Origin of the sequence: Salmonella sp. SAL4457 (assembly GCF_046548235.1) — a bacterium.
GTDB lineage: Bacteria > Pseudomonadota > Gammaproteobacteria > Enterobacterales > Enterobacteriaceae > Salmonella > Salmonella enterica.
The window spans coordinates 460,014-511,524 of the sequence record NZ_JBGDZO010000004.1 but is presented as its reverse complement, the minus strand read 5'-3'; the positions used below and the strand labels follow the sequence as shown (position 1 = coordinate 511,524).

43 protein-coding genes and 1 pseudogene (1 of these 44 running past the window's edge) are annotated in these 51,511 nt (G+C 49.5%); 12 read left to right on the top strand and 32 right to left on the bottom strand.

Annotation, left to right across the window (positions count from 1 at the left end):
• The 3 genes from ACLJNW_RS16175 to ACLJNW_RS16165 form a co-directional block, all read left to right on the top strand.
• Window positions 1-195, top strand: a 195-nt coding sequence (locus ACLJNW_RS16175) for a sodium ion-translocating decarboxylase subunit beta (RefSeq protein ID WP_021293874.1), incomplete at its 5' end; no start/stop codon positions are given.
• A gap of 134 nt (window positions 196-329) precedes the next feature.
• The gene (locus tag ACLJNW_RS16170; protein ID WP_031622268.1) at window positions 330-1,949 is read left to right on the top strand and encodes a sensor histidine kinase; all 1,620 of its coding nucleotides are present in this window, start codon (window positions 330-332) and stop codon (window positions 1,947-1,949) included.
• Between the two features lies 1 nt (window position 1,950).
• Window positions 1,951-2,637 carry a response regulator gene (locus ACLJNW_RS16165; protein WP_000377415.1) on the top strand — a complete coding sequence of 229 codons (687 nt, stop codon included), beginning with the start codon at window positions 1,951-1,953 and terminating at the stop codon, window positions 2,635-2,637.
• 21 nt (window positions 2,638-2,658) lie between these two features.
• On the opposite strand, the gene rihC is transcribed toward ACLJNW_RS16165, so the two are convergent.
• From rihC to ACLJNW_RS16125, 8 genes are all read right to left on the bottom strand, one after another.
• Window positions 2,659-3,579 carry a ribonucleoside hydrolase RihC gene (gene rihC, locus ACLJNW_RS16160; protein WP_001647575.1) on the bottom strand — a complete coding sequence of 307 codons (921 nt, stop codon included), beginning with the start codon at window positions 3,577-3,579 and terminating at the stop codon, window positions 2,659-2,661.
• A 15-nt stretch (window positions 3,580-3,594) separates the two neighbouring features.
• Window positions 3,595-4,797, bottom strand: a complete 1,203-nt coding sequence (locus ACLJNW_RS16155; RefSeq protein WP_000516322.1) for an XAC2610-related protein — start codon at window positions 4,795-4,797, stop codon at window positions 3,595-3,597.
• Window positions 4,798-4,996: 199 nt separating this feature from the next.
• Complete coding sequence (gene ispH, locus ACLJNW_RS16150) at window positions 4,997-5,947, bottom strand: 4-hydroxy-3-methylbut-2-enyl diphosphate reductase (protein WP_001166426.1); 951 nt, start codon at window positions 5,945-5,947, stop codon at window positions 4,997-4,999.
• A 2-nt stretch (window positions 5,948-5,949) separates the two neighbouring features.
• On the bottom strand, window positions 5,950-6,399 hold the full coding sequence (gene fkpB / locus ACLJNW_RS16145; RefSeq protein WP_000047272.1) for an FKBP-type peptidyl-prolyl cis-trans isomerase: 450 nt from the start codon (window positions 6,397-6,399) through the stop codon (window positions 5,950-5,952).
• Between the two features lie 154 nt (window positions 6,400-6,553).
• On the bottom strand, window positions 6,554-7,054 hold the full coding sequence (gene lspA / locus ACLJNW_RS16140; protein WP_000042736.1) for a signal peptidase II: 501 nt from the start codon (window positions 7,052-7,054) through the stop codon (window positions 6,554-6,556).
• Window positions 7,054-9,888, bottom strand: coding sequence for an isoleucine--tRNA ligase (gene ileS / locus ACLJNW_RS16135; RefSeq protein ID WP_024154850.1), 2,835 nt, complete (start codon window positions 9,886-9,888; stop codon window positions 7,054-7,056). Before ileS ends, lspA begins: the two co-directional genes overlap by 1 nt.
• A gap of 44 nt (window positions 9,889-9,932) precedes the next feature.
• Complete coding sequence (ribF, locus tag ACLJNW_RS16130; RefSeq protein ID WP_000767311.1) at window positions 9,933-10,871, bottom strand: bifunctional riboflavin kinase/FAD synthetase; 939 nt, start codon at window positions 10,869-10,871, stop codon at window positions 9,933-9,935.
• Between the two features lie 7 nt (window positions 10,872-10,878).
• Window positions 10,879-11,094, bottom strand: coding sequence for a YaaY family protein (locus tag ACLJNW_RS16125; RefSeq protein ID WP_001575565.1), 216 nt, complete (start codon window positions 11,092-11,094; stop codon window positions 10,879-10,881).
• Between the two features lie 105 nt (window positions 11,095-11,199).
• Here ACLJNW_RS16125 and rpsT point away from each other — a divergent pair, with 105 nt between their 5' ends.
• The 3 genes from rpsT to ACLJNW_RS16110 all read left to right on the top strand — a co-directional run bounded on the left by rpsT (window position 11,200) and on the right by ACLJNW_RS16110 (window position 15,371).
• Window positions 11,200-11,463 (top strand): 30S ribosomal protein S20, encoded by a 264-nt coding sequence (gene rpsT, locus ACLJNW_RS16120; RefSeq protein ID WP_001518655.1) that lies wholly within the window; start codon window positions 11,200-11,202, stop codon window positions 11,461-11,463.
• Window positions 11,464-11,918: 455 nt separating this feature from the next.
• Window positions 11,919-13,292, top strand: coding sequence for an MFS transporter (locus tag ACLJNW_RS16115; protein WP_024154849.1), 1,374 nt, complete (start codon window positions 11,919-11,921; stop codon window positions 13,290-13,292).
• Between the two features lie 39 nt (window positions 13,293-13,331).
• A complete protein-coding gene (locus ACLJNW_RS16110) occupies window positions 13,332-15,371 on the top strand; it encodes a TIM-barrel domain-containing protein (protein ID WP_001116450.1) in 2,040 nt (679 codons plus the stop codon).
• A gap of 54 nt (window positions 15,372-15,425) precedes the next feature.
• Here the strand turns inward: ACLJNW_RS16110 and nhaR are convergent, their stop codons facing one another.
• The 6 genes from nhaR to ACLJNW_RS16080 form a co-directional block, all read right to left on the bottom strand.
• On the bottom strand, window positions 15,426-16,325 hold the full coding sequence (gene nhaR / locus ACLJNW_RS16105; RefSeq protein ID WP_000062872.1) for a transcriptional activator NhaR: 900 nt from the start codon (window positions 16,323-16,325) through the stop codon (window positions 15,426-15,428).
• 61 nt (window positions 16,326-16,386) lie between these two features.
• Complete coding sequence (nhaA, locus tag ACLJNW_RS16100; protein ID WP_024154848.1) at window positions 16,387-17,553, bottom strand: Na+/H+ antiporter NhaA; 1,167 nt, start codon at window positions 17,551-17,553, stop codon at window positions 16,387-16,389.
• A gap of 162 nt (window positions 17,554-17,715) precedes the next feature.
• Window positions 17,716-19,431 carry an aryl-sulfate sulfotransferase gene (locus tag ACLJNW_RS16095; RefSeq protein WP_023203782.1) on the bottom strand — a complete coding sequence of 572 codons (1,716 nt, stop codon included), beginning with the start codon at window positions 19,429-19,431 and terminating at the stop codon, window positions 17,716-17,718.
• 126 nt (window positions 19,432-19,557) lie between these two features.
• The gene (locus tag ACLJNW_RS16090) at window positions 19,558-20,811 is read right to left on the bottom strand and encodes a hypothetical protein (protein WP_001055831.1); all 1,254 of its coding nucleotides are present in this window, start codon (window positions 20,809-20,811) and stop codon (window positions 19,558-19,560) included.
• 18 nt (window positions 20,812-20,829) lie between these two features.
• Complete coding sequence (locus tag ACLJNW_RS16085) at window positions 20,830-22,020, bottom strand: anaerobic sulfatase maturase (RefSeq protein ID WP_000971148.1); 1,191 nt, start codon at window positions 22,018-22,020, stop codon at window positions 20,830-20,832.
• Between the two features lie 98 nt (window positions 22,021-22,118).
• Window positions 22,119-23,612 (bottom strand): sulfatase, encoded by a 1,494-nt coding sequence (locus ACLJNW_RS16080; RefSeq protein ID WP_000831880.1) that lies wholly within the window; start codon window positions 23,610-23,612, stop codon window positions 22,119-22,121.
• A gap of 594 nt (window positions 23,613-24,206) precedes the next feature.
• On the opposite strand from ACLJNW_RS16080, the gene ACLJNW_RS16075 reads away from it, so the two are divergent.
• A complete protein-coding gene (locus tag ACLJNW_RS16075; RefSeq protein WP_000791534.1) occupies window positions 24,207-24,968 on the top strand; it encodes an outer membrane protein OmpK in 762 nt (253 codons plus the stop codon).
• A gap of 98 nt (window positions 24,969-25,066) precedes the next feature.
• Window positions 25,067-26,638, top strand: coding sequence for a bifunctional metallophosphatase/5'-nucleotidase (locus ACLJNW_RS16070; protein ID WP_000262866.1), 1,572 nt, complete (start codon window positions 25,067-25,069; stop codon window positions 26,636-26,638).
• Between the two features lie 45 nt (window positions 26,639-26,683).
• Here ACLJNW_RS16070 and ACLJNW_RS16065 read toward each other — a convergent pair whose 3' ends face one another.
• The gene (locus tag ACLJNW_RS16065) at window positions 26,684-28,402 is read right to left on the bottom strand and encodes an aryl-sulfate sulfotransferase (RefSeq protein WP_023203783.1); all 1,719 of its coding nucleotides are present in this window, start codon (window positions 28,400-28,402) and stop codon (window positions 26,684-26,686) included.
• Between the two features lie 522 nt (window positions 28,403-28,924).
• On the opposite strand from ACLJNW_RS16065, the gene ACLJNW_RS16060 reads away from it, so the two are divergent.
• Window positions 28,925-29,362, top strand: coding sequence for a transcriptional regulator (locus ACLJNW_RS16060; protein ID WP_000158344.1), 438 nt, complete (start codon window positions 28,925-28,927; stop codon window positions 29,360-29,362).
• 16 nt (window positions 29,363-29,378) lie between these two features.
• Here ACLJNW_RS16060 and ACLJNW_RS16055 read toward each other — a convergent pair whose 3' ends face one another.
• Window positions 29,379-30,374: a LysR family transcriptional regulator gene (locus ACLJNW_RS16055; protein WP_023203785.1), complete on the bottom strand. Its 996-nt coding sequence runs from the start codon at window positions 30,372-30,374 to the stop codon at window positions 29,379-29,381.
• A 369-nt stretch (window positions 30,375-30,743) separates the two neighbouring features.
• Here ACLJNW_RS16055 and ACLJNW_RS16050 point away from each other — a divergent pair, with 369 nt between their 5' ends.
• Complete coding sequence (locus ACLJNW_RS16050; RefSeq protein WP_001250361.1) at window positions 30,744-31,193, top strand: transcriptional regulator; 450 nt, start codon at window positions 30,744-30,746, stop codon at window positions 31,191-31,193.
• A 99-nt stretch (window positions 31,194-31,292) separates the two neighbouring features.
• On the opposite strand, the gene ACLJNW_RS16045 is transcribed toward ACLJNW_RS16050, so the two are convergent.
• From ACLJNW_RS16045 to ACLJNW_RS15990, 12 genes and pseudogenes are all read right to left on the bottom strand, one after another.
• Window positions 31,293-31,580, bottom strand: a complete 288-nt coding sequence (locus tag ACLJNW_RS16045) for a hypothetical protein (protein ID WP_000839833.1) — start codon at window positions 31,578-31,580, stop codon at window positions 31,293-31,295.
• Between the two features lie 38 nt (window positions 31,581-31,618).
• A complete protein-coding gene (locus ACLJNW_RS16040) occupies window positions 31,619-32,464 on the bottom strand; it encodes a DsbA family protein (protein ID WP_000291399.1) in 846 nt (281 codons plus the stop codon).
• Between the two features lie 64 nt (window positions 32,465-32,528).
• Window positions 32,529-33,260, bottom strand: a complete 732-nt coding sequence (bcfG, locus tag ACLJNW_RS16035; RefSeq protein WP_077910390.1) for a fimbrial chaperone BcfG — start codon at window positions 33,258-33,260, stop codon at window positions 32,529-32,531.
• A complete protein-coding gene (locus tag ACLJNW_RS16030; protein WP_001243234.1) occupies window positions 33,226-33,744 on the bottom strand; it encodes a fimbrial protein BcfF in 519 nt (172 codons plus the stop codon). The genes bcfG and ACLJNW_RS16030 overlap by 35 nt, the downstream gene beginning before the upstream one ends.
• A gap of 15 nt (window positions 33,745-33,759) precedes the next feature.
• Window positions 33,760-34,305 carry a fimbrial protein BcfE gene (locus ACLJNW_RS16025; protein WP_023203788.1) on the bottom strand — a complete coding sequence of 182 codons (546 nt, stop codon included), beginning with the start codon at window positions 34,303-34,305 and terminating at the stop codon, window positions 33,760-33,762.
• Window positions 34,306-35,312: pseudogene (locus tag ACLJNW_RS16020) on the bottom strand (fimbrial protein BcfD).
• A complete protein-coding gene (gene bcfC / locus ACLJNW_RS16015; RefSeq protein WP_023203790.1) occupies window positions 35,313-37,934 on the bottom strand; it encodes a fimbrial usher BcfC in 2,622 nt (873 codons plus the stop codon). It lies immediately after the preceding pseudogene.
• A 4-nt stretch (window positions 37,935-37,938) separates the two neighbouring features.
• Entirely contained in the window at window positions 37,939-38,625 is a 687-nt protein-coding gene (gene bcfB / locus ACLJNW_RS16010) for a fimbrial biogenesis chaperone BcfB (RefSeq protein WP_000742551.1), read from the bottom strand.
• 100 nt (window positions 38,626-38,725) lie between these two features.
• Window positions 38,726-39,268 (bottom strand): fimbrial protein BcfA, encoded by a 543-nt coding sequence (locus ACLJNW_RS16005; RefSeq protein ID WP_000743357.1) that lies wholly within the window; start codon window positions 39,266-39,268, stop codon window positions 38,726-38,728.
• 428 nt (window positions 39,269-39,696) lie between these two features.
• Window positions 39,697-40,401: a winged helix-turn-helix transcriptional regulator gene (locus ACLJNW_RS16000; RefSeq protein ID WP_000738617.1), complete on the bottom strand. Its 705-nt coding sequence runs from the start codon at window positions 40,399-40,401 to the stop codon at window positions 39,697-39,699.
• A 280-nt stretch (window positions 40,402-40,681) separates the two neighbouring features.
• Window positions 40,682-43,678, bottom strand: a complete 2,997-nt coding sequence (locus ACLJNW_RS15995; protein WP_024154847.1) for a hypothetical protein — start codon at window positions 43,676-43,678, stop codon at window positions 40,682-40,684.
• Between the two features lie 91 nt (window positions 43,679-43,769).
• Window positions 43,770-45,869 (bottom strand): glycosyl hydrolase family 18 protein, encoded by a 2,100-nt coding sequence (locus ACLJNW_RS15990; protein ID WP_001622319.1) that lies wholly within the window; start codon window positions 45,867-45,869, stop codon window positions 43,770-43,772.
• Window positions 45,870-46,249: 380 nt separating this feature from the next.
• Between ACLJNW_RS15990 and ACLJNW_RS15985 the strand changes: the two genes are divergently transcribed.
• Window positions 46,250-46,693, top strand: coding sequence for a transcriptional regulator (locus tag ACLJNW_RS15985; protein ID WP_000860681.1), 444 nt, complete (start codon window positions 46,250-46,252; stop codon window positions 46,691-46,693).
• 16 nt (window positions 46,694-46,709) lie between these two features.
• Window positions 46,710-47,243 carry a glycoside hydrolase family 108 protein gene (locus ACLJNW_RS15980; RefSeq protein ID WP_001068132.1) on the top strand — a complete coding sequence of 178 codons (534 nt, stop codon included), beginning with the start codon at window positions 46,710-46,712 and terminating at the stop codon, window positions 47,241-47,243.
• Window positions 47,244-47,303: 60 nt separating this feature from the next.
• Here the strand turns inward: ACLJNW_RS15980 and ACLJNW_RS15975 are convergent, their stop codons facing one another.
• From ACLJNW_RS15975 to dnaK, 4 genes are all read right to left on the bottom strand, one after another.
• Window positions 47,304-47,648, bottom strand: coding sequence for a phage holin family protein (locus tag ACLJNW_RS15975; RefSeq protein WP_000026889.1), 345 nt, complete (start codon window positions 47,646-47,648; stop codon window positions 47,304-47,306).
• Between the two features lie 126 nt (window positions 47,649-47,774).
• Window positions 47,775-48,722 (bottom strand): LysR family transcriptional regulator, encoded by a 948-nt coding sequence (locus tag ACLJNW_RS15970; RefSeq protein WP_000534907.1) that lies wholly within the window; start codon window positions 48,720-48,722, stop codon window positions 47,775-47,777.
• A gap of 283 nt (window positions 48,723-49,005) precedes the next feature.
• Window positions 49,006-50,145 carry a molecular chaperone DnaJ gene (gene dnaJ, locus ACLJNW_RS15965; RefSeq protein ID WP_001119009.1) on the bottom strand — a complete coding sequence of 380 codons (1,140 nt, stop codon included), beginning with the start codon at window positions 50,143-50,145 and terminating at the stop codon, window positions 49,006-49,008.
• 85 nt (window positions 50,146-50,230) lie between these two features.
• Window positions 50,231-51,511: the 3' portion of a molecular chaperone DnaK gene (gene dnaK, locus ACLJNW_RS15960; RefSeq protein ID WP_000516126.1), read on the bottom strand. 636 nt of this gene lie beyond the right edge of the window; the window shows 1,281 of its 1,917 coding nt (coding positions 637-1,917); its start codon lies beyond the right edge, outside the window — the gene reads right to left on this strand; the stop codon is at window positions 50,231-50,233.

Here is a 51,511-nt window from a genome sequence, read left to right as displayed (position 1 = left end):
AACAAAATCAACCCGCTTATCGGTTCGGCGGGGGTGTCGGCGGTGCCGATGGCGGCCCGCGTATCGAACAAAGTGGGGCTGGAATCAGACGCGCAGAACTTCCTGCTGATGCACGCGATGGGCCCGAACGTGGCGGGGGTTATCGGTTCGGCCATTGCGGCGGGCGTGATGCTGAAGTACGTGCTGGCGATGTAATAGTGGATGGGATACGCATGTCGTATCCCATTTTCATCCAAATTTTTTCTGAAAGAAAAGTAAGTATGAACTGGTTCAGGTTCCGGTGATGCCGAATGCAAGAAAATACCGTAATTAAATATCTAAATACCAATATGTTTATACGGGAAATTACACGCTGGTTTGCCAGACGCTCGTTTCAAAACCGGATATTTCTACTGATCCTGTTTACATCCACCATCGTGATGCTGGCAATCACCTGGTATCTGACCGATATCACGAAAGAGCGCCTGCATTATCAGGTGGGCCAACGTGCGCTTATTCAGGCAATGCAAATATCCGCTATGCCAGAATTAGTTGAAGCCGTAGAGGCGCATGATTTGTCACGCATCAAAGCGCTGATTGACCCAATGCGCTCGTTTTCGGATGCGACTTACATTACCGTTGGCAACGAAAAAGGTCAGCGACTGTATCACGTCAACCCGGATGAGATCGGCAAATATATGGAGGGCGGCGATAGCGACGACGCGCTGTATAATGCTAAAAGCTACGTATCGGTGCGCAAAGGTTCATTAGGCTCTTCCTTGCGTGGTAAATCCCCGATTCAGGACAGTACCGGTAAAGTCATCGGTATTGTTTCCGTCGGCTATACTCTGGAACAGCTGGAGAGCTGGCTTAACTTACAAATCAGCTCGTTGCTGTTCCCGATGGCGATACTGTTGCTGGTGCTGTTGTACTGCGCCCGCCGCTTCTCGCTGCATATTAAAAAGCAGATGCTTAACATGGAGCCGCAGCAGCTTTCACAACTATTAATTCAGCAAAGCGTGTTATTTGAGTCGGTATTTGAAGGGTTGATCGCCATTGACTCCCATCACCGTATTACCGCCATTAACCAAACGGCTCGCCGCTTATTGAATCTGAGCCAACCGGAATCTGAACTCATTGGCTATGCAATCCACCATGTCGTGTTGCCGGAGGCCTTCTTTTATGATGCGCCGCAAAAAAACAAAAAAGATGAGATCGTCACCTTTAACCAAATGAAAGTCATCGCCAGTCGCATGGCGGTCATTATTGACAACCAGCCTCAGGGCTGGGTTATTAGCTTTCGCAACAAAGACGATATCAATACACTCAGCCTGCAGTTAAGTCAGGTGCGGCAATACGCCGATAACCTGCGCGCCGTGCAGCATGAGCATCGCAACCTTATTTCCACCATTGCCGGTCTGCTGTTCCTGAAGCGCTACGATAATGCGCTGGCGCTGATTCAGCAGCAGTCGGAAAGCCACCAGAAAGTACTCGATTTTATTTCCCATAATTTCCGCGACCACCACCTTGCGGGGCTATTAATCGGTAAATATTATCGGGCAAAAGAGCTGGGGCTGGAGCTGATTTTCGATCCTTCAAGCTTTGTTGAACACCTGCCGTCATCGCTCTCGCATAATGAATGGATTTCGATTGTTGGCAATTTATTGGACAACGCCTATAACGCCACCCTGCTCAATCGCGAAGGCTCGCGACAGATTGAGTGCCTGATCAATAGCGAAGGTAATGAAGTCATTATTGAAGTTGCCGATCAGGGATGTGGTATTGACGAAAATATCCGCCAGCATATTTTCGAGCGTGGAGTGACCACCCACAATAACGGCGATCACGGAATTGGATTATGGTTGGTGCACAGCTACGTCAAGCAGGCCAATGGCGACATTATCGTCGATAACAATAATCCTTTTGGCACCATTTTTACCCTCTATATCCCTTTTACCAGAGAAGAATAACATGGATAGCATTACGACACTCATCGTTGAAGACGAACCGATGCTAGCGGAAATCCTGGTGGACACCATCAAGCTTTTTCCCCAGTTTTCAATCGTCGGCATCGCAGACAAGCTGGAAAGTGCGAAGAAGCAAATACGCCTCTATCAACCACAGTTAATTCTATTGGATAATTTTTTACCCGATGGCAAAGGGATCGATTTAATTCGTCATACCATCAGCACCAACTACACGGGGCGAATTATTTTCATTACCGCCGACAATCATATGGATACCATCAGCGATGCCTTACGCATGGGCGTATTCGATTACCTGATTAAGCCGGTACATTATCAGCGCCTGCAGCATACCCTGGAGCGGTTCACCCGTTACCGCAGTTCGTTACGTTCCAGTGAGCAGGCAAACCAGACGCACGTTGATGCCTTATTTAATATCCAGGCCAAAGAACAAACCGCAGAACCGAATAGCGGACTGCGGGGAATTGATGAAAACACCTTCAACCGGGTACGACAAATATTCGCCGACCCGCAGGCAGTACATACAGCAGACACTCTGGCGCAAATTCTGGGCAGCAGTAAAACCACTGCCCGACGCTATCTGGAACAAGGCGTGAAAAATAACTTTCTCGAAGCGGAGATCAGCTACGGGAAAGTGGGCAGGCCGGAGAGACTCTATCGCGGCAAAGTATGAGATTATGGCGCCAACATGTAATTACGGCGCATAGGCAAACACCTCAGCCACCCACTGACGAAAACCGTCCACATCCAGCGCCAGCGCCACCTGCGCGTTGGCGGGCTGCCCCAGACGCCCTTCAATATCCACCACCGTGGTACCGGCGGTATATTGCCCCTGCGTTTCTACGGCCACAAAACAGGATTGCAGGGTAAAAAGCTCCGGACGCACCAGCCAGGCGATAGCGCAGAGATCGTGCATCCGGACGCCAGTGCGCATACTACCGCTGCGATAATGGTTGAACAGGCTGTGCAACATCTTACCGGTGCGATTCAGCGCGGGCAGTTTATTCAGAAAATCTGGCGAGAGCATTGCCTGATTCGTGACATCAAGCCCACACATCACAATCTCCAGACCGCTGCGGAACACCAGCGCCGCGGCCTCCGGATCGACAGCAATGTTAAATTCAGCATTAGGCGTAAAATTGCCGCGCCCTGCGGAACCGCCCATCAACACCAGACGGCGAATGTTACACGCACACTCCGGATAGTGCATCAGTAGCAACGCAATATTGGTCAATGGCCCAATCGCCACTAATGTCATGGGCTCCGGGGCGTTCATCAGCACATCCCGGATAGCGATAAACGCAGGCTTCGCCAACGGTTGGCGCTGATGGTCGACAAAATCATAGCCTTCCATACCGGATTCGCCGTGGACGTATGCCGCATCACGTAGCGGACGCAGCAGCGGCGTCGCGGCCCCTTGCGCAAGTGGCACATCGGCGTCCCAGAAATGCAGAAGCTGCAACGCATTACGGGTCGTTTTTTCAACGGAAACATTACCTGCGACGGTGGTTATTAGTTGCAGATCAAGCTGGGGGGCGAACAGCGCAGCGGCAATCGCAGCCGCGTCATCAATGCCCGGATCGGTATCAAGAATAATGTGTAGGGATGCTGTCATTAATGCTCTCCTGACCTATTGTTTTATATCTTCATACTCAGCGCGACTGATACAGGCATCAGGCACATCGTCATCCGTCACCAGACGCGGACTTAGCTTATCACCTTCGACAAACGGAACTAATGGGCAAAAACGCCCTGGCGATGCTTTGTTTTCCTGCCACTGAATCTCAAGCGATTCGGGCTCAGCGCCGGGTTTTTCTGCCTGAATCACGGTACGAACATTACCGGTTAGCCAAAAAGATTGACACGTCCCATCAAGGCTAAGAGGCGGCGTCAAATGACCATTTTTACGTACTAGCGGATAAATAATACGCCCATCAGCGTAGGAAGGTGTCATGTAGCAGTTATACATTTTGCCTTTACTTATCACAGGCTGAAAGTAGCTTTCACCGCGATCGATCAGTTCAATCGTTTTTCCTTTCCAGCGATACACATTGACGCCATGGCTGCAGCAACCGCCGCGCCAATAGCTGACAATCTGTTTATGTTCAGCATCGATCTCTGGTGAAGTGATTTCCTGATAAGACGCTGGCGCATCAACATAACGCTGTTTGGCGGGGTCATAGAGCCATGTTTGTACTGGAGCATCCGGCCCAGCAAGTAACTCTGTTACAATCGATAGATCCGGGTAGCCATCAAAATTGACATCCCCCCATTGAGGCATAAACGGGCTACAAGTGCCCACCGAGGCGGTATCTAAGGTCTGTATGAGTTTACCATCACGGTATAATTTTATCGCCGAAATGGCCGGCGTATTGCCGCAATCAATCTCTTTGGAAGGGTCGTAACCCCCTGCATCATTCGTGTTCGTGACCAGCACAATATCAGGGGAGTTTTTAGGTTTGTAATAGATAAGGGCAACAGGAAAATGTCGTTTTTTATCTGCGGACGTCCATTCGCCTTTAATCTCACTGCTGGAGATTTCCGCATTCCAGTAACCCGAAAGCGCCTTTACGCGTTCTTCAAGATGCACCTCTTTATCCTGGAGTGAGCCGCGTAGAACAATCACTGCCTTGTGCTGATTGCAAGGTTCATAGCAGTAATACCCATTAAGAGAGTTACCAAATCGCGTGATATTAACGTTTACCGGTTTCCCCGCGATAGTCCCGGTATAGTTTCGCTCCCAGGCAGGTAGCTCCAGCACCGTGGCGCTTGTTGCGTCCATCCAAAAGCCGATGGCGAGTAACGTTGGCAATCCATATTTTATTTTGCCCATTTCCCTTATCCCTGTAGGTATTACAACCCAAAAACCAGCAACGATTGTGCTGGTTTTTCAGATGAATAGCAAAAAGGTGGGGCATTAGCACCGGATGACGACTACGCCTTATTTTTCCTGTCGCACATTGAATATCAAAAGAAATCCTTAAGATCTGGTCAGCGTAGCGTCATCGGGCAGATTTCTGAATTGTGAAATCTTATTCGACTTCACGAACATCCACACGCAGCTCTTTCGGCACTTCGAAAACAATATTTTCTTCGCGACCCTCAAGCGTGACAGCTTCGCCGCCGCCAAACTCCCGCAGACGCGCAATAACATTCTGCACCAGAATATCCGGCGCGGAAGCGCCAGCGGTGACGCCGACGCAGGCGGCGTCTTTCACCCACGCCTCCTGGATATCCGCCGCATCGTCGATAAGAAACGCGGTTCTTCCCATCCGTTGGGCCAGTTCCGCCAATCGGTTAGAGTTAGAAGAGTTTTTCGAGCCGACCACCAGCACTACGTCAGCCTGCTCCGCCAGCGCCCGCACCGCTTCCTGACGATTAGTAGTGGCATAGCAAATATCGTCTTTGCGCGGGCCGACGATTTTCGGAAAGCGTTTACGCAGCGCATCAATCACATCGGACGTATCGTCCACGGAAAGCGTGGTTTGCGTCATGAAGGAGAGCTTGCCTTCATTTTTGACATTCAGCGTCCAGACGTCCTCTGGCGACTCAACCAGGTACATCCCCCCTTCCGGGTTGCTGTACTGACCCATGGTGCCTTCCACTTCCGGGTGCCCGGCGTGGCCGATGAGAATAGATTCCTCACCGCGACGGCTGGCGCGCGCCACTTCCATATGGACTTTCGTCACCAGCGGGCAGGTGGCGTCAAAAACGGTAAGATCGCGGCTTTTCGCCTCGTTACGCACCGCCTGGGAAACCCCATGAGCGGAGAAGATCAGAATGGCGCCATCCGGCACTTCGCTAATTTGCTCTATAAAGATCGCCCCGCGCTGGCGCAGGCTGTCCACTACATAGCGGTTATGCACGACTTCGTGCCGAACGTAAATTGGCGCGCCGTAAATAGCGAGCGCATTTTCAACAATGCTGATAGCGCGGTCTACCCCGGCGCAAAAACCGCGTGGGTTGGCCAACAGGATCTGCATGTTTATGCCTCCAGCGCCGGATCGATTTCCAGCACTTCAATATCAAAGTGAACGGTATGCCCGGCCAGCGGATGGTTAAAATCAACGGTAATCGAGTCGCCGTTGATTTCGCGAATCACGCCAGGCATTTCGCTGCCATCCATTGCGGTAAAAAGCATAATCGCCCCGACTTCCGGTTCGCCCGCCGCCATAAACTCACGGCGCGAGAAATACTGGATTAAGTCCGGACTGGGGACGCCAAACGCGGCGTCAGGCTCCAGCGAAAACACTTTCTTTTCCCCTTCTTTCAACCCCAGAAGCTGCTGCTCCAGACCTTCGGAAAGCGAGGTATCGCCAAGACGGAACAGGGCTGGCTTGCCGTTATTGCGGGTAGATTCCGCCGTTGAGCCATCATCCAGTTTCAGGGTGAAGTGAACGAGGATCGCGCTGTTGCTCTGTACGGATTTAGACATGCAAATTGCTCACGTGTTTTGCCCGGAGGCATAAAGAACGATAAAACCGTAGGCCGGATAAGGCGTTTTCACCGCCATCCGGCACCACGTTTGCCTGATGGCGCTGCGCTTATCAGGCCTACAAAACCGGATAAGCGCTACCCGGTATTTACGCTTATGCCTGTTCTTTCGCTGTCGGCTTCGGCAAAAAGCCTTCCAGTACTATCAGCGCCGCGCCGATACAGATCGCGCTATCGGCAAGGTTGAACGTCGCGAAATGCCAGTCGCCGACGTAAAAATCGATCATATCGACAACAAAGCCGTGCCACAGGCGGTCGAACAGGTTACCCAGCGCGCCGCCGATGATTAACGCATAAGCGATGTTATTCAGCTTCTGCGTCGCTTTCGAGCGATACATCATCACCAAAAGAATTACGCAGATCCCTATCGCAATCCCGGCAAAGAACCAGCGCTGCCAGCCGCCGCTATCCGCCAGGAAGCTAAAAGCCGCGCCGTAGTTACGCGCATAATGCAGATTAAGCGACGGGAACAGCCCTACCGTATCCCCCAGAGCGAAATTCTGGAGGATCAGGTATTTGCTGCCCAAATCGATAATCAGCACGACTACTACCAGCCATAGCCAGCGTAGTCCTGTTGAACAGAGTGGTTTACTCATCAGGCAAATTTACGTTGTTCGCCATTACCGGCGATGTTGCTGACACAGCGTCCGCAGATATCTGCATGTTCCGCCACCTTGCCGACATCAGTAGTGTAGTGCCAGCAGCGCGGACACTTATCACCCTCGGCACGCGTTACCACTGCCTGAACTGTCGTATTACCAGCATTGTACTGAATATTTTCATCATCAATACCCCCCGCTTGCTCAGAAATCACGAACTGGGAAGTAATGAAGATAAATCTGACCTCTTCGCCCAACAGTTTCAGCTTCTTGATCGTACCGTTAGCATCGTCAGCATATTTCAGCGTCACTTTTGCTTCCAGGTTCGATTTGATGCCATTGGCTTTCTGATTTTCCAGCTCTTTGTTGACCTGGTCCTTGATATAGCGGACATCGTCCCAGAATGCGTCATTAAATTCTTCATTCTCTTCCAGGCCAAACAACCCGTCGTACCATTCGCCGGTGAAGACATATTTTTCACGCTCGCCCGGCAGGTAGCCCCAGATTTCATCAGCCGTGAAGGACATGATCGGCGCCATCCAGCGAACCAGCGCCTCTGCGATATGATACAGCGCAGTCTGGCAGCTACGACGCGCGACGCTATCGGCCTTCGCGGTGTACTGGCGGTCTTTAATGATGTCGAGGTAGAACGAACCCATTTCAACGGAGCAGAAGCGCATCAGGCGCTGTACCACTTCATGGAAGTCGTAAGCTTCGTATGCCTTCAGAATCTCTTGCTGCGCCGTTTTCGCGCAGCCCACCGCCCACCTGTCCAGCACCACCATCTCTTCCGGTTTGACCATATCGGTGGCCGGATTGAAGCCATTGAGGTTCGCCAGCAGGAAGCGCGCGGTATTACGGATACGACGATAGCTGTCGGCAGCGCGTTTCAGGATTTCGTCAGAGACCGCCATTTCGCCGGTATAGTCAGTAGACGCCACCCACAGACGCAGGATATCCGCGCCCAGTTTATTCATCACATCCTGCGGCGACACGGTGTTACCGATGGATTTGGACATCTTGCGCCCCTGACCATCGACGGTGAAGCCGTGAGTCAGTACCTGGCGGTATGGCGCTTTGCCTTTCATCGCCACGCTAATCATCAGGGAGGACATAAACCAGCCGCGATGCTGGTCAGAGCCTTCCAGATACATATCGGCCGCATGACCGGCGAATTCCGGACGTGCATCAACCACGGAGTAACTGGTGGAACCGGAATCAAACCAAACGTCCAACGTATCCGGAACTTTCTCGTATTGATCGGCATCTTCGCCGAGGATCTCTTTCGGGTCGAGATCCCACCACGCCTGGATACCGTCAACTTCGACGCGTTTCGCCACCTCTTCCATCGCCGCCAGAGTACGCTCAATCGGCAGCAGCTCCTGCGTTTCTTTATGCACGAACAGCGACATCGGTACGCCCCAGGTACGCTGACGTGAGATACACCAGTCAGGACGGTTAGCGACCATTGATTCAATACGCGCCTGACCCCAGTCCGGGATCCACTGAACGCCCTTGATCTCTTTCAGCGACTGTTGACGAAGCCCTTCTTTATCCATGCTGACGAACCACTGCGGGGTCGCGCGGAAAATGATCGGCGTTTTGTGACGCCAACAGCACGGATAGCTGTGCTGCATTTTTTCGACATGCAGTAGCGCGCCTTTTTCTTTCAGCAGTTCAATAACGATATCGTTCGCTTTGAAGACGTTAACACCGTCAAGCGTTGGATATGTGCCTGGCAGGTAAGCGCCGTCCGGCCCAACCGGGTTAGCCGTTTCCAGGCCATACTTTTGGCCGATCACGTAGTCATCCGGGCCGTGGCCAGGGGCGGTATGTACCGCGCCGGTACCGGCGTCCAGGGTGACGTGATCGCCGAGGATCGCCGGCACGTCAAAGCCCATAAACGGATGGGTAAAGCGCAGCAGTTCCAGCTCCGCGCCTTTAACGGTGCCGAGAATGATGTATTCAGCCGCGCCAATACGCTGCATGACGCTTTCAACCAGATCTTTCGCCAGAATCACCGCCTGGCCGTCAATCTGCACCAGCGCATAATCAAAGTCCGGCGCCAGGGAGATGGCGCGGTTAGCCGGTAGTGTCCACGGCGTGGTGGTCCAGATAACCAGCGACACAGGGCCGCTCACGCCCGGCAAACCAAACTTCGCTTTCACCGCATCCTGATCGACGGCGCGGAACGCCACGTCGATAGACGGCGACGTTTTGTCGTAATATTCAACTTCCGCTTCCGCCAGCGCGGAACGACAGTCAACGCACCAGTGCACCGGCTTAGCGCCTTTGTGCAAATGACCGTTTTTGATAATTCTGCCCAGCGCGCGGATGATGTTGGCTTCGGTTTTGAAGTCCATGGTCAGGTACGGATGCGACCAGTCGCCCAACACGCCCAGACGAATGAAGTCTTTACGCTGGCCGTCAACCTGAGTGGCGGCATATTCGCGGCACTTGGCGCGGAATTCAGCGGCGGTGAATTTCTCGCCCGGCTTACCGAACTCCTGCTCGACTTTCAGCTCGATAGGCAGACCGTGACAGTCCCAGCCCGGCACGTAAGGCGAGTCAAATCCCGACAGCCCTTTGGACTTCACGATAATGTCTTTCAGAATCTTGTTAACAGAGTGACCAATATGAATGCTGCCATTCGCATATGGAGGGCCATCATGCAGAATGAAGGTTTTTTTGCCTTTTTTGGTCGCACGAATGATGCCGTACAGATCATCATCGGTCCAACGCGCCAGCATTCCCGGTTCACGCTTGGCGAGGTCGCCGCGCATCGGGAACCCTGTTTCCGGCAAATTCAGGGTCGATTTATAGTCACTCATCAGATTCTCGGTTCCGTATTTCGGTTTGATAAACACCGTCAGGGTTACACCTGCCCGGCTAGCCCAAAAAACTTGCGGGCCGTTAACTCATCGCGTGCGATTTGCGCTTTTAGCTCATCAAGCGACGCAAATCGCTGCTCATTACGTATCTTTTTACGCAGTATTACATCTATATGGCGACCGTAGAGGTCCATTACAACGTCCAACAGATGCACTTCCAGTTGTTGACGCACGCCAGCAACCGTTGGACGAGTGCCAATGTTCGCTACGCCGGGTAACGGCTTATCGCCAAGCCCGGTGACTTCCACCGCATAGACCCCTTTTACCGGGGAGACCTGACGGCGCAGCGGTAAGTTCGCCGTCGGGAAGCCAATGGTACGTCCCAGCTCGTCGCCATGAACGACACGCCCGGAAATAGTAAAGGGATGTCCCAGCAGGCTTTCGGCAAGCGCCAGGTTATCTTCCGCCAGCGCCTGTCTCACTGCGGTACTACTGATACGCACGCCGCCTTCACAAAAGGTTTGGGTGCTGGAAACCGCAAAACCATACTCCGCCCCCGCCTTCTGTAATAACAAGAAATCGCCCGCGCGGCTAGCACCAAAGCGGAAATCATCGCCGACGGCAAGAAATTGCACGCCAAGTCGCTCCACCAGCAGTTCGCTGATAAACGTTTGCGCCGTCAAAGCGGCAAAGCGGCGATCGAATTTCACGCATAGCACATAGTCCACGCCGCACTGCGCCAGGTAATGCAGTTTTTCACGCAGGCGCGTCAGGCGGGCGGGCGCTTTATCCGTCGCGAACAGTTCCAGCGGCTGCGGTTCGAAAATCATGACCACCACCGGCAGACCGCGTCTGCGTCCTTCTTCCTGCAAACCCTGCAGTAGAGCGCGATGCCCCCGATGTACGCCGTCGAAATTACCAATGGTCAGCACACACCCATGCGGGGCCTGACTGAGATTATGTATGCCGCGTATCAGCTTCATGTCTGACTCAAAACAGTGAAAATCGCAAGAGTATACCTTGTACAGCGGTTAAGGTTAACCGGCGATTGCCCTGATGAAACATAAAGAAGATGCTTTTCATCGCCATGCGGCAAACTCCGCCCCAAAACCCGCCGCTTAATGCAATTTTTCTCATGGAAAGGCTGTATTCACAGCACGCAAGCTGGTAGAATCCTGCGCCATCACTACGCAACGAGTGCTGCAATTTAAACGGCGCTTATTTGCACAAATCCATTGACAAAAGAAGGCTAAAAGGGCATATTCCTCGGCCTTTGAATTGTCCATATAGAACACATTTGGGAGTTGGACCTTGGCTAATATCAAATCAGCTAAGAAGCGCGCCGTTCAGTCTGAAAAGGCTCGTAAGCACAACGCAAGCCGTCGCTCTATGATGCGTACTTTCATCAAGAAAGTATACGCAGCTATCGAAGCTGGCGACAAAGCTGCTGCACTGAAAGCATTTAACGAAATGCAACCGATCGTGGACCGTCAGGCTGCTAAAGGTCTGATCCACAAAAACAAAGCTGCACGTCATAAAGCTAACCTGACTGCACAGATCAACAAACTGGCTTAATCGCCTGCTTGTTATCAGCTTTGTAGAAAAACCCGCGTAAAGCGGGTTTTTTTATGCCTGCTATCTGCCGTTTTGCTCGACAACCGCTGGCTCTGACCTCACTCGTTCACGCTCTTCCTGACCAGCCTATTTTTTCAGCTACCCCTCCCTTAGTCACGTAATACTTGAAAGTTATTTTCTTTCACTATTTTCCTTTTTTTATTTCATTACTGAAAAAATTGTGACCACCTTAGCAAATAAAAACATCGCTCATTCAAAAACTAATAAACGCAATCCTGATGTAAGATTTAATAATTGATTGATGCCGTCGGGTTAACTACTTTTCATGTACACCTTACTTACTCATTTTAATCTGAGGTTAAATTCAGAAACGACATAAAAATAATATTCAAAACTTGCTTAGAAAGTAGAGGTTGTTTTTCTGGGCGTATCGTACCAATATCGGAGTTATCATTATGAGTTCTGTCATTGAGGATACCCAGCCTTCCGGGTCAGCATCATTGTCTTTACTACAGCGTATTAGCTACGGCTCTTTGGATGTGGCGGGTAATCTGCTGTACTGCTTCGGTTCAACGTACATTTTATATTTCTACACAGACGTTGCGGGCATTAACCTTGCCGTAGCAGGCGTTATCCTGCTGCTGGCGCGTATTATCGATGGCATAGACGCCCCCATATGGGGGATCATCATCGATAAAACACGTTCACGCTACGGTAAATGTCGTCCCTGGTTTTTATGGTTACCGCTGCCTTTTGCGGTATTCAGCGCGCTGTCATTTTGGTCTCCTGATATCAGTATGACAGGAAAAGCCATCTATGCAGCAATATCTTATATGATTGCCAGCATTCTATTTACCGGACTTAATACACCACTCAGTGCAATATTACCCCTGATGACCTTATCTCCCAAAGAAAGACTGGTTTTAAATTCCTGGCGAATGACCGGTGGGCAAATTGGGGTTTTATTAATGAACGCGACCGCCTTGCCGTTAGTCGCTTTTTTAGGTAACGGTGATGATCACGCTGGTTTTATTTATACGGCAATTACGTTTGCCATTATATCCTGCGCGCTAACGCTCTTTGCGTTTAAAAACATTCGTGAAATGGATACGGATAAAATACAGCATGAACCTAAGTTGCCGATGAAAAAAAGTTTCGCGGCGATGAAAGGTAACTGGCCGTGGATCCTGATGGTGCTGGCTAATCTGATCTTCTGGATTGCCCTACAGCAGCGCAACACGACCATTGTCTATTATCTGACCTACAACCTCGACCGTAAAGATCTGGTACCGCTGATTAACAGCCTGGCGACGATTCAGATCCTGTTTATCATCGCTATCCCCTTCTTTAGCAAATACCTGGCTAAAACCTGGATATGGGTAGGCGGTCTGCTGGTCGCCACGTTTGGCGGCGTCATGATGTGGCTGGCAGCGGACAACATTACTTTCCTCATCGCCGCCTGGATACTCGGCAATATCGGCAGCGGTATCGCCTGCTCAATGCCGTTTGCCATGCTGGGCTTCGCCGTCGATTTCGGCGCCTGGAAGACCGGTATTAAGGCTACCGGCATTCTTATCGCCTTCGGCAGCACCTTCTGCATCAAGATGGGTAGTGGCCTCGGCACCGCTTTCGCCGCCTGGATCATGAACAGTTTTGGCTATGTCCCCAACCATGCCCAGAGTGCTGCGGGTCTGGAGGGCATTATCTGGGCCTTTATCTGGGCACCCGCCCTACTCTTCGCGCTCGCAGCGATCCCACTACTTTTCTTTCGCAAATACGAAGCGATGGAAGAGAAGATTCGCCACGATCTGGAAACCGTCAACTCATAACGTTCTTTACCTTCACCCTCGAATATGGGAGGCACCACCATGCCATTTATGCAACAAGACCCGCGTCGTCTGGTCTGGCAGCAAAACGATCGCTATTTATGGATTGAACCCTGGGGCGAGAACAGCCTGCGCGTACGCAGCGGCCGTCATCTGCCGGTAATGAGAAATGAAGACTGGGCATTGACTGAGCCAGTCGCAGAAAGTCAGTGCCACATTGATTATGAGCACCACCAGGCAACGCTGACCAACGGCAAAATTATCGCTATCGTCAATCAAAAAGGACAAGTTACCTTTTACCGCCATCCACACAAACCCCTGTTGCAGGAGTTCTGGCGCCTGCGGGGCGAAATTGGCGAGGATGAATCATCTCACGGCCAGTACGTTAGCGCACTCAACCTTGAGGGACGCGAGTTCCGCCCGATTCAGGGTGGGAAATATTCACTGAAAGCCCGCTTCGAAGCCACCGAAGGGGAAAAAATTTATGGCATGGGGCAGTATCAACAGGCCAACCTGGATCTCAAAGGATGCGTGCTTGAGCTGGCGCAACGTAACTCCCAGGCCTCAGTACCGTTTATGCTCTCCAGTCTGGGCTACGGATTTTTATGGAACAACCCGGCAGTCGGACGCGTAACCTTTGCCCAAAACGTTACCGAATGGGAAGCGCAGGTCAGCGAACAGCTGGACTACTGGATCACGGCTGGCGATACCCCGGCAGAAATTAGCCGGGCTTACGCGCTGGCTACCGGCACGCCGCCGATGATGCCGGACTACGCCATGGGCTTCTGGCAGTGCAAACTCCGTTATCGTACGCAGGAAGAGCTGCTGGAGGTCGCCCGCGAATATAAGCGCCGCAATCTGCCTATCTCAGTGATCGTTATCGACTTCTTTCACTGGCCGAATCAGGGTGACTGGATGTTCGATGCGCGCGACTGGCCCGATCCTGATGCCATGATTGCCGAGCTGAAATCGCTGGGAATTGAGCTGATGGTCTCCGTCTGGCCGACGGTGGATAACCGTACCGAAAGCTATCGGGAGATGCGCGAAAACGGCTGGCTGGTACAAACGGAACGTGGCTTGCCGATCAATATGGATTTCCTCGGCAATACCACTTACTTTGATGCGACTCATCCGGGCGCGCGCGACTACGTCTGGGGCAAAGCCAAACGCAACTATTACGATAAAGGCGTGAAGTTATTCTGGTTAGATGAAGCCGAACCTGAGTTCAGCGTTTACGACTACGACAACTATCGCTACCATGCCGGGCCGGTACTGGAAGTGGGCAATATCTACCCACGCATGTACGCCAAAACCTTTTTTGATGGCATGAAAGCCGATGGCGAAGACCAGGTTATCAACCTGCTACGCTGCGCCTGGGCCGGCAGTCAGAAGTACGGCGCTCTGGTCTGGTCAGGGGATATTCACTCCTCGTTTAGATCGCTGCGCAACCAGTTTGCCGCCGGACTCAATATGGGAATAGCAGGGATACCGTGGTGGACGACGGATATCGGCGGTTTCCATGGCGGTAATATTCACGACCCGAAATTCCATGAATTGCTAATTCGCTGGTTCCAGTGGGGCGTCTTTAGTCCGGTGATGCGTCTGCACGGCAACCGCGATCCGCAGATTTTACCCGCGCAACCGTACCGGGATGGCATTGCTCAATGCCCTACAGGTGCGCCGAACGAGGTCTGGAGCTACGGTGAGGAAGTATGCGACGTACTGACAGGTTGCCTGGCGTTGCGAGAAAAACTCAAGCCCTATATCAAAGCGCTGATGGAGGAAACCCATAAGCACAATTCGCCAGTGATGCGCCCCCTGTTCTTTGAATTCCCCGAACAGGAAACAAGTTGGGCAATCACCGACCAGTATTGTTTTGGTCCTGACCTGCTGATCGCCCCCGTCATGCATGAAGGTATGCGCGAACGTGATGTCTGGCTACCAGAAGGGGAAACATGGACGGATCTTGCGACTGGTGAAAGCTATTCAGGAGGGCAGACGCTGCATTACGCTACGCCACTGAACAGAATTCCGGTGTTTATCCGCGAAGGTGGGCAGTACCGTAGCCTGCTGAACTTGTAGAATGATTCCGGCTGCGGGTTAATACCGCAGCCGGAAGTATTACGGTAGGTACGTCTACTGTAGCTTAAACAATGCCGAGTAGTCCGCATTGCAAATACGCTGCACCGCCGGATGCTGGATCATTCTCTCGGCAAAAATCGCATGATATTCTTCCATGACATTCTCCACGCGCCCAATCTCTATTACCGACTCATCGGCATAAAAATCCAGCGAATAAAGGCTCGGCGCCACAAAAATCGCATCGTGCGTCGCGCCAAACGCCTTCATTAAGGCCGCGTCATCAAATTCGCCGAGGATCTCAACCTGCAACCCCTGCGAATTAAACCAGTTCAACAATTTACGCCCCAGCATCGAGCGCCGTCCCGGCACCAGCAAACGTCGCTCTTCCAGGCAGGCAGGGAACGCTTTTTCAGGAAGCGGATTCGTACACCAGAAACTGACGCTGCATTCGCCGATTTTGACTGAGAATAGCCCCTCCTGCTGCGTGGAATCTATCGGGCAGTCGGAGATAATCATATCCAGCTTGTGCTGGCTGAGCTGTTCGAGCAACATTTCGTGCGTCGACTCGAAGCAGCGCAGATGTATGGGTTCGTCTACCACCACCGCCGCATCCAGAACGCTGCTGACCAGACGCTTGGATAAAGCATCGGCGACGCCGACATCAAACAACAGGTTTGATTCTTTGCGGTAATTGACGATATCCAGCATCTCCTGGCTTAGCGTAAACATTTTGTCCGCATAGCGAAAAACCAGCTCGCCCAGTTCGCTGGGCTCAAGACCGCGTCCCTTACGTTTAAATAGCTTTCCCTGTAAACGCTCTTCCAGGGCTTTAATTTGACCAGTAATGGTTTGCGGCGTCAGAAAAAGCGCCTCTGCGGCACCCACGACAGAACCTTCTTTATAGACATGCCAGAAGTAATAAAGATGGTTGTAGTTAATATGAGACATGCTCATTCCTCTCCCTGTTCAATGTCGCAAGGGAGCGATACATCGCTCCCCCTTTCCTTCGTACTGGTTATGCCGGCTCGTTCAAACGCGCGCGCAACCAGCTATACCCCACCACTGCGGAGAGCAATGAACCAATCAAAATGCCCAATTTCGCCCAGTTAATAAGTTCCGGATCGACATTGCCAAATGCCAGGCTGGCGATAAAGATGGACATCGTAAAGCCAATGCCACACAAAATGCCGACCGCCATGATTTGCTGATAAGTGGTCCCCTGCGGCAGATGCGCCAGCTTGAAACGCAGCGCCAGCCAGCAAAACAGGCTAATCCCCAGCGGCTTACCAATCAGCAGACCGGCAATAATTCCCAACGGCAGCATGGAGGTCAGACCGTCAATCGTGACGCCCTGAAGAGAAACGCCAGCATTCGCAAAAGCGAAGAGCGGCAGGATCAGGTACGCGACCCACGGGTGCAGAACATGCTCCAGACGCTTCGCCGGCGAGCGACCGTGTTTTTCTTTCAGCGGAATAAAGAAACCGACAATGACGCCTGCCAGCGTCGCGTGAACGCCGGACTTCAGTACCGCCGTCCACAGCACTGCCCCGACCAGAATATATACCCCAGTCCGTCTGACGCCGCACAGGTTCAGCAGCGCCAGCACGGCAATCGCGAACGCCGCCACGCCCAGCGAGACGATAGAAAGATCGCTGGTATAAAACAGTGCGATAATAACGATGGCGCCGAGATCATCGATGATCGCCAGCGCCATCAGGAAAATTTTCAGCGCCAGCGGAACCCGGCTGCCCAACAGCGCCAACACGCCCAGCGCAAAGGCGATATCCGTCGCGGCAGGAATAGCCCAGCCCTCGCGAGTGACCGGATCGGAGTAGTTAAAGGCCAGATAGAGCAACGCCGGTACAATCATCCCGCCGATGGCGGCAATCACCGGAAAAGCGGCCTGGCGCAGACTGGCTAACGAGCCTTGCATCAGTTCGCGCTTAACTTCCAGGCCAATCAACAGGAAAAACACGGCCATCAGCGCATCGTTGATCCACAACAGCATGTTTTTGTTGATCTCAAGCGCCCCAACCCGTAGCTGAACCGGCGTCTCCAGAAAATCATGATACCATCCACTGGTCGCGCCCATATTGGCCATCAGCATAGCCAGCGCAGCGGCGATGATGAGAATGATGCCCCCAGAGGCATCGCTGCTAAAAAATCGGTGCAGATGTTTCACTTTTTATTCTCTCAATCAGGTGAATTCTTCGGATCTACTATCTTACCTCGCCTGACTCATCGTTAAAATTAGATTATATATGATGAATAGCTCGTTTTTTACGAAATGAAGTCCGACTTACGCCGGACTTTTTTAGTGCAGTCAGTCATTGATGATAGACCGCTACGCGTACAGATCCATTTTATACACCCGGAAACTGGTAATATCGTAGCGATAGCCTTCCCCGTTCGTTTCCGCGTTTTTGTAGTAACCTGACGTCATGGTCGCTTCAAAAAGCACGGTTTTCTCCGTAGGCGCAATCTCCTGTAAAATTAGCAGCCCCATCGCCTCGCTGCCCGCCTGCGGATCGATAATATCGCTCTCGCCAGGCTGGCAAGAGATGGCGCGGCCATTTTCATCAAACGTGCAGTCGGCAAAATGCACCACAATATTGCCATTCTGCTGGATCTCTTTCGCGCTAACGCAGCTACTGTAGCCACGCGCGCCCAGCTCCTTGCCGTATTCAAATGGCCGCATAACGGTCATCTCATTCATATTCACCACGAAATGGACAATGCGGCTGTAGTTATCCGGCGGTAACAGGCTTTTGCTGTCATCACGCGAACGGTAGTTACCGTTATCAAATACCATAAACTCCACTATACCCGGCGTATTATTGGCGATTTCAACGACGTTATGCTGGCCCCACGTCCAAAAGTCACGGTCGGCCGCGTCGATATCCTCCTGTTTGCTAAAGTCATAAAGCGCCACACCTTCACTGTCGACCGGGGTTAAAAGATAAGGCTGATAAGCGTCGTCCCAGTCTTCATGCGTTGACAAAATAAAGCGTAGCGCTTGCGTTTGCAGATCGACGCCAAACACCGCGCTCTGATGACGCCCGGACGCAATTAACAACTGATTCGTCTCATTCACGTAGCTCTGGTTTATATGCAGCCAGTCTTTAACCGTCGGGTCTTCTCCCGGCGCCGTACCTGAAGGACGGGAAACCCGCGTCGTATCCAGCACCTTCGCCATATCGTAGTAAGCCGTCTCCAGTCCGGTAGTCAGATCGACAACCGATACGCCGTCTTCATTGGTTTTCAAATCGTCGGGCCGACCCGAGGTATATTCAGAGGGCGCAACAATGGTATTGCTATCCCACGGCCAGATAGAATGGTGAAATTGATTATCGAGATTATAGAATGTGTGAAGACGCCCCATCATGTCGAACTCATACATATCCAGATAGGTATTTTTCGCTTCTGAAGTAGTGAGGAAATGGCCATTATCAATTCGAACAAAATTATAAGACGGATAATCCTGAGTAACGTACCAGCGCACCAGACCATTCTGATCTAATGCGTAATTATAGCGATCGAAATGCGTAATAAAATAAAACCCTGGCGCCATCTTGTCCGCATCGGTAGCAGGTTGCGTCACGTTGATAATCGGAAAACCTAATACGACCTCCGCGGAATCTACCGGCGGTAATGGCTGTGTGATGAGCGTATAGACGGCAAGCGGCGTATCTGCCTGAGAAAAGACAATACGGTTTTCAGTATCCGCTACCAGCCCCAGAACCGGCAACAGATTTGCGCCTGCCGTAAGGGTGTAAAGATGTTCTACCTGCATCGCCGTTTTTGCCGCATCCTGGACCGTGACTATGATCTCAGCCGGTTCCAGACTCCAGACCCCGGCATAAGCGCTTAAAGGCGCCGTGCCGTAAGGGTCTAACAACATGAGCGCATTTTCTACCGTATTCTCTTGCGTGACCTGCGCAAGGCAATTTTCATAAATAGCGGTATGGTTAAGCACCATTTCATTATTGATATCGATACCCTGATTAATCGCCGGACGCGGCGCAGGAAGGACAACAGACGTTGTAGTTAACGTATTCATGATAAATCTCCAGTGTATTAATCTCATCGCCCCTCATGGGGACCACGAAAATTAATACTCTGGATTTTTAAGCCGTCCGAATAAAATACCGCAACAACACCTCATCACACTTTTTATTTTAGCAATTCAGTTACGTGAAGCGTTATATTCAAATTTTAGGTAATCCAGTACGGCAACAACATTGCCAGGAGACATCCGGTTAAGATGCGGCAGGAAGGGATGGTTGTGAACATAGCGAATAAACGCCGTCGCGCTATTTAGCGTCGCATGGCGTAACAAACTCACCTTTTTATTTCCTGTGAGATTGCATACCGCCATCGCATAATCCCGTGTGGAAAATGTACGCCAGACGTTGTTGCGAATTCCGCCGCTCAAAAACAACCGCGGAGGGAGATCGCGTTTGGGCGGCGTAACGCCTCTTTCACGCACAAACGAAATATGACAGCGCCCCTGACGAAGATAGCTAAAATTCGCCATCATACAGCCGCCCAGAATGAAGCATTCGTGATCGAGATAATGTTGGACATTCAGGGAACGCTCATCCGTCAACGCCTGAACCAACTCAAAATGTCGATAAGCAGGTAATACGGGTTTTACTAACATCCCCGGATCGTTTTTATATAAAACGGCGGGGCCGTAATCCACATCAAATAATACATTGCGGCGCATGGTCAGCGCCTCTTTTCGCTGCACCAGATGCGCCAGCGTGCCGGACGGAAGTCGTTCTTCGTAATCAGAATGATATTGATAATCCGCTTCCACCGGTTGGGCGGAGTAATTCGTTGAGATCGCGACGACCTTACCGCTCTCCTCTTCCGCCGTCACCAGCACGTATAAGCTGCTGTCGCCGCCGTTAAATTTCACACGAAACGCCCGCGTGCTCATAGCGATATCAAACGCGGGAAACACAAAATCGCGTTCCGCTTGATTAGCGCGACGGGACAGTTTTTGTAATTCGCGGCTAAAACCCGTGCTGTCTATCGCCAGCGCCGCGCGTATTTCAACTAGCGACGCTCCTTCGCCAATCAACGTGGCAAGGTTCTCTTGTCTGGCGTCGCTCCTGATAGCGGTATAGGAGATGAACGTTTTATTACACTGGCGGCAATACATACGCCGTTCACCTTTAGTGGAAAATCCATATTTTTTCAGCGACGTCCCGCCACAATGCGGACAGGACTTCACCAGACCTTTCCAGGGTTGATTCGCCGCCTGGCGAAAAAGATTAAGCGATCTGGCTGAGATAATGGGGAACAAAAAACCGCACGCTCGACAGAGAACATTTTTCCCTTGCGGTAGATAGTCTGGGCTCCCCAGAATCCCCAGATTTTTGCAGCCTGGCGTTTTGCAAGCATCGACATTAATGTGAGAAAACATATTCACTCCCTGCGAATACTACCTTCAAACAAATATTGACTTTATTTCTGCAGGTGAGATGCCTTTTTCATACAGGGTTCGCATGGCACTCATCGCCGTCGCGGTATGCGAGAAAAAAGCCTGATAACCTGCACACAGATAGTTATGATTGGTTGCGCCTGACGCAGAGGGTAAAAAACGATGTTTCGGACAGCCGCCATAGCAGGCGAACTTCCATTGACAGCGATGGCACTCCTGCGCCATTGAACGCTGTTTATCGCTGCCGAACTGGCGATTTTGTTCGCCCTGATTCATTTGACGCAGCGTCTTCTGGTGGATATTCCCCAGTTTAAATTGCGGATACACGAAGTGATCGCAGTTATAAACATCGCCGTTCATTTCCATCGCAAACGCGCTGCCGCAGGTGGGAGCAAAAACGCAAACCTGCGGCGGCAGGCCGCACCAGGCCGCCAGCGTCTGTTCAAATAGCTGGATGCCGATATCGCCGATATCCTCACGGATCCAGATATCAAATACCGCATTCAGAAACTGACCAAATTGCAGGCTATCGACCGACCACGGCGTCATCGCGATATGTTTATCCTGCGGCTGCGCCAGCCCATTTTCCCCACAGCGTTCAACTAAAGGGATAAATTGCATATAGCGGCTACCAATGCTTTTCAGGTAGCGATAGACCTGAACAGGATGATGCATATTGGTACGGTTAACCACCGTGAGGGTATTAAATTCTACGTCGTGCTGCGCCAGACAACGCACCGCATTTTCTACTTTTTCATGCGTCGGCTTTCCGGAGCGCGTCACTCGCCATTCATCGTGTAACGCGGCATCGCCATCAATAGAGACGCCAACCAGAAAATCATGCTCCCGGAAGAAGGTCGCCCAGTCGTCGTTGATCAGGATACCGTTGGTCTGGAAGGTATTGACGATGGTTTTGCCGCCACAATAGCGCTGCTGAAATTCAACGGCTTTACGATAAAACGGGATGCCCATTAATGTGGGTTCCCCGCCCTGCCACGCAAAAATGACCTCATCAATATCCTGTGCGGCAATCTGCTGCCTGATGAAGAGTTCGAGGGTCTCTTCCGACATTTTGTAATGGTTTTTTCGATCCGGATAGAGCTTTTCTTTCTCCAGATAAAAACAGTACTTACAGTCAAGGTTACACACCGATCCGGTCGGTTTAACCATGACCTGACAACTTTTCCCAAACATCATTACCTTCCCTGAAATAAAAGAACCTGATCCGGCACAGAGTGACCGGATCAGGTGGGCATCGCCCTAAGTGGCATACTTAATTTTTTATAATTATTCCATTAGCCCCAGGTGACAGGCGTCGGCTTATCGCCACGGGCTTTCATCAGCGAATCGTTATCAATATCCTTTTTATACTTCAGGAACTTACCGTAAAGCTGTTTCTCAATCTGCGGCTGTTTACCAATTTGATTGAGCGTCTCGAAACGATCGGTTTTCAGGTTATAGAGATATTTAGGTTTATTCTGGCGATCGATGATCATCTTCCAGTCGCCGTCGCGGATCGCCCACTCATCCGTCGGATCATCCTGGAACGGCATATCGATACCGAAGATCAGCGGTTTCTGGCGTTTTAACGTCTTGTCCTTCAGGAGCGGAACTAAAGACTGACCGTCGTAGGTACGATCGGTCGGAAGTTTAAAGTCCATCATGTTGGCCAGCGTCGGCAACCAGTCAAGACCATATACCGGCGTGTCCGTTACCATCCCCTGTGGAATGTGCTTGCCGTATTTGATGATTGCCGGTACGCGAATGCCACCTTCCCACAGGTTGTCTTTACGCCCGCGCAGACCGTCGGTTTCCCCGGCCAGGTTCAGCTCGTATACCTTACGCGCTTCACGCGTGACAGGGCCGTTGTCGCTGGTAAAGATGACGATAGTGTTATCTTCCTCGCCCATCGCCTTAATTTTATCCAGCACTTTACCGACCTGCTCATCCATATAGCTGATATTGGCGTAATATTCGCCGGTACCGCGCCACGGTTTGTCTGCCCAGTCACCGTAGAACAGATCCGGATGCTGCTTCTGGTAGTCGGTCATGTACTGCGAATACATATCAAGGTATTTTTTCGGCGACGCCAGCGGGCTATGGACTTCGGTAAAGGCGACATATAAGAAGAACGGATTATCGTCTTTTTTATTATCCAGCCAGTTCACCACTTCAGAGCTCACAAACTCGCCGCTCATCTTATCTGCGCGGCCAATATGTTGGCCATTACGAATCCACCCCGTAGGATGCACCACGCCATAGCGCGGGCGCTCCTTGGCGTTATCCAGCGTAGCATCGGTGACAAATCCCGCCGGATTAACCAACGTATAGTCAAAGCCCATGTCTTTCGCCTGCGGCTGATCGGTGCGATCGCCGCCCGCATTCAGGTGTAATTTCCCCATCATCGCCGTATCGTAGCCCTGCTGTTTTAGCAGATTGGCGATAGTCAGTTCATTACGCCCCAGCGCAACATCTTTGCCTTCCGGTATCCAGGAACGGATTCCGGTACGGAACGGCATACGACCGGTTAACAGGCCCGCGCGGGAAGGAGAACACAGAGGCGCTGGCGCATAATAGTCGGTAAACTTCACCCCCTCCTGCGCCAATTTGTCTATGTTAGGTGTTTTAACGATGCGGTGCCCGTAGGTGGCGAGATCGCCATACCCTAAATCATCCGCCAGAATAATGACTAAGTTAGGACGCTTTGCGGTTGCCGCTTGCGCGGTTGATAATACGCATCCAGCGCATAGCGCCAACCCTATCATACTGGCAACGACTGTTCTTTTCATTTCAACTCCTTTGAGTTATCGCACGGTCTGATTACGATATATTTGCCGATAGACCCGGCTGCGGAATACAGCCTAAATTAATTGCACTATATATATTCGATTTGTCTTATATTTCTTCCATTAACATCGTTTTATCGTAGAAAATTATTCACACTCATTATAATATTAATACCATAAATATATTTCGTGCTAAAGAAAACACGCCTGAAGCAGTCTATAAAAAAAGAAATCGCGAACGAGTGATGCAGATCTCAAATATGGCCCATATGTCAGAACCGCTATTGTGATGTCAATATATGTTGCTGTTTGAACGGTAACACCCTCATTTAATGGCAGTAAGTTGTCTTTGCGAGAGATTATTCCCATTCGAAGTTTCATTAATTTCATGCTATCCGGTGTGACTTTTACAACAGAGACATAAACTATAAATCAAATAGTTATCACGTAATAAACAACATTATCTGACACGAATATTTGACGATTATATGTCGCTGATATTTTTGAGACATCTATCACCTACGTATAAAAAGACACTCCTTAGAATTCGCTTCTTTACACAACATTTCACTGTGTTTTTACCTCATGGAGTTGAGCATGAAAAATAAGAAATATATTAATAGTCTACTCGCCGCATGTGTTCTTTTCTCTTGCTTTAATGGCCAGGCAGCGGAATTGAAACGCGTATACGGTAAACTTAGCTTCGGATATGGCGACTGGAATAAAGGCTTTGTCAATGTCGATCGCGGCGAAGTGTGGAAAGCGGTAGCCGATTTCGGCGCCGTGTTTGACAGGGGCGAATTTGCATCATTTTATGAAATGAACGTGCTCAACCATCCGGTAGAAGGCCGTAACCATGTAACCCAATTTCTGGGACATTATAGGGTAGTAGAAGGCTCTAACTTTACCGCAATGATGAAACTCTATATGTCGATGGAGAATAAATTCGGTGATGAATTAAACATGATGTACGGGGTAGGTTATCTGGGTTTAACCAGCCCATCAGGCTTTATTAAGCCCTATTTCGCTGTTCATAACTTATCGAACGATTATACCTCTAAAAAGTATGGACAGGCGACAGGCTTTAACGGTTATGTTCTCGGTTGGGTCGCGGCTTATAACTTCGATATGTTTAATGAAAAGTTCGTCATTTCAAACTGGAACGAAGTTGAAATGGATCGTAATGATGCCTACGCCGAACAACAGGGTGGGACGACCGGCCTGAACGGCGCGGTAACGTTTACATGGAAATTTATGCCGCGATGGACCGCCTCCGTCTCTTACCGTTACTTCAATAATAAATTGGGGTATGACGGCTACGGCGACCGTATGAATTACCTGATCGGCTTCGAGTTTTAATAATTAATAAACTTGATGAATATTACTTAATTTCCCCGGTTTGTAGTCGTGAATGACACGACTACAGGCATTGTTTTTCTTTAATGTAGCGTAAATGGATGGTTTATATGAACAAAAAGTTTTCGATATCCCTACTGTCGCTGTGCATTGGTTTGTCTTCAGCCATTTCCTTTTCAGCCGATGCGCGTGACATCACAATTTATTATACAAACGATTTACATGCCCATGTAACCCCAGAAATTATCCCCTATGTATCCAAGACACGTCCGGTAGGCGGCTTTGCGCCCATCTCGAAAATTGTCAAAGATGCAAAAGCGAAAGAGAAAGATGTCTTTTTCTTTGATGCTGGCGACTATTTCACCGGACCTTTTATCAGTACGCTGACCAAAGGCGAGGCTATTATTGATATTTTAAATACCATGCCTTACGACGCCGTCTCTGTCGGTAACCATGAATTTGACCATGGCCATGAGAATCTGGTTAAACAACTCAGCAAATTGCAATTCCCGGTATTGTTGGATAATGTTTTTTACAGCGGCACAGATACGCCATTAATTAAAGAACCGTATACCATCGTGGAAAAAGATGGATTCAAGATCGGCGTCATCGGTATGCACGGCGTTTCCGCATTCTATGAAGCGATTGCTGCAGGCGTGCGTGAAGGCGTTGACTGCCGCGATCCGATTCCTTATGTGAAAAAACAGCTGGAAGAGTTAAAAGGGAAAGTTGACCTGACCGTGCTGCTCGCCCACGAAGGCGTGCCGGGTATGCAGTCCAGCGCAGGCGAGGCTGATGTCGCACGCGCACTGAAAACCGACGTTGATATGGCGAAATCGCTGGAAGGCTATGGACTTAACGTCCTGATTACCGGCCATGCGCATAAAGGTACGCCAGAACCGATTAAAGTGGGCGATACCCTTGTCGTTTCCACGGATGCGTACACCATCGAATTAGGTAAACTGGTGCTTGACTGGAACCCGGAAACCAAAAAAGTGGACAGCTACAATGGTAAGTTGATCACCATGTATGCGGATACTTATAAGCCAGATCCGGTCACGCAGGCCAAAATTGACGAATGGGATAACAAGGTTAAGAAAATTACCGATGAGGTGGTCGCGCACTCTCCGGAAGTGCTGACCCGTTCTTACGGTGAATCCGCGCCAACCGGCAACTTAATCACCGATGCCCTGATGGCTACCGTTCCTGGCGCCGACGCTTCCTTCTATAATGCTGGCGGCATCCGTACCGAATTGCCTAAAGGTAATATCACCTATGGTGATGTGCTGAGTATGTATCCGTTCACCAACGATGTCATGAGCATGGAAATCAGCGGTAAGGACCTGAAATCCATCATGTCACACGCTGCCGATCTGAAAAACGGTATGCTGCACGTATCTAAAACCGTCCAGTTTAAATATGACAGCACCAAACCGCTGGGCCAGCGTATTGTTGAATTTGATATCAAAGGCAAACCGGTAGAAGACAATAAACTCTATACCGTCGCGCTGGACTCCTTTATCGGTAAAGGTGGTGGCGGATTTACCTTCACTAAAGGTAAAAATATCAAATATATAGGGATACAAACCGCACCGGCGTTGGTTAACTATATGAAGCAGGTTAACAATATTCAACCTGACCACACCATGCGCGTGGATGATATTAGCAAATAAGCCATAATGTTATGCGGTCGATAACCGGCCGCATAACATACTTAGTTATGCAAACAGCGGCATTTTGTATACCCGAAATGCAGAAATATCATAACGATAATTCGTGCCATTCGTCTCTTCGTTCTTGAAATAGCCCGACGTCACCATCGCTTCGAATAAGACCTCTTTCGTCTCTTTATTGATTTCTTGTAATACCAGTCGACCTAACGCCTGTTGCCCTTCATCCGGATCGACAAGATCGCTGGAACCTGGTTGCGCGGTAATGGTATGTTCAAACTCATCAACCGTCGTCGCGCCGAAGTGAATAACCAGGTGACCATTAGTCAATAAATGCTTAGCGCTCACAAAACTGCTATAGCCCCGGTTCCCGACTTCCGTTTTACCATACTCATACGGACGCGTTACGGTCATCGTATTTAGGTTTATTTTAAACTGCACCACCCGGCTGAAGTTATCGAGCGGCAACAGACTTTTCGCATCTTCGCGTGAACGATAGTTACCATTATCAAAGACCATAAACTCCAGGATACCAGGCTCATCGTTTGGAATTTCAACAATGTTATGCTGCCCCCAGGTCCAGAAATTCTTATCTGCCGCATCAATCCCTCCCGGCGAGGTAAGATCGTACAGCGGGACACCATCATCATCGACAGGGGTTAATAAGTATTGCTTGAATTCGTCAGACCAATCCTCATGGTTCGCCATAATAAAGCGCAGTTCGCCGGAATCCACATTTACGCCAAAAATCGCGCTCTGATGTCGACCGGAACAGATCAGCAAATTGTTGGGTTCATTAATATAGCTTTGGTTGATATGCAGCCAGTCATCCATTGATACGTCCTGACCTGGCGCGCTTCCGGAAGGACGCGGCGATCTGGAATAATCCATCACATACAGCATATCGTAATAGGCGACTTCAAGTCCGGTAGATAAGTTAATAATAGAAACGCCATCTTTCCCGGTTGAGTAACCGTCTGGCCGTCCATTGCTATATTCTGAAGGCGCAATCGCCAGATTGTTCTCAATGGGAAGAATGGAGTGATGGAACTCATTGTCGAGAAGATAAACCGTATAAACCCGTCCCATAATGTCAAATTCATACATATTCAGACAATGGTTTATTCCCTGTGACGTCGCCAGGAAATGGCCGTTATCCATTCTGACAAAATTATAAGAAGGGATTTCCTGACTTACATACCACCGGACAATCCCGTTATGATCAAAAGCCAGATTATACCGATCAAAATAAGTGGAGAAATAAAGTCCTTCCTCCATCAGCGAGGCCTGCTGCGCAGGACAGGAGACGCTAATAATAGGGAAGCCGAGGCTCACGTTAGCCGAATCCGTGGGCGGTAATGCGTCTGTCATTACTGTATATTGCCCGACAATTTGCGAGGCAAGGCGTAGGGTAATCTGATTATTCACCGCAGATACCATCCCACACACAGGAATAAGGTTAGCGCCCGGATGTACATCATATTGATAACGCACTTCCTCTGTCGTCGCTTCGCTATCAACAACATTGATCTCAAGCGCGGCAGCTTCATCCATCCAAATCCCCAGATAGAGACTCAACGGGGCAGTCCCGTAGGGATTTACGGTGACAATAGCCTTGTCACAGGTATTAGATTGCGTAATCTCCGCTAATCGTTGTTCATATATGGCGTTATGGTTTAACACCAGTGCGTTATTGGTATCGATTTTCTGGTTAATCGGCTCACGCGGTGCGGGCATGTTAACCATTGACGAACTTTTCTTATTCATACGTTTCTCCTGATTAATTGGGATATAGACAACGAGCAGCTACAACATGCCAGCCCGTTGCTTAGCAAATAACCCTACGTCAACAAGAGAAATCGGTTTAATAATTTAAAATAAAACATCCATAAAATAACACCCAGACTAAAACTATTCTTTATCATCCGAAGATTTTATTTCCCTGGCGCTACTATAAAAGCATAACAATTATGTAGCATTAATGCATTGTGACTAATAGCCTATACCTTTTTTATGGTTGGCATAGGCCTTGCGCCATAATTCAAATTATTTTATATCAACAATAAAGCAATCAAAGCATATCAATCTACTGATAAAAATTAACACTACTATCATTTTATTTTTAGAACGACTAAAAATAAAATTTTAGTTTTTCTAAAAAACCATCATTTTTGTGACACGATACGATTTTCTCTGGAAAAAAGACGCTATTACAATCACGCCAGTTGATCCACAAATTTAATATGCATATTATTATCGCTACCCCAATTAAACCCATTAAATAACATCATGACTATTTATTTAATTAACAGCACGCACACTTACAATGATAAGACCAATGAGCTAAAAAACATAAAAACGGGAAAGATGATAAAAATTGCCGCAATGCGCATAAAGTGTCTGGAATATATGCTGAATCATGCACAACAAGAGATTATTTATAAAAAACAACTCACTAATGAACTTTGGGGGGAAAGAAGTCAATTTATCAGCGACGCCAACCTGACCCAGATTTTATATCTACTGCGGCGCGACCTTAAAGGCTTTGGCTTGAGCCAGTTTTTTTCCACGGTGCCTCGAACGGGTATTAAAGTAGATGCTAACATTATTATCAGCAATGAAAACAAAAACCTCCCCTCTTCTTTAAAAAAAGAAGGGGATAAATATATAGCATTATTTTTTGCTTTACTGACCATGGTCATAATGGTTATTTATTTAATACAGTAATTTGATATTAAACTGATCAATCGCATAAGGATGTGCTTCCTTCAACCAAAGCGTCAGGCTGTTTTTCCTGGCTAAAAAGAAAGGTCGACTGAAATGTTGATATCAGTTTTTTGGCATTTTTATAATGGGTGCTGTTTGTAGCCAGATAAGCATAAACGGGTAACGTACGAAAAATCATTTCATCAGGCATACGTAGTATTTTTATATTATAACGCCGCACATCTCTAAAATAAGTAGCAATCTTTCCTGGCAAAATCGCAACCATATCGCTTTTTTCAACAACACCGATAACGCCAAATAGTGAATCACTATAATAACCTATTTCCCTGCGCCCCGCATAAGGCGTACTGCTCTTGAATAAATCAATGCTATCAGCGGTGAAAGAAGAGAACATATCTGAATGATAGACAGCATGTCTGGCAGCATAAAAATTATATAAAGAAATTTTTTCAAGCCCAACCAATGGACTTTTTTCACCACAAACACAAACAAAATCAGATAAATTATCAATAAGATAACTTTCGATCATCTCATTCTTAATTTCCAGAATTCCCATGATGACATCCGCATAGCCATGCGTCAGCATGGAGGCTGGTGAGTATTCCCCTGTTTTTTTAATCGCATAGTGTTTAATAATATATCGATTCATCAACACAGTATCCAGCAATGCTGGAAAATAGTAATTTTCAGTGATATCACTTCCCAGAACAATGAGTTCATTACTCTCCTGAGCATCTGTTTTATCGCACAGTGTGCTTTCTATAGATTCAATTGCCTGGCGAAATACCTGGTGAAGCGATTTACCTTTGCTGGACGGAACTAATCCTTTGCGGGTTCTGATAAATAACTCTTCGCCATAAAGATTTTGTAAACGAAGAAGAGCCTGAGAGATCGCCGCAGGCGTGACATCCAGTTTCCTCGCCGCCCTGGTTGCATTTCCTTCAGTAATAACCGTATCGAACACTTTGATCAGATTGTAGTCAATTTTTTTAGCATTTTTTATTGGCCGCATATAGGTTATCCTGGCTGGTATAATCTGGCACCATCATTTAAGGCGCAGATTAACCTTGCACCACACTTATTTCAATAAGTAAATCATTGCCTCTATCTGTTTGTTATTAAATTATAATTTTATTGATATCATTTCAGCCTGTGTGAAATAAAAACACATGATGCTATTTTATAAAAAAAATCAAAAACATCTGGCACACTTTATAAAAAAGTAAAAAAACATAATATTATCCTATTTAATCACAAATGATTCTCTTATTTCTTTGCGGTTCTCTACGCTTATCCGTACTGATGTAAGGAGTACTTTACCGCCAGTGAACACACTGACAGTGTGAAACGTACCTTATGAATATCAAAACGGAGTGAATTCATGAGACAATATACTATTAATAACGAATTTATTTATAATGAGTCGTTAAGAGAAATAATATCATTACATGATAAAAAAGTGCTAAAGGTGACGCTAATGCGTGCGCGTTGTTTAAGCTATCTTTTTGAAAATGCCTACAAGAAACTGATTACGCGGGAGATGATTTCACACGCAGTTTGGGGAGAGCGAAGTCAATTTGTTAGCGATGCTAATTTGACGCAACTTCTTTATCTGCTGCGACGAGATTTACAACAAATCGGGCTTTTCGAACTGTTTGTTACGCTCCCCAGGCAGGGGATAAAAATCGATGAAAGATTTATCATTGACGCTGCTGACATACCGCCACAAGCTATTCAACATCATACTCACCGATGTAATAAAATTATATCCATTGGTATTCCCACTCTTTTTTTATTGATCGTGCTTTTCTTTTTAGCGCCGTTTATCTGAAGATAAAGTCTGTAGACCGTGTCCCGGGAAGGTGAGAACATTTTTCATAATATCCTCACACGACACTGACGGGACACCACCTGCGGTCTGCTACGCGGTTCAGTCATAGACAATGCGTAGCACTGTTAATTGCTTATCTTCATCCAAATAATCTCGTTTTACCGTTGCATGAGGAGACGATATCGGCGTGATAATATTCTCGACAATAATATAACGTTCAACTCCCTCTTTATTATGGCATTGAATTTCTAAGGTTCCCACGTCATTCCAGCAGCCTGCCTCAACAACCGATCCCATAAAATGAATCTGAGCGGTCGGTTTCGCTGTCCCTTCATGAACGATAAAGGAAAGTAAAATCACCGGTATGACGCAACGCATAGACTTCATTTTACTTTCACTCCTGTGCGTTCTCCTCTGAGCGAATATCACCCCTTCGCTTTCTGAATCGCCATTTGCAACATATCCTGAGTCGTGCTTCCCGGGATCACGGTCACCCGTTTTACATCACCGTTTTGCGTCTGAGGCATGACGACAAAAGCAGGCGTGCCGCTAAAGTCCATATGCTGCGCCAGTGCCTGGTTAGTGAGGAGCGCATCATGCACTGCACCGCTGCTTTGCGCTTCTTTTACGGCGGCCAACTGCGTCGGCGTTAGATAATGTTGCGCCAGGGTGTAGACATCGTGTTCCGTTAACGCGCCTTCCACCTTCCCTGTGGCATAAAGCGCATTATGCCAGTCGAGATATTTCGCCCCGCCCTGTGTAAGCCATACCTGTTCGCCGACTCTTGCCGCCAGTCCGGATACCGGCCAGCGGGAGGAAAAAATAGGAAACTCTTTGAAAATAAACCGGGTATCCGGGTTCGCCTTAATCAGGTTTTCGACCACAGGCGCCATTTTGCTGCACCACGAGCACTGGTAATCAAAGAACATTACCACCGCCGCTTTTGCCTCGCTGGGCCCAACGGAAGGACTGCTGCTACTGAGCAACTCAGCACGATACTGTAATGCCAGTTGAACATACGCCTGTTGTTGCGCAATCTGCTGACGCTGATGCAACGTCTCGCTGGCGGCGACCAAAAATTCCGGATGTTCGGCCAAATACGTTGCCACCACCTCTCCCACTTTATCCGGATGACTGACGATGTAGGCTTCCGCCGTCGGGCCAATTTGCGACGTCGGGGCAGAATCGGCGGCGATTGCCGAGGCGGATACGGCAACGCCTGCCAACGTCAACATCGCCAGTCGGGAAAGTTTTAACGCGTGATAATACATAATAAAAGTCTCGTTCGATAAGATCGGAAAGCCTCCCGCTATCGGGAGACGCCTGAAAAATAGGTTAATGAATACGCGTCAGATCCACGGTTTGCGCTGGCATTACCCGCCCATAGTCATTAATACTTTGCCAGCGCACAGTGCAGCGAACCGCGTGCCGGCACCAGTCCGTTCGACGCGTTGCAAAGGGAGCCACGACCCCGGCGTTGTCCTGGGCGCGCTCGTTAGCGCGTAATAAAAAGAGCGTAACGTAATAGGGTGTCGGATTGCGTACCGTCGCGCCATCGGGGGTAAGCGACCAGATCAGATGCCGGTAGGCCTGCTGCGGATTGCCGGCGAGTCCCTCAGGGCGATAGAGCAATTTTAAAGCCGAACGAAACGCCATTTGTACACGGTTCGCTTCCGGTTTACCGGAGGGAATAGCGGCGATACTCAAGGTAAACAGACTTTCCCTGTCGGCGGGTAGCGGTGCGCCGGTATAAACCACCCGCATTGAGTTTTCCTGGCGCGCTGAAAGCATAAATAATGGCGGCGTGACTACGAAGGGCGTGATATTCCCTTCGTTTTTGGTTCCGGGCCAGCGGCCACCAGGTAAAATATGCGTATCGATTAACCAGGACGCTTCTGAATGGTTACTTACCGGTACGCTTAATGCCGGGGCGCCCGCATGATAGATAAAGCGAGTACCGCCAATTACCACGCCAGCCTGCGCCCATGATATGGGAAGCAAGCACCAATATATCGCGCAGCGTAAAAAGAGCTTATTCATAGGCAAGAATGAAGGTTGCGGAGGCATTGGCGTCCCCGGGCGTTACCGTGCCGCCATCGGCAAGATAACGCGCATAAAATTGCAGATGCGCCGACGCCTGACCCGGACTGAGCGTCACCACATCACTCTCCTGCCCCAGTGGGATTAAGGTTTTATTTTGATCATAAAGCGCAATCCCAATGCCTGAAGCGTCGCTTTCCCCTGCGGTAAGCGCCAATAAATCCGTATTACGACTGTCCGCCGCACCGCTAAAACTGACCGTTACGCCGCTGGCAGTGCTGCCGCAGTTTTGTAAATCGATAGCAAAAGGTTGCCATGCGGAACCGTCGCCTGCGCGATAAAACTGCCGTTGAGAAACCGCGCCCATCGCCACGTTAATATTTTCCGAGCCAGGAGAGAGCGAGCACGTATTGTCCGTGATGGTTCCGGAAACATAGACCCGGCCATCGTGCGCCTGGACGCCGGATGCCGCCAGCAGCATCCCGATGCCGTACAGGATATCGTTACGCATAATTACGATGGCTCCTCATTCATACTGCATATCGAAATACATGACCGCCGTCGCGTTCCCGGACGTGACCGTCGGCCGGGTCGATTTATAGCGAATATAAAAAGACAGCGTGTTGCGTCCGGCTTTCAACGGATAGACCACCGAGTCGGCATTATTGATACTGATGGTATCCTGATCATCATTCAGAATTTCCACCCCAACCCCGCTTGCTAACATGTTTCCGCTTCCCATCCCGGTGTCGGTTATCGCCAGTAGCGCGGGATTGTCCGGATCGGGTTCGCCGGTAAACCAGATCTTCGCCCCGGCAATTCCTCGGGAACAATTTTTGAGGTTGATATTAAAGGGCTTAAATTTTGTCGTTGTTCCTGTCGAAGGAAAGTCGCCAACCGCAAACTGTCCTAAATCAATACTTTGACTGAGGCTGGAGATATCTATGTCGCAGGTTTGCGCCACAATAGTGCCGGTAAATTCGAGGTTATAAGCGAGGTCGTCAGCGCTGGCATTGATTTGTGGACACAGGATTAGTCCCATGACAAAAAGAGCGCAGTGTGATCTGTTCATTTAGTCAAAGTCCACTCGCAGGCTGGCCAGGGCGGTAAACGCCCCTTCCGCTGGCGTTTCACCTGTTGTACTCACCGGGTAGGCTTGCAATGTGATGTTAGCGCGTCCGGCGCTATCGGTGATAAAAGGCGCGACGCTCTGTACATCATTGGGGATAAGCGCGTTTCCTTCATCGGTTTCGACCACTACGCCGACATCCGCATTATCCGAAGCGATAGCCTGGGGAACGTGGCTATCCGGCGTAGCGATAAGACGCATTGTTAAATTGACCTGCGAATCCAGACCGCTGCACTTTACCGGTACGCTGAATTTTTTCGCTCGTACCCCCTCCGGCTTTTGGCCTGCATGGTTGAAATTGCCGCTGTATAATGCGCCGAAATTCACCAGAATCGTTTGTCCGGCGTTGATTTCGCAGCTTTGCGGAACGGTCACCGTTCCACTATAAAGAATGCTGTACACGACATCTGTCAGCGGATCGCCTGCGGCGGTCATGACATAAACATTGAACATAGTCTTAGGACTAATATTACCGTGCCGACGAACGGTTTAACAATTTTGAGCTGAAACTCCAGATTTGAGTCACGAACGTAAAACGGTTGACCCGCTTTCACATTTTCATCATATCCCATCAGGACATTGTTCATTGGCGGATAGATATCGCCCGCCGAAGAATCCTCAATTCGCATTCCGCCTTCAAGGTAGTCCGGGTCCAGCTTTAAATATTTCCAGTTACCGCTCGTTTCTACGACCGGATATGGCGACACATAGGAGCGATAAGTCTGGCTATAGGTCGACGCGCCGGCGGGACACACCGCCTGTACATTAACTTCCTGGCTTTTTTCCAGTTGAACCGTCTTTCCCACCTGGTTTCGTTCTGCCGTCAGAGTGGTCGTTAAATCGTAATTAATACTGGAAGGCACGCCGTTAACGTTTTTACACACGTCTGCGAAGGCGTACTGCGATACGACACTTCCAGCCAGCAGAGCAAATAAAAGAGGTATTTTCATTTAATGACACTCCGCATGTTGTCGACTCAGAATCTGACGGGAGGAAGAGAGATGATAGGACGCGACACACTGTTGATCCGGCAGGTTCCCCCAGCGAACGTGCAGAACGCCTTGCGCTGACAACCCGGAAAGATAGACTTCCCCGGCCTCGTCAACAATCGCCTCCGCATGGCGATCATTCACCGTCACCGTTGCGCCAAAGGGTACAGGCTTACCGTTATGATTCAGCGTTACCAGGGCACGCGCGCCGACCCGCGCTTTAAAGCGGGCCAGAACCAGCGCGCCTTCGGTCGGCACAACGCGAGTCACCGCGTCATCAATATCGACATCATCAGCCATGGCGTTAACGTCCAGCGCCATACGGTTTTGGCGATATGTTGTCGCATACGGCACCACCGCATAGCCACGCGCGTCCGTATGAATACCCGGCTGGTCGACAACGCCGACGTTGGCTGCGCCCGGCACGGCAATCAAAATATTGGTATTGCCCAGCGGCTGGCTTAGTGTCACTCCATGCGCGTGCGCCACCAGGCCGCCGCTCAGGCCATAATTCACCTGCTGGTAATCGCCGTTATCGCTAACGTTATAGCCAATGTTGGCGTTGCCTTTCGCGCCATCGTATTCCAGACTGGCGGCGCCGCTTTCGCCAATACCGTGATTCTGATAACCTTGTTGTATGTTGTAACTAAGATTGTTTTCGTCCAGCAGTGTGCCGCTAAGGCCCGCATTCTGCGTAACGTTATGCTGTTTGTCCGTACTGGTGCTAAAGGTAGCGTAAACATTGTGATGGCGCGTGACCTCATCATCGTGTTGCAGCCATTGACTTAGCGGCACCGAGATATTCAGCGCGAAAATTTGATCGCGCTCCGCATCGCCTGCGGATTTGTTATTGTTGTAAGAAACGCTCCATGCAATCCCCGCCAGCGTATCGCTGTATCCCACCTGCAACAAAGAATCCTTTTCATCAGTGTGCCAGTAACTTTGCTGGCTGCCGGTAATAAAAAGCGATCCCAACCCGCCTAGCTGTTGATTGATATCGAGTTGTACTTTCCCCCTTCTGGTGTAATAAAGGTTGTAATAATCCGCCCATTCCGGCCTGCTTTTATCGCTGTCAGTCCGATTGTCATCGTCATAGCCGCTCATCCGTTTCCACGTGGTATCATCCAACGTGTAAAAGCCCGAGGTTGAATAGCGATAGCCCATAAGCTGTAAATTGGTTCCTGACTGTGCAAGCGATTTGGCATACAGGAAACGCAGCGATTGCCCCTGGTAGGTGTTATTATCCGCCAGCGTACTGGTAGCCTGGGTGACATCCAGCGACACCGCGCCCCAGTCGCCCAGATTTGCGCCGCTGCCGATCGCCAGCGCGTGATAATGACTGGAAAGTTGTGTTCCGCCATACAGCGTAAAACCATGCGGTAACCCCCATATCAAGGTCGCCTGACTGAATTTCACCTTCTCTTTTTGACTACTATCGCTGCGATACTCCGCCACCGTCGCCGCATACTTCAGCCGCCCTTCTCGTTGTAGAATCGGCACGGCGGAATAGGGCACGTTATAACGATTAATAGAACCGTCGGACTCTTTGACTTCCACAGTCAAATCGCCGCTGGCGGCGGTAGGATAGAGATCATTAATAGTAAATGCCCCGGGCGGCACATAGCGCTGATTAATGATGTAGCCGTTTTGCCGAATGGTCACTTGCGCGTTGCTTCTGGCAATGCCGTGAATGGTCGGTGCGAAGCCCTTCATGCTGTCTGGCAACATATTGTCGTCAGACGCCAGTTGTAGCCCGCGAAAAGGAAGGCTGTCGAATAATGCGGAGGGGGTATAACTATCGCCTGCCGTCAGTTCTCCCTGCAAAAAGACCACATCACGTTCCAGATAAGTACTGATGTGCTGCCAGTCGCTGTCGCTATTCTGATCGCCGCTATTCGCGTTCCATGTGGAGTAGTCGCGTAACCGCCAGGCCCCCAGATTAAGGCCGCTATTCAATCCAAGAAAATAGCTGTTCTCCGCACTGCCGCCTGGGCTCCGATCCTGACTATTCGCGCCGGTAAAGGTGTAATTCAATAGCAACGCGTTAATACCTTCATCCCAGTATTGCGGTGGGATATAGCCTCTGGCGCTGGCAACCATCGCCGCCTGCGGGATGCTAATGTCGAGACGTTGCTGCGCAAAATCAAAGCGGGTCCGGGCGGCCGGTATCGCACTGGCGAGATCCGGGCAACTTCCCGCCGCCGCCTTCGCCAACAGTGGAAATGCCCCGGTGTTTACCCCCATATTTTTAAGCATTTCAGGCGTCAGGCAGGCGCGTAATCCGCTGTCATCGGTGGGCGCGCTTTTTCCCGTCGTTTTCACCGCCTGGAAGGCAATGTCTCTGGTCGCGAGAAACGTATTGTTCAGGTAAACGTCAACGCGATACATCCCCGCCGCCTGGGCATTACGGGAAAAGGTCGATAGGTCGGCCACCGCAGACGGGTCGTCAGACAGAAATGCCGGGTTGAAATAGTTTTCCGCCCACCCCGGCGCAGGCGCCAGTGCGATAGCCAACGCCAGCGGGGTTAATACGGGTTTAGTTACGCTGGAGTAATATCGCGTCATGAAAAGCTGATTACGCATAACATCATGAAGCTGGACAAACGCGTGCTGGCGTCGTTGCGCCAAAATCGTTTACCGTGCGCAAAGATACCTGGCCGGGCGTCGCCGGGAGAGTGATCGCGCCTTTCGGCGGTACCATAGTATTCGGCAGTTTTTTCCCCGCGCTGTACAGTTCAACCATCGAAACGTAGTACGGCGAAGGGTTAGTAATCGTTAGCTGGCCGCGCTCGTTACGGCAGCGAAGCGTCGACGGGGCATGAGCTGGCGCCTCCGCCAGATTTTTCGGGCGAATAAATAGCTTAATCACGCTTTGCGTCGCAATTTGCAGGGAGTTGCCGGTCAATTTATTTTTATCGACAGAGGGTATCGCTTTACTGTTTAAATAAAATACGCTTTCGCGATCGGTCGGTAATGACGGCCCGACATACATAATACGTAATATATTTTCTTTTTTAGGCTGGATCACAAAGAGAGGCGGCGTAATGATAAAATCCGTCGAGCGTGAACCATCGGCATTGGCGACCCATGACTGAATTAAAAAAACATTGCTGGCAGAAGAATTAATAATCGGCAAGGAGGTTTGCTTACTTCCCTGCGGATAAATCACCCTGGTCGCGCCCAGCGCAATGCCTCCCGCCTGCGCGGCAAACGACAGGCCGGCCGCCGACAGCAGTAGCAATAATCGAAGGAAAATCGGTACGTTTTTTTTCATCTGCGTAATATCCTGATGCCGTCGGTTTGTTACGCGCAGTGACGCGCGTAACGCCCCTTTCTCGCCTCCCAACAGACGAGAAAAAAATCCCGATAAGGAATCAGGAATAAACCATGCTAAATGTCGCCGTCGCGGTAACATTACCGGCAGTCGCCGTACCGGTAGCGATATAATCCACGCTAAGCGGAATAACGTTTTCGCCATCGTTCAAGGTAACAGTACTGGACGATTCACCGATATTCAGCGCCTGGCCATCTGGTCCATAAAGTTGTAATGCCACATTCGTCGCCGAACCTGCCCCAGCGGTATTCGCCAGCGACCCCGGCTGGTTTGCGTCCTGTTGGCCATTAAAAATCACCGCCGCATTCTGGCTGGTCTGAGTATCGCAGTCTTCCAGTTTGATGGTGAAATCTTCTTTTTGATTCGCCACCATACCGGCCTCGGTTAATTTACTGGCGCGAACCTGGCCTAATGTCACGGTCTGATCGACAGAGTCAGCGGAAACAGAACAGGCAGCGTCAACGACCTGTCCGACAAAATTTACCGTACCGCCAGTGACGGTTGTAGTATCCGCTTGCGCGGTGGACAACATTCCGCCAAAGGCAATGGCAGAGACCATTAATGCTAGTACAGGCTTTTTCATTCAAGCTCCTTTTAAATATAAAAATAAGGGTAATCAGATTTTTTAACGAAACGGCTGCTGATATTTCTTCACAGCAATATCACGACTTTTTCTTATGCGAAAAAAGTGTCTTCTTGTTCTGATATAAATGTCAGAAGCAATAAAACAGCCACTCAACGTCGTGAGTTTATCTTTACGTTATAATGAGATAACGATGTTATTAATTATTAGCAAGCCAACGGCAAGTTGCAATCATCGACATTTTGTTTTATAGGACCAGGCATAACATGTTGTTTTATATTAACTTTACAGCAGTCGTTCGGCCTATCTCCTTTAGCCATATTGACTTTTTAAAAATAGCTTTCATAACAACCTTCAGTAAAACATTCTATTAACGATACCAGGCAAATTCAGTCGAGATATGTAAATATATCGTTGCGGATAGTGCATTAATACGCCACTGGCAGTTTTCCGAGCGCCGTCAGCCGCCCATTATCAATATGGATATACCCGCCTTTTTTTAGTTCAGACAGAATCTTCATGGTCCGACTGCGCGATATCCCGGTACGCCGTTGAATAAAATTCAACACGATAATGCTTTCCCGGTAGGCCTGTGGATAAGCCCAGATTTCAGTCAGCAGCGCCCGAACTTTCAGATAAGAATCGACGCCGACTAATTCACGATCGCGCGCGCTCATCACCATCAGACGGTAAGCCAGACAACGGGCCACGTCGTGCCACAAATCGCATTCATCGGCGATTTTTATAAAATCCGGCAGGCGAACAAATCTACCGGTACAAACCGTTTCTGCGAGCAAAAAGTGTTCCGGTCGCGCGGGGACGTTATAGGTAGCGCCATAGCTGTCAACCATACCCACGACCGATGGCGCAAACGATGAAGATATATGGAGTCGTTTGTCATCATGACAGAAAGAAACAACGCCTGACTCCAGTAATACAATGTAGTGTTCATCGTTTGCCTGTAAATAAAACTCATCGCCGATACCCAGCGTAAACGGTTGACCAAATGGCAACAAGGCCGAAAATAAGGCATCAATTGCCGCGTGAGGTTTAGCCTGCTGAGAAAAAAGAAAAGAGTGTAATGAATTCTCATTATTATCTTTAGCAAAAGCGTCGTTCATCATTTTTTTCATTAACGGTTGTCTACTCAATGTAGCGTCACAGTATAACCTCTCAAAAAGTACTTAAATTAATAATAAATAACATCGCTATGCAGTATTTCTGTATTCACAACGCACTAATACGCAATATTTTTAAGATTAAGATAATTCTTAATACAAAATGATTACAGAAAATTAATAACAAATTACGCATAAAGAATGAGAGGTCAGGGGGCGCAGGAAAAGAGATTCGAAAGAACGCGCCTTCGAATCTCAAACTAATAGTCCAGATTAATGCAAATAAGCAGTGATATTATCTGAAATAGCGAGGGGCAGCATAATACTCTACCATTTTATCCGCCAGCCAGCCGCCGTCTTCACCGTTAGAATGGATTGTCGTAATACTGATAGTAGAACCACCGCCCCATAAGATCGAAAAGACGTTAAAGTCCGGTAGGTTCAGCGCCTGCATCTGGCCCCAGTCATACCCTTTATCTTTACGTAAAAAGTCGCCGACGGTCGGGACGCCGTAAGTCGCGCTATTTAAGGCCGTATTGAGTAGCTGCAAAGAGAGCGTGTCAGGATCGCTGCCAATACGGGCGTCACCCATAAAAAAGGTTCCGCCGGATGCAAAGTGCGCAGCGCTGATTTTACTGACGCCCTCTTCTACTGTAGGCATATGGCCGCCTGGGATTTGCCACAGCATGGCGGGCGTCAGCAGCGCTTTCGTCACCTGTTTGACCATCGCCAGGTAATTAAGCCAGCATGTCGCATTCCAGCCATAGTGGGCAAGCGCATCAGGACTGAAACAGTCACGCTCAAATTTATCAAACGCAATAAAGTCCGGCGCATATTCTCCGCTATAAACGCCCAGTTCATGAATAAATCCGGCGATCGCCTGCCCTTCAGCTACCGGATCAGCGGTATCGCGCAGCACCCAGTCCGCCGTTCCTGTCGCCCAGACATTCGTCTGCCAGCCAAAAGCCACATCCGGGGCAAACTGACGAACAAGATAGTTCACCGCCTGAATATAGCCGTAGAGATCGTCGCTAAACGTCGGCAACGAAGGCACGATAAAGCCAGCCATCGCCGGTAATGCTTGTATCGCCGCCGCCAGTTGGGCATTCACCGGCACACTGTTTTTTTGCCGTACTACGGTATAGCCATACGGTCCTTGCTGTAGCGCCCCGAGAAAATCCGGGTTAAGCACAAAGGTGGCCGGGACAGGATGCGTCTCATCTTTGTATGACTGCGCCGCCAGACACTGGGTAATAAAGTTACCAAAATGGTTACGTAGCTTTTGCGCATCCTGTAAATCCGCCAGCGCGCTACCGCCGCTGGCATTCGCGGTATAAATGACCATTACCGGCATGACGCTACGCCCGGCTTCTTTTTCTATCTGGCGCACCAGCGCAACGGTTTTATGGATCGGTAACGTCGCGTAATCCAGAAAACCATCCCCGTTCACGTCAACCTCCGCGGCCGGAACCGGATCGCCGCCGCCGTCAAAACCATCGTATTTAAACAACGCGCTAAACGGTATATCGCGATAAAGAGAAACCGTCTCTGGCGCGTTAACCGTCACGCCGCCATGAGCAAGGTAATCAGGCCAACCTTTTACCTGTAGCGTCACGCCGGGCAGAAACTCCAGCGCCACATGGTTGACCTTTTGCAACAACCGTAGCGGCCCGGCCTGTTCACAACGCCACGGCACGCTGTCGATGAAAATATCGTCCGTCTGAACATCATACAGCCCAGGCGCAAAGCGTAATGCCAACGTCTGCCGATCGCTGCCGCTCTCCAGCATTAATGAGTATTGATATTTACCGCTGCTGAACAGATAACGCTGCGGCACGACGCCATCGGGCAGACCCAGTATAGTGGCATCCACCGTCACGAAACTCGCCGTGTCGAGCGCTGACTGTTGGTAAGCGACAGCAACCTCGGCAACCTGCGCCGCAGCAGGGATAAAACCCGTAAGCTGTATGGGTGCCGCTATAAAGCGGTTATTAATCATCGCAGGCTGTAGATTGACCGTATAATGATGCCCCGCCAGTAGCCGGGTGATTAACTGCGGTTGGTTGGCGATCAGCGTGACGGTACGCTCATCCGCTTGCGTAACATCGGCGAACTCAACGGTCAATTTCGCATTACCAAGCGCAGGGGCGTCAATCATCAGACGCGCGCTGGCATAACGGACAATTGGCAGACAGGATACCTGGACCTGCGCGGCGGCATCGCCGGATTGCAGCGTAACGGTAAAAGAGGACTCGACTGGCGCGATTTGCATCTCATCATTCGCCAGTACCGGTACGGTAAGCCGATACGTTCCTGCGCTAAGATCGCCTATTGTCAGAACCTCGCCCCACTCACCGACAAAGCGCCGGGTTTCGCCGGCAGGAAACAGCAGCTCAATCACCGGTTTGAGCGCCACGGTCTGCGTCATGGCAGGAAAATGAACGCAAACTTTTCCCTGACGGGCAGGATCATGGGCCAACGTCGCGTTCAAATCGCTGATGGCAACTGGCGTCTGCGTGGCGGCCAGATAGCACTGTAATTCGGCGGTATCCCCCGCCGCCAGCATCAGCGCGCCGTCATGATTAATGGTGATAGTATTCTTCTCGATGGGCCATCCCCCATCGCTGGCCAGCGTCACGGCCTGATTCCCCAACATTGTTCCCTGAAACGGACTGTAGGGATCGGGGTGCGCGCTGGCCGTAAAATTCAGTTGAAGCTGATTGAGATCTACCGCCTGGGCGTAGAGGTTGGTCAGCGTAAAGGTGACGCGTTGATACCAACTTGCGGTATTCAACTCGCTAACGTTAAGCGTAAGGCCGTGTTCCTGAAGGTCATTGTCCTTTTCCGGCACATCGGGTTCGGCGGGTTGTTCGTCTGCGGCGGGTATCGCTGGCGTCTCCTGATCGGATGGGGTTTCAGACTCTGCGTCTTCGGATGACGATGACGCCAGCGTCAAGGTGATGGCGGACATTTTTACCGGCACCTGCGTCGCCGCGAGGCTGAAAGAGAGCGTCCCGCGTTCGCCCGGCTGAAGAAGTAATGCATCGCTGTTATTAATGATGATGTTGTTAGTTTCCAGCGTGCCATACGAACTCTCATTCAGCGTAAGCGGCAGGTTCCCTTTGAGCGTACCGCCGCTATTTCCCCATGGATCGATGTGCCCGGAAGCCGTGAATGATATTGCGGCATGGTTCATATCGACCGCATTACCGCTCTCATTGATGAAAGTTAAGGTGATTTTTTGATACCAGCTGTTGACGTCAAATGCGCTGGCGTGAATGGAAATGGTCATGGTCTACTCTTCCTCTGTCCCTGGTGGAGAAAAGCCCCGGTAAACCGGGGCTTGAATCATGAAGCCCAATACATCGGCTTAATACCGTGTATTAGTAAGCGCCAAGATCGGTCCATGCACCGCCGACACCGCAGTTCAGGTCAGGCTGGTTGCCCATAGACCACCATTTCACCTGATAGTTATGGCCTTTCCAGCTAACGATTTCGAAAGAACCCCAGTTTGCGCCATAAACGGTAGAAGCATCCCACTGCGCGTAAGGTGACGTTTTGTCATCTGCTGGCGTATCATCCTCAGCCGGCGTGGTATCTTCTTCCTCGTCCGGTACAGGAACGATAATCTCTTCTTCCTCTTCCGGTTCCGGTTGAACCTGAGATAGCGCAGGCACAGCCGTCAGAACAAAGCGCTGTTGAGAGGACGGTTCGTTGTAGCAGTCGCGTACAAACAGGGTGAACTGGAAGGCTGTTTTTTCGCTAACTTCCGGTACCACAACCTCAATGATTTCAGCCGTTTTGTCTGCCACATCGATTTGAGAAGGCACGCCCCAGCTAAAGGACAGCTCATCGTTATCTTCATCAGAAGAACCTGCGCCAGACAGCTGTACCGTAGATCCGCCTACGACCAGCAGTTCAATCGCCGCTTTCGGCGCGTGGTTGACCTTCTGCGCGTCGTCGCTGTCGCTCTGCTCTTCATCTTTTTCTACATTGATACCTTCAAAGTAGAACGGTTCCATATCGATAACTTCAGATTCGATTTCATAACCCAGACCTTCACGCACGGCGTTAACCAGCACGCCGTTGTCCTGATCGATAGTCCAGGTAAACACGCCGCCCAGGCCCAGTTTCGCTGCATATTCGCCTTTTGCTTTGACGGTACGCGGCGTATCCAGGGATAAAAACAGTTTGGATTCCGGGCTATACAGGTAGTCAGCGTCAGCGACCTGGTCGGTGTAAACGTTGAAACCGTTACGGCCTTTCTGGTTTTCCAGATCCAGGTAGCTATAAATGACGTCATACCATTCACTGGTGCCGGATTCAAAGGAACCGGTAGTAGGGCCTGAACCTGGGTTGTAAGAACCTTTCAGCGGCGACAGGGATTCAATTTCTACCTGACGAGCGTTACGGGTATAGCCGGCATAACCGATGTTGATACGGTCAGCGGAGAAACCTTCCGCCAGCAGGTGATCAACGATAGTTTCGACAGCCCAGCCGCCCTCTTCCAGCGCTTTGCGGTTGGTGTGGTGGCCCAGCGTTTCCGCCCACGGCGTACCGAAGAAGTCATAGGTCATCAGGTTGATGCCATACAGGCCGGCAGCCATCAGATCTTTTACTTTCGCATAGTCAAAAATAGTAGTGACAGCAGAAGCGGCAATAGAGATCTTCACATTGCTCAGACCCGCGGAATCAAGCTGTTTACGCAGTTCGGCAATCAGCAGCGCGTAGTTAGCGCCATCTTCCGGACCAAACGGGTTGCCCGCCCCTTCATTGTTCGGGTATTCCCAGTCAATATCCACTTCGCTGAACATCGGGAACTGTTTGAACAGTTTCACCACGCCTTTGGCGAAGATTTTACGAGAAGAGTCAGAAGCGGCGGTTTCGTGGAACCCGTTACTCATGCTCCAGCCGCCGATACTCATGGAGAGCGCCAGCGTGTGACCTGCGGCTTTCGCTTTTGCCTGCATATCACGCAGCGCGCCCAGCAGACCCTTGGCGTTAGACTGAGTTACAGTCTTCGGATCCACATCCCAGCCGCTGACATCAAAGCCGAGGTTGATATAAGACTGGAAGTCGCCCCATGGGTCGAGGAAGGTCGGCTCATATTTCACTTTGCCGCACAGCGCTGCCGCTTCTGCTACGACATCGCGGTCTTCTGTATCAATTTTTCTGAAACCGGTGATGCCAACAAAGCCAAAAATCAGTTTGTCATAAGCTGTCGGTGAAACTTTGGTTAAATCATAACCACGGCCCGGTTGGGACATATTGCCTTGCAGACGGCTGTCATACTGTGACCAGTCGGTGTAATAACCAAATACCTTCGGTTTAGTCGTGGAATTTTTATATTTATTGTATACCGGTTTCGCAACACGAGCGGAAGTATAGCTTATTTTATCATCGCTTGTTGCAGGGTCAAAACCATTCGCTGCATGGGTAGTTTCAGTAATCGTATCGCCTTGAATCAGTTTGCTTGTAGCCATTTTCAAATTTCCTTTTACGTTTCAAAATTGTCGCAGCTCGTTCTGCGGGGTCCATAATCGTTACAGGCATAAAAAATAGCTAATCACAAAACATCATCTTTTTAGATGATATAAAAATCATAAAAATGAGGTTAACAACACCGTCTAACGAAGAGAAAACAACACCTCTCAGCGCCCGCTTACTCCGTTCTGGTGAGAACATAGTAAATATCATTTATCATGTAATTAAATATCATTTAATTACAATGAAATAATGTGATTACACTCGCTATAGACAATGACAATACAATAAAACCAGTGACATTTATTGGATTAAGACATTTCTCATACAATATAGTCACCACAGACAACCAAGATGTACATTTCTAAAGGAAGACGTTATGAAAACTTATATCATTAATAGCAATTGCATTTACAATGAAGGTAAATATGAACTGAGGACGGTCTCAAATTCACAGGTTATTAAAATGACTGCGATGAGAGCCAAATGTCTCAGTTTCATCATCGAGAATGCTCATCTGGAGATTATCGAGCGACAAAAAATAACCACTGCGTTATGGGGAAGTCGAAGCCACTATGTTAATGATGCAAATCTAACGCAGATTCTCTATTTAATCAGACGTGACCTTAAAGCGCTTGGTATTAACGATCTTTTTATTACCATTCCAAGACAGGGTCTCAAAGTGAATAGTGATATCGCCATTATCGCGACGGATAGCGAAACAAAGGGAAGAAAAAAACAGATTGTACGGCAAACCATCGCCGCCCTGACGACCGTATTTTCAGTAACGTTAGGTTCTCTCATGTATCTGCATATTCACTAAGCGAAGGAAAGGGAAGATGAATCCAATTATAGATGGAATTATTGCGCTTGAAGGCGGTTACGTATTTAACCCTAAAGATAAAGGCGGCGCCACCCATTGGGGCATTACCGAAGCCACGGCGCGAGCGCATGGCTATGCTGGCGATATGCGGGATCTGACCCACGCTGAAGCCTACGCGATTCTCGAAGAGGATTACTGGATAAAACCAGGTTTTGACGTCATCTCGACGCTATCGTGGCCAGTCTCCTTCGAGCTGTGCGATGCGGCAGTCAACATAGGCGCTTACCACCCCAGCGCGTGGCTGCAACGCTGGTTGAACGTCTTTAATCACGAAGGTAAACGCTACCCGGATATTCATGTGGATGGCAATATTGGCCCGCGGACGCTTGCCGCTCTCGAACATTATTTGGCCTGGCGAGGCCAGGAAGGGGAAGCCGTTTTGGTGAAAGCCCTCAATTGCAGTCAGGGCACGTACTACTTAAACGTTGCTGAGAAAAACCACAATAACGAACAATTTATTTATGGCTGGATCAAGAATAGAGTGACCTAGACCAGGCTGAAAAAAGACGCGTAAAAGGCTCACGGATGAGCCTGATACTGCAAATGATAATTAATCTGAATTATTACCTTCGATAATTTTTTTAATCCGCCGCCCAAGAATCTTTAAGATCGGACTCGCGAAAACACCGCCTAAGCCTGCCGCCAACAGAACAATGTTGAAACTGCATTCTTTTTCGATCGCAATCGCGCTTAACAAGAAACTGGTGAAGCAGGAAATCACGATCTGCGTTAAGCAATATTTAATACTTTCATGAGAACTATTATATTCTGTCTTATCTTTGCGTAAAAGATAGCTGACAAAGCCTCCCCACGCGCCAATCGAAATAATAGTGAGTAAGATCTCTAGCTCCAATAGCACAACTTCCGTTGTCGACACATGGTTGGGAATAGACATTTTAACACTCCGAAATCATTATAAATGAATAATTAACACAAGGAGTGTAAGCGCCCTGTCAGGAGGGTAAAAATCAAAGCACATCATTTAAAACCATATTAAATCAAAGCGTAAAAATGAGGTGTATTAGCGACGGAAGGAGGAAAGTGTTTGTAACATACTTACCATCTCATTAATCGTCGATATATTTCTACTATTTTTATTCCAGGATGCATAGACCTGAACTGACTTCAAAGCCAGTTCGGGCGGAGGCTGAATAAATTTAATGTCATATTTACGATGATTTTTATAAAAAAGCGCTAATTTCAAAGGCATCAATGCAATCAATGAGGTTCGTTCGATCATGCTCATCAAACCGTTAAGCGAATCACTGCGATAGCCGACAATACGCCTGCCAGTATAGTAAAGATCATCCTTAAATAATTCGCTATCATGATATATCACTGAAGCCCCCATCCCCGGCTGATATAACGCATGACGCGAAGAATAAAAATGATGTAGCGACAGTTGTGAGAGGGTACTCAGCATGTGTTTACTGCTACAGATACAAACAAATGATTTAAAACTATCAATAATTTGATTCTCTATGCCGGACTCCAGCAAAGGTTCGGCACTAATCAACAGATCGCCTTGCGCAGTAAACAGAAGTTCGCTGATATGCTCCCGACTCATATTTCTGACAGTGAAATGATTTATCAAAATACGGTCAAATATATCGCTGTTATAGAGCTGAGAAAGATAATAGCTTTCAACAATATCACTGCCTAATAACGTTATCTGGAACGCTTCATCTTTTTTGCTATTACAGAGAAATGTGTCATCCACCAGTTTCATCACCTGACTGAAATTTTGGTGAATGTCGACAGCCTTAGCTGTGGGGATGAGCCCGCCTTTCCCTCTACTAAACAGTTCTTCCGGGTAATAACTCTGCAGGCGCTTTAACGCCAGAGAAACGGCAGCCGGTGTAATGCCTAACTTTTTTGCCGCCATAGCCGCATTTCCTGACAAAATAACAGCGTCAAGAATTTTGATTAAATTATAATCAAAGCTCTTGTTGGCACCTTTCGATCCCATTCGCTGTCTGCCTCCGGAAACTAAAAAAAGCAATATAGATAATACTCAAGATAAATCAATTCACAGCGTCTAAAAAAGCAATCGTTAATGTCATCACATTACATTTTTTTTAAAAATGAGCGTATGCAAACCTGCTGATTAACATCAATTTGTTTATCAGTAAAACAAAATACCAACAAATGAGAGGATACGATGCGTTTAGCAGAAGCCTGGGCGCGTACAGGCAGAAAAAAGCCCGGATATACATACACCCGGGCTGAAGAAAAATACAACGGGAAAAAGGTTAGCGAGTCAAATCGTCAAAGAATTTTTTCACGCCGTCAAAGAAGCTTTTTGAACGCGGGCTGTTTTTCTCTCCCGTCGGGCCGCCAAAACTTTCCTGAAGATCTTTTAGCAATTGCTTCTGTTTTTCGCTCAGACCGACCGGCGTTTCAACCACCACACGGCACAGCAAATCGCCCTGCGCACCACCGCGTACGGACTTCACGCCTTTGCCGCGCATACGGAACAGCTTGCCCGTTTGTGTTTCGCTCGGTACTTTCAGCATCACGCGACCATCTAACGTCGGCACTTCAATTTCACCGCCGAGCGCCGCCATCGCAAAGTTGATCGGCACTTCGCAATAAAGATTATTGCCTTCACGCTCGAAAATAGGGTGTTGTTTCACCTGGACCTGAACGTACAAGTCGCCTGCCGGTGCGCCATGCTCGCCCGCTTCGCCCTCGCCTGCCAGACGAATACGATCGCCGGTATCCACGCCCGCCGGGATTTTAACGGACAGAGTTTTACTCTTTTCAACACGCCCATGACCGTGACATTTATGGCACGGATCTTTGATCAGCGTACCGCGGCCCTGACAGTGTGGGCAGGTCTGCTGTACAGCAAAAAATCCCTGGCGCATCTGTACCTGACCAGAACCATGACAGGTCGGACAGGTTTGCGGTTGCGTGCCAGCTTTCGCGCCGCTGCCGTGGCAAACGTCGCACTCCTCCAGCGTCGGAATACGGATCTCTTTGGTCACGCCACGCACCGCTTCTTCCAGGGTGAGATCCATGTTATAACGCAAATCAGCCCCACGCGCCGCACGTTGGCGACCACGCCCGCCGCCAAAGATATCGCCAAAAACGTCACCAAAGATATCACTGAAATCAGCGCCGCCATTAAAGCCGCCGCCAAATCCGCCGCCCATACCGCCTTGTTCAAACGCGGCGTGACCATACTGATCGTAGGCTGCGCGTTTTTGCGCATCGGTCAGCACTTCGTAGGCTTCTTTAATCTCTTTAAACTTAGCTTCGGCCTCTTTATCACCCTGATTGCGGTCCGGATGATATTTCATGGCCAGGCGCTTATACGCCTTTTTGATTTCACGCTCTTCCGCTGTTTTGGAAACGCCTAAAATCTCGTAGTAATCTCTTTTCGCCATCTCTTTTTATCTGCCCTTAACATGCATACACGGGCGGAGAGGAAACCTCTTCGCCCGTGCCAGTAATTACCCGTTCAAAGGGCGATTATTTTTTATCTTTTACTTCTTCAAACTCAGCGTCGACAACGTCGTCATCTTTCGCGTTGTTTGCAGAAGCGTCAGCGGAGCCAGCCTGCTGCTGCGCATGTTGCTGCTGAGCGATTTCCATCAGTTTCTGGGAAACCTGCGCCAGTTCCTGCATTTTCGCTTCGATAGCGGCTTTATCTTCGCCTTTCAGGGCAGTTTCCAGCGCGCTCAGGGCAGACTCGATAGCGGTTTTGTCATCAGCCGGCAGTTTATCGCCTGCTTCTTCAACCTGCTTACGGGTGCTGTGCAGCAGATGGTCGCCCTGGTTACGGGTCTGAACCAGCTCTTCGAACTTACGGTCGGATTCAGCGTTCGCTTCTGCATCGCGAACCATTTTCTGAATTTCTTCCTCGTTCAGACCAGAAGACGCCTTGATAGTGATCTTCTGCTCTTTACCGCTATTTTTATCTTTCGCGGAGACGTGCAGGATACCGTCAGCATCGATATCGAAGGTGACTTCGATCTGCGGCATACCGCGCGGTGCCGGGTTGATGCCATCCAGGTTGAACTGACCCAGAGATTTGTTATCAGACGCACGCTTACGCTCACCCTGCAGCACATGGATGGTTACCGCAGACTGGTTGTCTTCCGCAGTAGAGAACACCTGGCTGTGCTTGGTCGGGATGGTGGTGTTTTTGGTGATAAGCGGAGTCATCACGCCACCCATCGTTTCGATACCCAGAGACAGCGGGGTAACGTCCAGCAGCAGTACGTCTTTCACATCACCGGTCAACACGCCGCCCTGTACCGCTGCGCCGATAGCCACAGCTTCGTCCGGGTTAACGTCTTTACGCGGCTCTTTACCAAAGAATTCAGCCACTTTTTTCTGCACCATTGGCATACGGGTCTGACCGCCGACGAGGATCACGTCGTTGATATCAGACACGGACAGGCCAGCGTCCTGCAGTGCGACTTTCAGCGGCTCGATAGAACGGTTCACCAGATCTTCAACCAGGCTTTCCAGTTTTGCACGAGTCACTTTGATGTTCATGTGTTTCGGACCGGTGGCATCTGCGGTAATGTACGGCAGGTTCACGTCGGTCTGCTGCGCAGAAGACAGCTCGATTTTGGCTTTTTCTGCGGCTTCTTTCAGGCGCTGCATGGCCAGCGGATCGTTACGCAGGTCAATGCCCTGATCTTTCTTAAACTCGTCAACGAGGTAGTTGATCAGGCGGGTATCGAAGTCTTCACCACCCAGGTGGGTATCACCGTTGGTTGCCAGAACTTCAAAGGTTTTTTC

Coding starts and splice junctions, on each gene's coding strand:
- ACLJNW_RS16065 (WP_023203783.1), bottom strand. CDS start 28,402: ATGAATAAGAAAAGTTCGTCAATGGTTAACATGCCCGCACCGCGTGAG.
- bcfB (WP_000742551.1), bottom strand. CDS start 38,625: ATGAAAAAAAACGTACCGATTTTCCTTCGATTATTGCTACTGCTGTCG.
- ribF (WP_000767311.1), bottom strand. CDS start 10,871: ATGAAGCTGATACGCGGCATACATAATCTCAGTCAGGCCCCGCATGGG.
- ispH (WP_001166426.1), bottom strand. CDS start 5,947: ATGCAGATCCTGTTGGCCAACCCACGCGGTTTTTGCGCCGGGGTAGAC.
- ACLJNW_RS16075 (WP_000791534.1), top strand. CDS start 24,207: ATGAAAAATAAGAAATATATTAATAGTCTACTCGCCGCATGTGTTCTT.
- bcfC (WP_023203790.1), bottom strand. CDS start 37,934: ATGCGTAATCAGCTTTTCATGACGCGATATTACTCCAGCGTAACTAAA.
- ACLJNW_RS16095 (WP_023203782.1), bottom strand. CDS start 19,431: ATGAATACGTTAACTACAACGTCTGTTGTCCTTCCTGCGCCGCGTCCG.
- ACLJNW_RS16045 (WP_000839833.1), bottom strand. CDS start 31,580: ATGAAGTCTATGCGTTGCGTCATACCGGTGATTTTACTTTCCTTTATC.
- ACLJNW_RS16030 (WP_001243234.1), bottom strand. CDS start 33,744: ATGCGTAACGATATCCTGTACGGCATCGGGATGCTGCTGGCGGCATCC.
- ACLJNW_RS16060 (WP_000158344.1), top strand. CDS start 28,925: ATGACTATTTATTTAATTAACAGCACGCACACTTACAATGATAAGACC.
- ACLJNW_RS15985 (WP_000860681.1), top strand. CDS start 46,250: ATGAAAACTTATATCATTAATAGCAATTGCATTTACAATGAAGGTAAA.
- rihC (WP_001647575.1), bottom strand. CDS start 3,579: ATGACAGCATCCCTACACATTATTCTTGATACCGATCCGGGCATTGAT.
- ACLJNW_RS15995 (WP_024154847.1), bottom strand. CDS start 43,678: ATGACCATTTCCATTCACGCCAGCGCATTTGACGTCAACAGCTGGTAT.
- ACLJNW_RS16115 (WP_024154849.1), top strand. CDS start 11,919: ATGAGTTCTGTCATTGAGGATACCCAGCCTTCCGGGTCAGCATCATTG.
- ACLJNW_RS16080 (WP_000831880.1), bottom strand. CDS start 23,612: ATGAAAAGAACAGTCGTTGCCAGTATGATAGGGTTGGCGCTATGCGCT.
- ACLJNW_RS15970 (WP_000534907.1), bottom strand. CDS start 48,722: ATGGGATCGAAAGGTGCCAACAAGAGCTTTGATTATAATTTAATCAAA.
- ACLJNW_RS16050 (WP_001250361.1), top strand. CDS start 30,744: ATGAGACAATATACTATTAATAACGAATTTATTTATAATGAGTCGTTA.
- ACLJNW_RS16000 (WP_000738617.1), bottom strand. CDS start 40,401: ATGAAAAAAATGATGAACGACGCTTTTGCTAAAGATAATAATGAGAAT.
- bcfG (WP_077910390.1), bottom strand. CDS start 33,260: ATGCCTCCGCAACCTTCATTCTTGCCTATGAATAAGCTCTTTTTACGC.
- ACLJNW_RS16165 (WP_000377415.1), top strand. CDS start 1,951: ATGGATAGCATTACGACACTCATCGTTGAAGACGAACCGATGCTAGCG.
- fkpB (WP_000047272.1), bottom strand. CDS start 6,399: ATGTCTAAATCCGTACAGAGCAACAGCGCGATCCTCGTTCACTTCACC.
- ACLJNW_RS16005 (WP_000743357.1), bottom strand. CDS start 39,268: ATGAAAAAGCCTGTACTAGCATTAATGGTCTCTGCCATTGCCTTTGGC.
- ACLJNW_RS16025 (WP_023203788.1), bottom strand. CDS start 34,305: ATGAACAGATCACACTGCGCTCTTTTTGTCATGGGACTAATCCTGTGT.
- ACLJNW_RS16155 (WP_000516322.1), bottom strand. CDS start 4,797: ATGGGCAAAATAAAATATGGATTGCCAACGTTACTCGCCATCGGCTTT.
- ACLJNW_RS15980 (WP_001068132.1), top strand. CDS start 46,710: ATGAATCCAATTATAGATGGAATTATTGCGCTTGAAGGCGGTTACGTA.
- ACLJNW_RS16070 (WP_000262866.1), top strand. CDS start 25,067: ATGGTTTATATGAACAAAAAGTTTTCGATATCCCTACTGTCGCTGTGC.
- ACLJNW_RS16085 (WP_000971148.1), bottom strand. CDS start 22,020: ATGATGTTTGGGAAAAGTTGTCAGGTCATGGTTAAACCGACCGGATCG.
- ACLJNW_RS15975 (WP_000026889.1), bottom strand. CDS start 47,648: ATGTCTATTCCCAACCATGTGTCGACAACGGAAGTTGTGCTATTGGAG.
- ACLJNW_RS16055 (WP_023203785.1), bottom strand. CDS start 30,374: ATGCGGCCAATAAAAAATGCTAAAAAAATTGACTACAATCTGATCAAA.
- ileS (WP_024154850.1), bottom strand. CDS start 9,888: ATGAGTGACTATAAATCGACCCTGAATTTGCCGGAAACAGGGTTCCCG.
- ACLJNW_RS15990 (WP_001622319.1), bottom strand. CDS start 45,869: ATGGCTACAAGCAAACTGATTCAAGGCGATACGATTACTGAAACTACC.
- ACLJNW_RS16170 (WP_031622268.1), top strand. CDS start 330: ATGTTTATACGGGAAATTACACGCTGGTTTGCCAGACGCTCGTTTCAA.
- ACLJNW_RS16040 (WP_000291399.1), bottom strand. CDS start 32,464: ATGTATTATCACGCGTTAAAACTTTCCCGACTGGCGATGTTGACGTTG.
- ACLJNW_RS16110 (WP_001116450.1), top strand. CDS start 13,332: ATGCCATTTATGCAACAAGACCCGCGTCGTCTGGTCTGGCAGCAAAAC.
- dnaJ (WP_001119009.1), bottom strand. CDS start 50,145: ATGGCGAAAAGAGATTACTACGAGATTTTAGGCGTTTCCAAAACAGCG.
- nhaR (WP_000062872.1), bottom strand. CDS start 16,325: ATGAGCATGTCTCATATTAACTACAACCATCTTTATTACTTCTGGCAT.
- lspA (WP_000042736.1), bottom strand. CDS start 7,054: ATGAGTAAACCACTCTGTTCAACAGGACTACGCTGGCTATGGCTGGTA.